The organism is Wenxinia marina DSM 24838 (assembly GCF_000379485.1).
In the GTDB taxonomy this organism is placed as follows: domain Bacteria; phylum Pseudomonadota; class Alphaproteobacteria; order Rhodobacterales; family Rhodobacteraceae; genus Wenxinia; species Wenxinia marina.
On the sequence record NZ_KB902316.1, the window covers coordinates 1 to 56443 of the forward strand.

50 protein-coding genes (1 of these 50 cut by a window edge) are annotated in these 56443 nt (G+C 71.9%); 22 read left to right on the forward strand and 28 right to left on the reverse strand.

Going from position 1 to position 56443, the window contains the following annotated elements; translation table 11 throughout:
• Positions 1-108 precede the first annotated feature (108 nt).
• The 7 genes from A37W_RS0119830 to A37W_RS0119860 form a co-directional block, all read right to left on the reverse strand.
• A complete protein-coding gene (locus A37W_RS0119830; protein ID WP_018304799.1) occupies positions 109-2541 on the reverse strand; it encodes a xanthine dehydrogenase family protein molybdopterin-binding subunit in 2433 nt (810 codons plus the stop codon).
• Positions 2542-2739: 198 nt separating this feature from the next.
• Positions 2740-3231, reverse strand: coding sequence for a (2Fe-2S)-binding protein (locus A37W_RS0119835; protein WP_018304800.1), 492 nt, complete (start codon positions 3229-3231; stop codon positions 2740-2742).
• 94 nt (positions 3232-3325) lie between these two features.
• Positions 3326-4312 (reverse strand): molybdopterin-binding protein, encoded by a 987-nt coding sequence (locus tag A37W_RS0119840; RefSeq protein WP_018304801.1) that lies wholly within the window; start codon positions 4310-4312, stop codon positions 3326-3328.
• 7 nt (positions 4313-4319) lie between these two features.
• Positions 4320-5279, reverse strand: a complete 960-nt coding sequence (locus tag A37W_RS0119845) for an XdhC family protein (protein ID WP_018304802.1) — start codon at positions 5277-5279, stop codon at positions 4320-4322.
• A gap of 462 nt (positions 5280-5741) precedes the next feature.
• Positions 5742-6998 (reverse strand): vWA domain-containing protein, encoded by a 1257-nt coding sequence (locus tag A37W_RS0119850; RefSeq protein ID WP_018304803.1) that lies wholly within the window; start codon positions 6996-6998, stop codon positions 5742-5744.
• Positions 6999-7026: 28 nt separating this feature from the next.
• Positions 7027-7494: a hypothetical protein gene (locus A37W_RS0119855; RefSeq protein WP_018304804.1), complete on the reverse strand. Its 468-nt coding sequence runs from the start codon at positions 7492-7494 to the stop codon at positions 7027-7029.
• A gap of 147 nt (positions 7495-7641) precedes the next feature.
• Positions 7642-8547, reverse strand: a complete 906-nt coding sequence (locus A37W_RS0119860; RefSeq protein WP_018304805.1) for an AAA family ATPase — start codon at positions 8545-8547, stop codon at positions 7642-7644.
• Positions 8548-9048: 501 nt separating this feature from the next.
• Here A37W_RS0119860 and A37W_RS0119865 point away from each other — a divergent pair.
• Genes A37W_RS0119865 through A37W_RS0119875 form a run of 3 tightly spaced genes read left to right on the forward strand, consistent with a single transcriptional unit; the run spans position 9049 to position 11427 of the window.
• The gene (locus A37W_RS0119865) at positions 9049-9753 is read left to right on the forward strand and encodes a DUF484 family protein (RefSeq protein ID WP_018304806.1); all 705 of its coding nucleotides are present in this window, start codon (positions 9049-9051) and stop codon (positions 9751-9753) included.
• Positions 9754-9758: 5 nt separating this feature from the next.
• Positions 9759-10673 (forward strand): tyrosine recombinase XerC, encoded by a 915-nt coding sequence (locus A37W_RS0119870; RefSeq protein ID WP_018304807.1) that lies wholly within the window; start codon positions 9759-9761, stop codon positions 10671-10673.
• A gap of 55 nt (positions 10674-10728) precedes the next feature.
• The gene (locus A37W_RS0119875) at positions 10729-11427 is read left to right on the forward strand and encodes a CDP-alcohol phosphatidyltransferase family protein (protein ID WP_018304808.1); all 699 of its coding nucleotides are present in this window, start codon (positions 10729-10731) and stop codon (positions 11425-11427) included.
• A gap of 192 nt (positions 11428-11619) precedes the next feature.
• Here the strand turns inward: A37W_RS0119875 and A37W_RS24680 are convergent, their stop codons facing one another.
• From A37W_RS24680 to A37W_RS0119905, 6 genes are all read right to left on the reverse strand, one after another.
• Positions 11620-11844, reverse strand: a complete 225-nt coding sequence (locus A37W_RS24680; protein ID WP_018304809.1) for a methylated-DNA--[protein]-cysteine S-methyltransferase — start codon at positions 11842-11844, stop codon at positions 11620-11622.
• Positions 11845-12049: 205 nt separating this feature from the next.
• On the reverse strand, positions 12050-12412 hold the full coding sequence (locus A37W_RS0119885; protein WP_018304810.1) for a VOC family protein: 363 nt from the start codon (positions 12410-12412) through the stop codon (positions 12050-12052).
• A complete protein-coding gene (locus A37W_RS0119890) occupies positions 12409-12663 on the reverse strand; it encodes a DUF3253 domain-containing protein (RefSeq protein ID WP_018304811.1) in 255 nt (84 codons plus the stop codon). Before A37W_RS0119890 ends, A37W_RS0119885 begins: the two co-directional genes overlap by 4 nt.
• Before the next feature lie 18 nt (positions 12664-12681).
• A complete protein-coding gene (gene ileS / locus A37W_RS0119895) occupies positions 12682-15618 on the reverse strand; it encodes an isoleucine--tRNA ligase (protein WP_018304812.1) in 2937 nt (978 codons plus the stop codon).
• A gap of 438 nt (positions 15619-16056) precedes the next feature.
• On the reverse strand, positions 16057-17058 hold the full coding sequence (locus A37W_RS0119900) for a YcjF family protein (protein WP_018304813.1): 1002 nt from the start codon (positions 17056-17058) through the stop codon (positions 16057-16059).
• Between the two features lie 27 nt (positions 17059-17085).
• Positions 17086-18507, reverse strand: coding sequence for a YcjX family GTP-binding protein (locus A37W_RS0119905; RefSeq protein WP_018304814.1), 1422 nt, complete (start codon positions 18505-18507; stop codon positions 17086-17088).
• 346 nt (positions 18508-18853) lie between these two features.
• Between A37W_RS0119905 and truA the strand changes: the two genes are divergently transcribed.
• The 7 genes from truA to trhA all read left to right on the forward strand — a co-directional run bounded on the left by truA (position 18854) and on the right by trhA (position 31131).
• Positions 18854-19627, forward strand: coding sequence for a tRNA pseudouridine(38-40) synthase TruA (gene truA / locus A37W_RS0119910; RefSeq protein WP_018304815.1), 774 nt, complete (start codon positions 18854-18856; stop codon positions 19625-19627).
• Positions 19628-19780: 153 nt separating this feature from the next.
• Positions 19781-21601 (forward strand): autotransporter assembly complex protein TamA, encoded by a 1821-nt coding sequence (locus A37W_RS0119915; protein ID WP_018304816.1) that lies wholly within the window; start codon positions 19781-19783, stop codon positions 21599-21601.
• Between the two features lie 2 nt (positions 21602-21603).
• Entirely contained in the window at positions 21604-27519 is a 5916-nt protein-coding gene (locus A37W_RS23055; protein ID WP_018304817.1) for a translocation/assembly module TamB domain-containing protein, read from the forward strand.
• A gap of 110 nt (positions 27520-27629) precedes the next feature.
• Positions 27630-28082 carry an SRPBCC family protein gene (locus A37W_RS0119925; RefSeq protein ID WP_018304818.1) on the forward strand — a complete coding sequence of 151 codons (453 nt, stop codon included), beginning with the start codon at positions 27630-27632 and terminating at the stop codon, positions 28080-28082.
• A 37-nt stretch (positions 28083-28119) separates the two neighbouring features.
• Complete coding sequence (locus A37W_RS0119930) at positions 28120-29283, forward strand: acyl-CoA dehydrogenase family protein (RefSeq protein WP_018304819.1); 1164 nt, start codon at positions 28120-28122, stop codon at positions 29281-29283.
• Complete coding sequence (locus tag A37W_RS0119935) at positions 29283-30365, forward strand: CaiB/BaiF CoA transferase family protein (RefSeq protein WP_018304820.1); 1083 nt, start codon at positions 29283-29285, stop codon at positions 30363-30365. Before A37W_RS0119930 ends, A37W_RS0119935 begins: the two co-directional genes overlap by 1 nt.
• Positions 30366-30486: 121 nt before the next feature.
• Entirely contained in the window at positions 30487-31131 is a 645-nt protein-coding gene (gene trhA / locus A37W_RS0119940; RefSeq protein WP_026198634.1) for a PAQR family membrane homeostasis protein TrhA, read from the forward strand.
• Between the two features lie 4 nt (positions 31132-31135).
• On the opposite strand, the gene A37W_RS0119945 is transcribed toward trhA, so the two are convergent.
• The 5 genes from A37W_RS0119945 to A37W_RS0119965 form a co-directional block, all read right to left on the reverse strand.
• On the reverse strand, positions 31136-31870 hold the full coding sequence (locus A37W_RS0119945; RefSeq protein ID WP_018304822.1) for an ABC transporter permease: 735 nt from the start codon (positions 31868-31870) through the stop codon (positions 31136-31138).
• Positions 31867-32802 (reverse strand): ABC transporter ATP-binding protein, encoded by a 936-nt coding sequence (locus A37W_RS0119950; RefSeq protein ID WP_018304823.1) that lies wholly within the window; start codon positions 32800-32802, stop codon positions 31867-31869. Before A37W_RS0119950 ends, A37W_RS0119945 begins: the two co-directional genes overlap by 4 nt.
• Positions 32799-33944 carry an ABC transporter permease gene (locus A37W_RS0119955; protein ID WP_018304824.1) on the reverse strand — a complete coding sequence of 382 codons (1146 nt, stop codon included), beginning with the start codon at positions 33942-33944 and terminating at the stop codon, positions 32799-32801. Before A37W_RS0119955 ends, A37W_RS0119950 begins: the two co-directional genes overlap by 4 nt.
• Positions 33945-33979: 35 nt before the next feature.
• Complete coding sequence (gene osmF / locus A37W_RS0119960) at positions 33980-34885, reverse strand: glycine betaine ABC transporter substrate-binding protein OsmF (RefSeq protein WP_018304825.1); 906 nt, start codon at positions 34883-34885, stop codon at positions 33980-33982.
• Positions 34886-35019: 134 nt separating this feature from the next.
• Entirely contained in the window at positions 35020-36036 is a 1017-nt protein-coding gene (locus A37W_RS0119965) for a zinc ABC transporter substrate-binding protein (RefSeq protein WP_018304826.1), read from the reverse strand.
• Between the two features lie 55 nt (positions 36037-36091).
• On the opposite strand from A37W_RS0119965, the gene A37W_RS0119970 reads away from it, so the two are divergent.
• From A37W_RS0119970 to A37W_RS0119980, 3 genes are read left to right on the forward strand one after another with little or no spacing between them, the layout of a single operon-like run.
• Positions 36092-36595: a helix-turn-helix domain-containing protein gene (locus A37W_RS0119970; protein WP_018304827.1), complete on the forward strand. Its 504-nt coding sequence runs from the start codon at positions 36092-36094 to the stop codon at positions 36593-36595.
• Positions 36592-37389: a metal ABC transporter ATP-binding protein gene (locus A37W_RS0119975; protein WP_018304828.1), complete on the forward strand. Its 798-nt coding sequence runs from the start codon at positions 36592-36594 to the stop codon at positions 37387-37389. The genes A37W_RS0119970 and A37W_RS0119975 overlap by 4 nt, the downstream gene beginning before the upstream one ends.
• Positions 37389-38180, forward strand: coding sequence for a metal ABC transporter permease (locus tag A37W_RS0119980; RefSeq protein WP_018304829.1), 792 nt, complete (start codon positions 37389-37391; stop codon positions 38178-38180). The genes A37W_RS0119975 and A37W_RS0119980 overlap by 1 nt, the downstream gene beginning before the upstream one ends.
• 3 nt (positions 38181-38183) lie before the next feature.
• Here A37W_RS0119980 and A37W_RS0119985 read toward each other — a convergent pair whose 3' ends face one another.
• Positions 38184-38942: a M48 family metallopeptidase gene (locus A37W_RS0119985; protein WP_018304830.1), complete on the reverse strand. Its 759-nt coding sequence runs from the start codon at positions 38940-38942 to the stop codon at positions 38184-38186.
• Between the two features lie 126 nt (positions 38943-39068).
• Between A37W_RS0119985 and A37W_RS0119990 the strand changes: the two genes are divergently transcribed.
• The gene (locus tag A37W_RS0119990; protein WP_018304831.1) at positions 39069-39308 is read left to right on the forward strand and encodes a DUF8831 family protein; all 240 of its coding nucleotides are present in this window, start codon (positions 39069-39071) and stop codon (positions 39306-39308) included.
• A 13-nt stretch (positions 39309-39321) separates the two neighbouring features.
• Here A37W_RS0119990 and A37W_RS0119995 read toward each other — a convergent pair whose 3' ends face one another.
• Positions 39322-39579, reverse strand: coding sequence for a DUF167 domain-containing protein (locus A37W_RS0119995; RefSeq protein WP_018304832.1), 258 nt, complete (start codon positions 39577-39579; stop codon positions 39322-39324).
• A gap of 58 nt (positions 39580-39637) precedes the next feature.
• Between A37W_RS0119995 and A37W_RS0120000 the strand changes: the two genes are divergently transcribed.
• Positions 39638-40750 carry a class II histone deacetylase gene (locus A37W_RS0120000; protein WP_018304833.1) on the forward strand — a complete coding sequence of 371 codons (1113 nt, stop codon included), beginning with the start codon at positions 39638-39640 and terminating at the stop codon, positions 40748-40750.
• 4 nt (positions 40751-40754) lie between these two features.
• Here A37W_RS0120000 and A37W_RS0120005 read toward each other — a convergent pair whose 3' ends face one another.
• Complete coding sequence (locus tag A37W_RS0120005; RefSeq protein WP_018304834.1) at positions 40755-41387, reverse strand: MT-A70 family methyltransferase; 633 nt, start codon at positions 41385-41387, stop codon at positions 40755-40757.
• 115 nt (positions 41388-41502) lie between these two features.
• A complete protein-coding gene (locus tag A37W_RS0120010; protein WP_018304835.1) occupies positions 41503-41979 on the reverse strand; it encodes a hemerythrin domain-containing protein in 477 nt (158 codons plus the stop codon).
• 134 nt (positions 41980-42113) lie between these two features.
• On the opposite strand from A37W_RS0120010, the gene A37W_RS0120015 reads away from it, so the two are divergent.
• Positions 42114-43487 carry a DUF1800 domain-containing protein gene (locus A37W_RS0120015; RefSeq protein WP_018304836.1) on the forward strand — a complete coding sequence of 458 codons (1374 nt, stop codon included), beginning with the start codon at positions 42114-42116 and terminating at the stop codon, positions 43485-43487.
• A gap of 2 nt (positions 43488-43489) precedes the next feature.
• A complete protein-coding gene (locus A37W_RS0120020) occupies positions 43490-44677 on the forward strand; it encodes a DUF1501 domain-containing protein (RefSeq protein WP_018304837.1) in 1188 nt (395 codons plus the stop codon).
• Between the two features lie 7 nt (positions 44678-44684).
• On the opposite strand, the gene A37W_RS0120025 is transcribed toward A37W_RS0120020, so the two are convergent.
• Positions 44685-45407: a response regulator gene (locus A37W_RS0120025; RefSeq protein WP_018304838.1), complete on the reverse strand. Its 723-nt coding sequence runs from the start codon at positions 45405-45407 to the stop codon at positions 44685-44687.
• 153 nt (positions 45408-45560) lie between these two features.
• Between A37W_RS0120025 and mce the strand changes: the two genes are divergently transcribed.
• From mce to A37W_RS0120040, 3 genes are read left to right on the forward strand one after another with little or no spacing between them, the layout of a single operon-like run.
• Positions 45561-45965, forward strand: a complete 405-nt coding sequence (gene mce / locus A37W_RS0120030; RefSeq protein ID WP_018304839.1) for a methylmalonyl-CoA epimerase — start codon at positions 45561-45563, stop codon at positions 45963-45965.
• Positions 45962-46249, forward strand: coding sequence for a DUF1467 family protein (locus A37W_RS0120035; protein WP_018304840.1), 288 nt, complete (start codon positions 45962-45964; stop codon positions 46247-46249). Before mce ends, A37W_RS0120035 begins: the two co-directional genes overlap by 4 nt.
• 55 nt (positions 46250-46304) lie before the next feature.
• On the forward strand, positions 46305-46730 hold the full coding sequence (locus A37W_RS0120040; protein ID WP_018304841.1) for a GFA family protein: 426 nt from the start codon (positions 46305-46307) through the stop codon (positions 46728-46730).
• Here the strand turns inward: A37W_RS0120040 and A37W_RS0120045 are convergent.
• The 4 genes from A37W_RS0120045 to aspS all read right to left on the reverse strand — a co-directional run bounded on the left by A37W_RS0120045 (position 46721) and on the right by aspS (position 51015).
• The gene (locus tag A37W_RS0120045) at positions 46721-47416 is read right to left on the reverse strand and encodes an EI24 domain-containing protein (protein WP_018304842.1); all 696 of its coding nucleotides are present in this window, start codon (positions 47414-47416) and stop codon (positions 46721-46723) included. The genes A37W_RS0120040 and A37W_RS0120045 overlap by 10 nt on opposite strands.
• The gene (locus tag A37W_RS0120050) at positions 47413-47988 is read right to left on the reverse strand and encodes a nitroreductase family protein (protein ID WP_018304843.1); all 576 of its coding nucleotides are present in this window, start codon (positions 47986-47988) and stop codon (positions 47413-47415) included. Before A37W_RS0120050 ends, A37W_RS0120045 begins: the two co-directional genes overlap by 4 nt.
• A 60-nt stretch (positions 47989-48048) precedes the next feature.
• Positions 48049-48816, reverse strand: coding sequence for a BglII/BstYI family type II restriction endonuclease (locus tag A37W_RS0120055; protein ID WP_018304844.1), 768 nt, complete (start codon positions 48814-48816; stop codon positions 48049-48051).
• Between the two features lie 210 nt (positions 48817-49026).
• Positions 49027-51015, reverse strand: a complete 1989-nt coding sequence (aspS, locus tag A37W_RS0120060; RefSeq protein WP_018304845.1) for an aspartate--tRNA ligase — start codon at positions 51013-51015, stop codon at positions 49027-49029.
• A 120-nt stretch (positions 51016-51135) separates the two neighbouring features.
• Here aspS and A37W_RS0120065 point away from each other — a divergent pair, with 120 nt between their 5' ends.
• Both A37W_RS0120065 and carB read left to right on the forward strand, forming a co-directional pair.
• Positions 51136-52344, forward strand: coding sequence for an SAM-dependent methyltransferase (locus tag A37W_RS0120065; RefSeq protein WP_018304846.1), 1209 nt, complete (start codon positions 51136-51138; stop codon positions 52342-52344).
• 100 nt (positions 52345-52444) lie between these two features.
• The gene (carB, locus tag A37W_RS0120070; RefSeq protein WP_018304847.1) at positions 52445-55897 is read left to right on the forward strand and encodes a carbamoyl-phosphate synthase large subunit; all 3453 of its coding nucleotides are present in this window, start codon (positions 52445-52447) and stop codon (positions 55895-55897) included.
• Here the strand turns inward: carB and A37W_RS24465 are convergent.
• Positions 55894-56443 carry the 3' portion of an ImmA/IrrE family metallo-endopeptidase gene (locus tag A37W_RS24465; protein ID WP_229666001.1) on the reverse strand. The gene runs 20 nt beyond the window's last position, so 550 of the gene's 570 nt are visible here — the last part of the coding sequence; the start codon falls outside the window, past its right edge; its stop codon occupies positions 55894-55896. The two genes, carB and A37W_RS24465, sit on opposite strands and share 4 nt — an antisense overlap.

Here is a 56443-nt window from a genome sequence, read left to right on the forward strand (position 1 = left end):
CGCTTTTGCGCCGTCGTTCCCGGAACAGGGAGCCCCGCCCTGTCCCCTATCTTGCCTCAAATACCTCCGCGGGTCCGGCGGGAACCGCCGGACCCGCCCCCCGATCCGTCAGTGCGCCGCGCCGCCGAGAGAGCGGTCCGCCGCACCCTCGCTCGCCCCGTCCGGCGTGTCCGCGCCCGCCATCGCCGCCCAGACCCGGGCCGGCGACAGCGGCATGTCGATATGGCCCACGGACTTGCCGCCCGAGGCCAATGCGTCGATCACCGCATTCACCACCGCCGGCGGCGAGCCGATCGCCCCCGCCTCGCCGCAGCCCTTCACGCCCAGCGGGTTGTGCGTGCAGGGCGTCGCGGCCGAGTGGTCGACGCTGTAGAACGGAACGTCGTCCGCCCGCGGCATCGCGTAGTCCATGTAGCTGGCCGAGATAAGCTGCCCGGTCTCGTCGTAGGCGCAATTCTCGAGCAGCGCCTGCCCGATCCCCTGCGCCAGCCCGCCATGGACCTGGCCCTCGACGATCATCGGGTTGATGACGTTGCCGAAATCGTCCGCCGCGGCGAAGCGCTGGATCGTCACCTTGCCGGTCTCGGGGTCCACCTCCACCTCGCAGGCATAGGCGCCCGCCGGGTAGGTGAAGTTCGCCGGGTCGTAGAACGCCGTCTCCTCCAGCCCCGGCTCGATATCCTCCAGCGGGTAGTTGTGCGGCACGTAGGCGGCGAGCGTGACGCCAGACCAGTCCACCGACTTGTCGGTGCCCGCGACGCTGAACTTGCCGTCCTTCAGCTCGATGTCGCCGGCATCGGCCTCCAGCAGGTGCGCCGCGATCTTCTTCGCCTTGCGGATGATCTTCTCGGTCGCGCGCACCATGGCGCTGCCGCAGACCGCGATGGAGCGCGAGCCGTAGGTGCCCATCCCGAACGGGATCTTGGAGGTATCGCCGTGGACGATCTCGATCTGGTCCTCGCCGATCCCGATCATCTCGGCCAGGACCTGCGGGAACGTCGTCTCGTGCCCCTGCCCGTGGCTGTGCGCACCGACCATCACGCTGATCGAGCCGGTGGCGTTCACCCGCACCGTCGCCGCGTCGTAGAGGCCGGCGCGGGCGCCGAGCTGCCCGACGAGGTTGGACGGCGCGATGCCGCACGCCTCGATGTAGCAGTTCACGCCGAGGCCGCGCAGCAGCCCCTTCGCCTCGCTCTCCTTGCGGCGCGCCTCGAACCCGGCGAGGTCGCCGATCCGCTCCAGCACGTCCATCGTCGCGTCGTAATTGCCGGTGTCGTAGACCACCGCGACCGGCGTCTGGTACGGGAACTGGTCGGCCTTGACGAAGTTCTGGCGCCGCAGCGCGATCGGATCGACGCCCAGCTCGCGCGCCGCCTTGTCGATCACCCGCTCCAGCTGGAACGTGGCCTCGGGCCGGCCCGCGCCGCGGTAGGCATCGACGGGCACGGTGTTGGTGAACACCGCCCTGACATTCACGTAGACCAGCGGCGTGCGGTAGTTGCCCGCCATCAGCGTCCCGTGCAGCCAGGTCGGCACCGACGGCGCGAAGGTACTGAGATACGCCCCCATGTTCGCCATCGTCGAGGTGCGCACGGCGGTGAAATTGTTGTCCGCGTCCAGCGCCAGCTCGATCTTCGTGACGTGGTCGCGCCCGTGCGCGTCCGACATGAAGGCCTCGGACCGCGTGGACGTCCACTTCACCGGCTTCTTCAGCTCCTTCGCGGCGAAGGTGCAGAACGCCTCTTCGGCATAGTGGAAGATCTTGGTGCCGAAGCCGCCGCCGACGTCCGGCGCGACGACCCGCAGCTTGTGCTCGGGGATGCCGAGGACGAAGGCGCCCATCAGCAGGCGGATCACGTGCGGGTTCTGCGAGGTGGTGTAGAGCGTGGACTCCCCCGTCGCCGGGTTGTAGTCGCCCACCGCCACCCGCGGCTCCATCGGGTTCGCGACGAGGCGGTTGTTCTTCAGCTCGAGCGTCGTGACGTGCGCCGCCGAGCGGATCGCCTCGTCCACCTTGTCGCGGTTGTCCTCGACGAAGCCCCAGTCGTAGCAGAGGTTCGACGTCAGGTCGTCGTGCACCTTGGGCGCGCCGTCCGCCAGCGCGGCGGCCATGTCGACCACGGCCGGCAGTTCGGTGATGGTCGCCTCGATCGCCTCGGCCGCGTCGCGTGCCTGCGACCGGCTCTTCGCCACGACGGCGGCGTAGGGGTCGCCGACATGGCGCACCTTGCCGCGCGCCAGCACCGGGTGCCCCGGCTCCTGCATCACCTCGCCGTGGCGGTCGGTCACCTGCCAGCCGCAGGGCAGCCCGCCCACGCCCTCGAAGTCGGCGCCGGTGAAGATCCGCACCACGCCCGGCATCGCGGCCGCCGCGCTCGTGTCGATCCCCTCGATCGTCCCGTGCGCCACGTCCGAGCGGACGAAATGCACGTACAGCTGACCGGCGAGGTCGATGTCGTCGGTGTACTGCCCCCGCCCGGTCAGGAAGCGCACGTCCTCCCTCCGCTTCGGGCTGGCCCCGATCCCCGCATCCTTCGGCATCCAAGTCTCCTCCCTCGGCGGGGCGCGCTGCCCCCTGTCGTCTGGCCCCGGCCGGCGCCGCCTCCCCTGCTTGCGCCCGCCGTCGTCTCGCTCCGGCACCTGCCCGAGAGAGCCACTCCTCCCTCTCATCGAGCCATAAATGTCCCGGGGTCCGGGGCAGCGCCCCGGCGGGNCCGGCCCGTCAGGGCCGGAGCCGAATTACTCCGCCGCCACCGCCGCGCCGCCGACCTCCTGCCCGGACGCCGCCAGCACCGCCTTGACGATGTTGTGGTAGCCCGTGCAGCGGCAGAGGTTGCCCTCGAGGTAGTGCCGCACCTCGGCCTCGGTCGGCTTGGGGTTGTCCTTCAGCAGCGCCGCCGCCGACATCACCATGCCCGGCGTGCAGAAGCCGCATTGCAGGCCGTGATGGTCCTGGAAGGCCTGCTGAATGGTCGAGAGCGAGCCGTCGGCGTTCGCCATCCCCTCGATCGTCTTCACCTCCGCGCCCTCGCACTCGGCCGCGAAGATCGAGCAGGCCTTCACCGCCTCGCCGTTCACGTGCACGACGCAGGCGCCGCACTGGGACGTGTCGCAGCCGACATGCGTCCCCGTCAGGCGCAGCGAGCCGCGCAGGAAATCCACCAGAAGCGTGCGGCCCTCGACCTCGCCGGTCGCCGCCTCGCCGTTCACCACCATGCTGACCTTGGGCATGGAATCCTCCCTCGTGCCGTCTTTCGGCGCTACTGAAACACGCCCGCCGCCGCTTGGGAAGTCACCGCGGTGCGAGAGCCGCCCGCCGCGCGTCTCAGCGCTTCGGCTCCCGCGGCCGGCCCCGTTGCGGAATCTCCTTCAGCAGTCCACCGACGCCCATCGCCGTGATCTCATCCCGCCCGACCGGGACGCCGCAGGCGATGCGCTCCAGCACCCAGTCCGCGCCGTTGCGGGCGGGAGAGCGGGCGCAGCCCGGCAGGCCGATCACCGGCCGGCCGTCCAGCCGCCCCACGAAGAGCAGGTTGCCGGGATCGACCGGCATCCCGAAATGCTCCACCGTCCCGCCCGCCGCGATCACCGCGGCGGGCGCCACGTCGGCGATGTCCGAGGTCGCCGAGCCGGTGAGGATGAGGATCAGCTCCGCCGTCTTCTCCTCCGCCAGCGCGGCGGCGAGTGCGTCGGTCTCGTGGGGGACCACCGTCTCGTCCAGCGTCGCGATGCCCAGCGCCTCGCAGCGTCCCGCGACGGCAGCCGACTTGCCGGGCCGCTCCGCGCCCGCCACCACCGTCTGGATCAGCCGGGCCGAGCCGACCTGCACCGGCCGCATCGCCAGCGCTCCGCGCCCCGCCTCCTCCGCCGCCGCGACCGCCTCTTCCGGCACGCCGTAGGCGATGATCTTCACCGTCGCCGCCATCGCACCTTCGTCCAGCCGCTGCCATTCCGGCACAGTGGCGAGGGTGATCATCGGATGCACCGCGTTCAGCCGGTCCACCGCCGCCGCGTCGATCGCCGCGACGCCCCGCACCCCGGCATGGAGGTTCACCCGCCCGGTCGCCGCCGGCCGCACTTCCATCCTCGCGCCCGCGACCGCCCGCGCGATCCGCGCCGCGGCCTCGTCCTCGCCGACGTCCCCCGCCTCCAGCCGCGCCGTGATGACCTCGCTTCGCCCCGCCGCCCGCAGGCGCTCGATCTCGTCCGGGCCCAGCGCCGCGCCCTTCTTCAGCCGGCCGTCCGGCAGCTGCGCGGAATGGGCGAGGATCGCGCCCTCCGCCTCGTCCAGGGGGACCGGTCCGAACCTCATCGGCAGGTCATCCCTTGCGCAGCGTCTGCGTGATCTGCGCCAGCACCGACACCGCGATCTCCGCCGGCGACCGCGCCCCGATGTCGAGGCCGACCGGCGCGTGGATGCGCTGGATCGTGCTTGCGTCGAACCCCGCCCCCTCCAGCCGCGCGACGCGCCTGGCGTGTGTGCGGGTGGAGCCCAGGCAGCCGAGGTAGAACACCTCCGACCCCAGCGCCGCCCGGATCGCCGGGTCGTCCAGCTTGGGATCGTGGGTCAGCGTCACCACGCAGGTCCGCGCGTCCAGCCCGTGCTGCGCCAGCGCCTCGTCGGGCCAGTCCTCCAGGATCGGCACGTCCGGCAGCCGCGCGGCCGAGCCGAAGGCGGGCCGGGGGTCGATCACCGTCACGTCGTAGCCGGCAATCTTCGCCATCGGCACCAGCGCCTGCGCGATGTGGACAGCGCCGACGATCACCATCCGCAGCGGTGGGTTGTGGATCGCGACGAAGGTGCGCCCGTCCTCCTCGGTCCCCGAGCGGTCCATGCGGAACCGGTCGGGATAGTCACCGCGCCCCGCCAGGCGCCTGTCCGGGCCCTCGAGGTCGGCGACATAGGCCACCGCCCGCCGCGCCGCCCGCGCCTCCGCCAGCTCGGCCAGCAGCGCCTCGGGCAGGACCGTCCCCACCGGCTCCACCAGCACGCGGATCGTGCCGCCGCAGGCGAGGCCGACGGCAAAGGCCTCGTCGTCGCTGACGCCGAAGGTGAGCAGCCGCGGCTTGCCATCCGAGAGCGAGTCGATCGCCTCGACGATCACCGCCCCCTCGACGCACCCGCCCGAGACCGAGCCCTCCATCGCGCCCTCCCCGTCGACGACCAGCTGGCTGCCGACCGGCCGCGGGGCGCTGCCCCAGGTCTCGACCACCGTCGCGATGGCCGCGCCCCGGCCGGAGCGATGCCAGTCGAGCGCGAGTGCGGGAATGTCGTCCATGTTCGAGGCCTCCTTGCCGGCGGAGACTAGGCCTGTCGGTGGGGGACGGAAAGGGGAGGCGACGGCGGGTTGACGGCTGTGGTGGACGGCCTGTCGCGCGGGTCGCCCGTGGAGGAGATGGTCCCGCTCCGCGTTCACCCGCCCCGGGCTTGACCCGGGGCCCCGCGGTCACAAGGCGCTCCCGGTCCATCGAGGTCCCGGGTCAAGCCCGGGACGGGGCCGAGGGGAGGATCCGCTCTCAAGACCGACCCGCCCGGACTCAGCCGCGCCAGCGGCCCGGGCAGCGTCTGGCCCCCCCCCCCCCCCCAGACGCTTCCTCACCACCTGCGAGACGATCGACGTCGTGCGGAGCCGCACCATGAAGCGCCCCTGCCGCATCGTCGGAGCGTCTGCCCCCGGCCAGACGCCGCCCTTCCTTTTCACCTGCTCCCTGCCAGCCCTGAACGACGGCACACCGAAGCCTCACCCCTCCCGCGCCAGCCGCCGGATCCGTTGCAGGTCTCCCCCCGCCCCCGGGTCCGCCAGCGCCGCCGCCAGCCCCTCCAGCGACGCCACCGAGTTCCCCGCACGCAGGTGCGTCACGTGCGGCAGGATCTCCCGCACCCCCCGCGCCCGCGGCTCGAACCCATCCCAGCGCAGCAGCGGGTTCAGCCAGATCACCGACCGCGCCGACAGGCGCAGCCGCTCCATCGCCGCCCCGAGCCCGGCGCCGGGATCGCGGTCCAGCCCGTCGGTGATCAGCAGCACCACCGCGCCCTGCCCCAGCACCCGCCGCGACCAGTCGCGATTGAAGGCGCGGACCGCCGCGCCGATCCGCGTGCCGCCCGACCAGTCCTGCGCCTCCGCCCCCGCCGCGGCGAGCGCGGCGTCGACGTCGCGGGTGCGCATGTGCCGGGTGATGTTGGTGAGGCGGGTGCCGAAGGTGAAGGCGTGCACCTGCGCCCAGCCCTGCCCCTTGGCGTTGGCGACCGCGTGCACGAAGTGAAGCACCGCTCGGGAGTAGTGGCTCATCGAGCCCGAGATGTCGCACAGCACGACGAGGTTCGGCCAGCGCTCGCGCGGCCGCCGGGTCGCCAGCGCCCCGACCTCGCCGCCGGTCCGCACCGCCGTCCGCATCGTCCGCCGCCAGTCCACGGCGCGCCCGCGCCCCGCCTCGGTGCGGCGGGTCGGCACCGGCGGCACCGGCAGCGTCAGCCGCGCCAGCATCGCCCGCGCCTGGGCCATCTCGGCCGCGCCCATCTGCTCGAAGTCGAGCGTCCGCAGGCGTTCCTCGGAGGAGGCGGTGAGGCTGGCGTCGATCTCCAGCTGCGCCTCGTCCTCCTTCTCCTGCGCCCGCTCCACCGCCCGGTCGGCGCCGTCCAGCAGCGACTCCGCCGCCCGCTTGGCCCCGGCCTTCGCGCGGCTTTCCTCCTGCGTGCCGCGCACCATCGGCGTCAGCATCGCCATCATGTGCTCGAGGTAGCGGGGATCGCGCCAGAACAGGCGGAAGATCTCGGAGAACACCGCCCGGTGCTCGGGCCGCGAGACGAAGCTGGCGTGGAGCGTCCAGTAGAAATCCTGGCGCGAGGTGAAGCCCGCCGCCTCGACCGCGCGGATCGCGTCGGCGATGCGCCCCGGGCCGATCGGCAGACCCGCCTTGCGCAGGGCCCGGGCGAACCAGACGATGTTGTCCGGCAGGCGCCCGTCCTGGGGAATGTCGAGGGGCGGCAGCGCGCTCACGCCGCCGCCCCGCGCTGCGCCCGCAGGCTCAGTAGTTGTACTCGGTGAAGATCAGCTGGCCCGGGTTCCGGCGCGAGCCGTCGTAGGAGCCGATCCAGATGTCGTAGAGGCCCGGCTGCGGGTTGTAGAACGTGATCGCCGGGTTGGTGCCGCGGTAATCGTCGTTGTAGTGCCACGACCCGTCCGGCGCGTTCACCAGCAGCACGGCGTCCGCCCCCGACACCACCGCGATCGTCAGCTGCGAGGACGACCCGTTCCAGTAGAGGTCGAAATCGGGGCGCGAGGTGACGAAGCCGGCCCAGCCGGGCGCACCGCACCCGCTGAGGTTGTTGGTCCCGCCTGCCGTGATGTTCCGCACGTAGGGATCGGGCTGGAAGCCGGCGTAGAGGTCGATCTGCCCGAAATAGGGCGCGGCCTGCCAGTTCGGGCAGGCGGCGGCGGGCGCCGCGGCGACGGCGGCGACGAGGCCGACGGCCGCGAGCAACTTGGAAAACATCTTCTCTTCTCCTCGATTCAAGACGACACCCTCCCCGGCGTCGAATGCGCGTGAGCGTGTTTCCGCCGAGACTGATAGTCAATATCGCTGACCGCGCGGAAACCGCGAAGTCCGGAGAACCCGACCCGTCCGCCACGCCCGGGCGCATCAGCCTTCGGTCGCCAGCCGCGCCCGCGCATCGTCGAGCACCGCCTTTGCGACCGACCCCTCGACCCGCTGGATGTCGTCCTGGTACTTCAGGATCGCGCCCAGCGTGTCGGCGATCACCTCGGGCGACAGCGCGACCGCGTCGAGCGCCAGCAGGCACTTGGCCCAGTCGATCGTCTCGGCGACGCCCGGACGCTTGAACAGATCCTCGGCGCGCAGCCGCTGGACGAAGGCGACCACCTCGCGACTGAGCGTGCCCTTCGCCTCGGGCACGCGGGCCGAGAGGATTTCCATCTCGCGCTCGAACGAGGGGTAGTCGACCCAGTGGTAGAGGCACCGTCGCTTCAGCGCGTCATGGACCTCGCGGGTGCGGTTGGAGGTGAGGACGACGATCGGCGGCTCGGGCGCGCGGATGGTGCCGAGCTCGGGGATCGTGACCTGGAAGTCCGACAGAGCCTCCAGCAGGAACGCCTCGAACGGCTCGTCGGTGCGATCGATCTCGTCGATCAGCAGCACGGGCGCGCCGCCGTCCTGCGGCCGCATCGCCTGCAGGAGAGGGCGCTCGATGAGGTATTCCTCCGAGAACAGCTCCGACTTCAGGTGCTGGGCATCGGTGCCCGCCGCCTCTGCCGCGCGGATCGCGACCATCTGGGCGGCGAAGTTCCACTCCGCCACCGCCTCTGCCGTCCCGAGCCCCTCGTAGCATTGCAGGCGGATGAGGCGGCGGCCCAGCGCGCCGGCCAGCGCCTTGGCGACCTCGGTCTTGCCGGTCCCCGCCTCGCCCTCGAGGAACAGCGGCCGTCCCAGTCGCAGCGCGAGAAAGGCGACGGTCCCCAGCGGCCGCCCGCAGACGTAGCCCTGACCCGCCAGCAGCTCCTGCACGGCGTCGATGCTGTCGATTTCCATGGTGCGCCTCCCTCGGCGACAGGTGGACAGACGGGCCGGCCGGAGGTCAAGGCCGCTGGTGCGCGCAGCGGAGGGGGCATCTGCGGCAGGACCCCGGCAGGCCGGGACTGGCCGTGGCCGCCTTCTGTCGAGTCGCCGACGGAAGGCCGGCCCCTCGAGGATTTCGGCAATTTGTGACGTCCTCCGAAAGGTCAACCAGCCGCGAATCGGCCGGGGCAGCGTCCGGCCGCCCCCGGCCAGACGCTTTCCCGCCACCTGCGGAACGCCCCGGTGTCGTGCGGGGAGCCGGAACGAAACGCGGATCACCACCGTCGGAGCGTCCGTCCGCGGCCAGCCCCAGCCCTTCGCCCTGCAAGAGCCGGCCCGGTCCCGCGTGTCGCCGCCGTGCCACGCCCCCGCCTGCCGCCCCCGCGGCCGCTTGCGCGACGCGCGCCCTCGCGGCACAAATCCGCCAAAGGGCGCCGCAGACGCGCCCGCACGAGGCAAACGAGCAGGACAGACATGAGCAGCATCCCACAGCTGGACGCGGGCCTCCGCGACCGCATCATCGCAGATCCCGACGCCGTCCTCGAGGATGCCGACATCATGCGCGCCCTCGTCGCCGCCAACGAACGCGCCCTCGGCCACAACATCGTCGACCTGCGCGGCATCGCGATGGAGCGGCTGGAGGCCCGGCTCGACCGGCTGGAGGACACCCACCGCTCGGTCATCGCCGCGGCCTACGACAACCTCGCCGGCACCAACCAGATCCACCGCGCGATCCTGCGCCTGCTGGACGCCAACCGCTTCGAGGTGTTCCTGCGCGATCTCGCGACCGAGGTGGCGATGATCCTGCGGGTCGACGCCATGCGCCTCGTCCTCGAGGGGCCCGACGAGGGCGACCCGGCGCTGGAGCGGCTGGGCAACGTCCTCGCCGTGCGGCCGGCCGGCTTCATCGAGGACTACGTCGCACACGGCCGCCCGAACGCACTGCGGCAGGTGACCCTGCGCCAGGTCCAGCCCGCCGACGGCCGCCTCTACGGAGAGCGGCACGCCTCCATCCGCTCCGAGGCGTGCCTGCTGCTCGATTTCGGGCCGAACACGGTGCCGGGCATGCTGGCGATGGGCTCCGAGGATCCGCACCTCTTCAGCCCGCAGCAGGGTACCGACCTGCTCGCCTTCTTCACCGGCGTGTTCGAACGGGCGATGCGCCGCTGGCTGGCCTGACGGCGGTGCTTGCCCCCGCCCAGTCCGATGCACTGAAGCGCTGGCTCGACCACGAGGCGGCGCTGAAGGGCGCGAGCGTGAACACGCTGCGCGCCTATGCCAGCGACGTGGCGGCGTTCCTCAAGTTCATCGCGATCCACCACGGCGGCGCTGAGGGAACCGCCGCGATCGGCCGTCTCGGCGTATCGGACATGCGCGCCTGGATGGCGCACGAGCGCGGCCGCGGCGTCGGCGCCCGCTCCCTCGCCCGTGCCCTGTCGGCGGTGAAGACCTTCACCCGCTGGCTGGCCGAGCGCGAGGGGTTCGAGCCGACCGCGATCCTGTCCACCCGCGCCCCCCGCTTCCGCCGCGCCCTGCCCCGCCCGCTCAGCGAGGACGCCGCCCGCGCCGTCATCACCGACGTGGAGTTCGACGCGTCGGAGCCCTGGATCGCCGCTCGCGACGCGGCGGTCGTCACGCTCCTCTACGGCTGCGGGCTGCGGATCTCCGAGGCGCTGTCGCTGACCGGGGACGATGTGCCCCTGCCCGACCCGCTGCGCATCCGCGGCAAGGGCGGCAAGGAGCGGCTGGTGCCCGTCCTGCCCGCCGCCCGCGCGGCGGTCGAGGCGTACCTGCGGGCCTGTCCCTTCCCGGCCGAGTCCGGCACCCCCCTGTTCCGCGGCGCCCGCGGCGGCGCGCTCAACCCGCGCCTCGTGCAGAAGGCGATGGAGCGGACTCGCCTGCGCCTCGGCCTGCCCGCCAGCGCCACGCCCCACGCCCTGCGCCATTCCTTCGCCACGCACCTGCTGTCCGCCGGCGGCGACCTGCGCGCGATCCAGGAGCTGCTGGGCCACGCCTCGCTCTCCACCACGCAGGCCTACACCGCCGTCGACACCGCGCGGCTGATGGAGATCTACGACCGCGCCCATCCCCGCGCGTGACAGCCACCGGCCGGCGGGGGTTTCCCTCCGGCCCCCGATCCGGCATGACAGTCCGATGGACATCCGCGCCAAGGCCCTTTCCGTCCACCTCCTGACCGGCACCGGAGCCATCTTCGCGATGCTCTCGATGCTGGCCGCCGTGCAGCTGGACTGGAGCCTGATGTTCCTCTGGCTCGTCGTCGCCTTCGCGGTGGACGGCGTCGACGGCCCGCTGGCCCGCAAGTACGACGTGGAGAAGAACGCGCCGGTCTTCGATGGCGTCCTCCTCGACCTCATCATCGACTACCTGACCTACGTCTTCATCCCCGCCTACGCGCTGTTCAAGCATCCCGATCTGCTGCCCGGCTGGTCCGGCTGGGTGGCGGTGCTGGTAATCGCCTACGGCTCGGCCCTCTACTTCGCCGACACGCGGATGAAGACGGCGGACAAGAGCTTCTCCGGCTTTCCCGGCTGCTGGAACATGGTCGTCCTCGTCATGTTCGCGCTGAAGCCGAACTACTGGATCATCCTCGCCGTCGTTGCGGTGCTGACGCTCGCGATGTTCCTGCCGATCAAGTTCGTGCACCCGGTCCGGACGCAGCGCTGGCGGATGCTGACTCTGCCGATGGCGCTGGCCTGGGTGGTCTTCGCCGGCTGGGCGGCGTGGGTGGACTTCCACCCGCAGAGCTGGGCGATCTGGGGACTGGCGGTGACGTCGATCTACCTGCTCTCCGCCGGAGCGGTGCAACAGCTGATCCACGGCAAGGCGGGATAGCGCCGCCCGGTGGGGACCCCATGCCGCGGCGGCGCGACGGCGGGCGTGTCGAGACTTCTCGAGGCTGAGGCTGCGGCGGGGAGGCGGGAGATCGGTTCGCCGCCAGCGGCGGACCGACCGGGGGACCAGTCCCCCGGACCCCCTGGGATATTGATGGCTCGATGAGAGGGAGAAGGGGGGCGCCGTTCCACGTCACACCAGCATCGCGCCCTCGTGGCGCAGCAGCCAGACCTTCGTCTCCACCCCGCCCGGCACCGAGAAGCCGCCGAGCGTCCCGGTCCCCAGCACCCGGTGGCAGGGCACCAGGATCGGCAGCAGGTTGCCGCCGCACGCCTGCCCCACCGCCTGCGCCGGCGCGCCCACCTCGGCCGCGATCTCGCCGTAGCTGCGGGTCCGGCCGAACGGAATCGCCGCCATCGCCCGGCGCACCCGCGCGGGCAGGCCGTCGCCCTCCAGGTGAAGGCGGTGAGGCGGCCGTCGAAATAGGCGGCGAGCTGGTCCAGCGCCTCGGAGAGGATCGGATCGTCCGCCCCGGGGTCCGCCCGGCCCCATCCGGACCGCGTCACCCGTCCGTCGGACACCTCGACCCAGACGTCGCCCACCGGCGTCGGCTGCGAGCCCCTCAAACCTGGCGGGCGAAGTACCATTGCGTCCCGGCCGGGCTGCGCACGCCGCCGCGGCGGTCGCCGTCGTCCTTCTCCATCATCGGCTGCAGCACCTCGGCCCCGGCCGCGACGGCGCGGGCGAACGCGGCGTCGGGGTCGGGCAGGTAGAGGTGCACCATCGCCGGCGGCCCCTCGAAGCCGGCGAGCATCAGCACCGTATCGCCGATCCGCACCTCGGCATGGCCGATGCGCCCGTCCTCCTCGAAGACGCGGAGGCGTTCGCCGCCCAGCACCTCCTCGCAGAACCGCAGTTCCGCCGCCGGATCGGCGAGCAGCAGGTAGGGCGCGAGGTCGGTGTAGCCGTCGGGCTTGTAGCTCATGGGAGCGGAGGCTGCGCCCCGCCGGCCCCGTCGTCAAGCGCCAGCCGGATTGGTCCCCTGGCCGTCACCGGATCGACCGGCGCCCCGCCCTGCGTCGCGACGAGCGGCAGCGTCGCCGCCACCCGCCGCACGTCGTCCATCAGCTGCCGCCAGTCCTCCGCCAGCGCCCGCGCCGCCTCGGACGGGCAGAAGGTCCGCCCCGCCCGGTCCCGGGCGAGGCGCATCAGCGTCTCGGCGATCTCGTCGTCCATGGCCGCCGAACGGCCGCCTCAGAGCCCCTGTTCCGTCAGCGCCGCGTCGCACCGGCCGCAGACGCCGGGATGGGCGTGGGCGCCGACGTCGGGGAGGATCTTCCAGCAGCGCTGGCACTTCTCGCCGTCGGCGGGCGCGAAGACCACGGCGACGTCCGCCACGCCCTCGGCCCGGAAGGCATCCTGCGGCGCCGGATCGGTGGTGACGTGGATGCCCGAGGTGATGCACAGGTCGTCGAAGGCCACCGTCTCCAGCACCTCGGCCACGTCGGGCGTCACGTGGACGAACGGCGCCGCCTCGAGGCTCGCGCCGATCACCTTGTCCCGCCGCGCCACCTCCAGCGCCCCGGTCACCGCCCGCCGCACCCGGCGCACGGTGGCCCACTTCGCCGCCAGCGCCTCGTCGCGCCAGCCTGCCGGCGTCTCCGGGATGTCCTGCAGGTGGACCGAACTGTCTTCGCCCGGGAACCGCTCCAGCCAGACCTCCTCCATCGTGAAGACGAGGATCGGCGCCAGCCAGGTCGTCAGCCGGTGGAACAGCAGGTCCAGCACCGTGCGCGCCGAGCGCCGCCGAGCCGTGTCGCCGTCGCAGTAGAGCGCGTCCTTGCGGACGTCGAACCAGAACGCCGACAGGTCCACCGTCGCGAAGGTGAAGATCGCCTGGTAAGCCCCCTGGAAGTCATACCGATCGTACGCCGCGCGCACCTCTTCATCGAGCTCCGCCAGCCGGTGCAGCACCCACCGCTCCAGCTCGGGCATCTCCTCCGGCGCGGTGCGGTCTCCTTCCGTGAAGTCCGCCAGCGAGCCCAGCAGGAAGCGCATCGTGTTGCGCAGCCGCCGGTAACCGTCGGCGACGCCTTTCAGGATCTCCGGCCCGATCCGCTGGTCGGCGGTATAGTCCGTCTGCGCGACCCACAGGCGCAGGATGTCCGCGCCGTACTGGTCCACCACCGCCTGCGGGGCGATGATGTTGCCGAGCGACTTGGACATCTTCATGCCCTTCTCGTCGAGCGTGAAGCCGTGCGTCAGCACCCCCCGGTACGGCGCCCGCCCGATCGTCCCGCAGGCCTGCAGCATCGAGGAATGGAACCAACCGCGATGCTGGTCCGTCCCTTCCAGGTACAGGTCGGCGATCCCATCCTCGCTGCCGTCCGGCCGGTCGCGCAGGACGAAGGCGTGCGTGGATCCGCTGTCGAACCAGACGTCGAGGATGTCGAAGACCTGCTCGTACGCGGCCGGGTCGTGGTCGTCGCCGAGGAACCGCTCCTTCGCGCCGGCCTTGTACCAGGCGTCCGCGCCCTCCTGCTCGAACGCCTCGAGGATCCGCGCGTTGACCTTTTCCGACCTGAGCAGGAAATTCGGGTCCTCCGGAGACGCCCCGACTTTCACGAAACAGGTCAGCGGCACGCCCCAGGCGCGCTGGCGCGACAGCACCCAGTCGGGCCGCGCCTCCATCATCGAATGCAGCCGGTTGCGGCCCGACCGCGGCGTCCAGGTGACCAGCTCGTCGATGCTCGTCAGCGCCCGGCTGCGGATCGTGCGGCCGTACTCGTCCCGTCCGTCGCCGACCTCCTGATCGATGGCGGCGAACCATTGCGGCCGGTTCAGCCGGATCACCGGCGCCTTCGACCGCCAGGAATGCGCGTCCGAGATGGTGATCCGCTTGCGCGCCAGCAGTCCGCCGACCCCGACCAGCTTGTCGATCACCGCCTTGTTCGCGCCGCCCGGCTTGCCGTCGTCCTTCAGCACCCGTTCGCCGCCGAAGAACGGCAGGTCGGCGCGGAAGGACGAATCCGCCTCGATGTTGTACGTCATCGGCAGCCCGAACTGCCGCCCGAGCGCATAGTCGTCGTCGCCGTGGCTCGGCGCCGTATGGACGAAGCCCGTCCCGGCGTCGTCAGTCACGTGGTCGCCGGGCAGCAGCGGCACGTCGAAGTCCCACTCGCCGCCCGCGCCCTCGGCGCCGTGCAGCGGATGGCGCAGGACCCAGCGCGCCAGGTCCTCGCCCTCCACCGCCGACACGCGCCGCACCATTTCGGGCGTCAGGCGCATCGCCGCCAGGGCTTCGGCGGCGAGCCGGTCGGCCATCACCAGCCGGTCGCCCACGCGGGCCCAGCACTCGTCCGGCGTCTCGACCACCTCGTATGACCCGTACTCGATCCCCGGCCCGTAGGCGACGGCGCGGTTCTGCGGGATCGTCCAGGGGGTCGTCGTCCAGATCACCACGTATGTGGTGCGGTGGGTCCATTCGGTGTCCGACCCCTTGCCCTTGTGGACGGGGAACTTAACCCAGATCGCGTCGGTCTGGCGGTCGTGGTACTCCACCTCCGCCTCGGCCAGCGCCGTCTTCTCCACCGGCGACCACATCACCGGCTTGGAGCCCTGGTAGACCAGTCCGTTCATCAGGAAGGTCTGGAATTCCTCGGCGATCACCCGCTCGGCGTGGAAGTCCATCGTCCGGTAGGGATCGTCCCAGGTGCCGGTGATGCCGAGCCGCTTGAACTCCTCGCGCTGGACGTCGACCCACTCCTCGGCAAAGCGGCGGCATTCCTGCCGGAACGTCACCACGTCGACGGCGTCCTTGTCCTGCCCCTTGGCGCGGTACCGCTCCTCGATCTTCCACTCGATCGGCAGCCCGTGGCAGTCCCACCCCGGGATGTAGCGTGCGTCGCGGCCCATCATCTGCTGGCTGCGCACCACCATGTCCTTGAGGATCTTGTTCAGCGCGTGCCCGATATGCAGGTTCCCGTTCGCATAGGGTGGACCGTCATGCAGGGTGAACGGCGTCCGCCCCGCCTTCTGGCGCAGCTTCTCGTACACGCCGATCCGCGCCCAGCGCGCCAGCCAGTCGGGCTCGCGCTTGGGCAACCCGGCGCGCATCGGAAAGTCCGTGCGGGGCAGGTTCAGCGTGTCCTTGTAGTCGGGAACGGTCGGGGCGGTGGTGTCGGCGCACATGGGGGCGTCCTCGCGGGCAGATGTCGGGCGGTGTCTAGGAGAAGCGGCCCGCGGGGTCCAGCGAGGGAACCGGCGCGGCCGAGGGTCCCGGCGGCCTCAGACCGCCGGGTGACTAATTCGCGCGATCTGCGGCCATCCCGTCATGCGCCCCCGATACCCCTCCCGACGCCCGCCGTAAAGCGCCCCTGCCGCGATTCGGCGGTGGGTCAAGGACGCGCGAACGCGCGCCGGCGAAGCCGGGCGAAGCTCCTTGACGCTCCGCCGAATCGCATGACGCTCGAGGGAGGCGCGTTCAGGGGCACACCTGCCCCTGAACCGCTTCCCAAGCACAGGCGCAGAGCGTTCCACGAGACGGCACGCCGCGGCGGGAGAGCCCTCCGCCCGGGACGGCGGGCGGGGCGATGCGGCGCCGAAGGCGCGCGCGAGCGCCGCACGGCGTCACCCCCCGAACAGCCCCGTCAGCGCCCGCCGCACCAGCGCCGTGACCGACGGCCGCTTCACCGCCCGGAACGGCAGCGGCCGGCAGACCTCCATCGCCGCGACGCCGACCCGCGCGGTCAGCGCCCCGTTCACGATCCCCTCGCCGAAGCGGCGCGACACCCGGCTGAGCACCGACCCTCCGGCGACCGAGCCGATCAGGTCGTCCCCCACCGCCACCGCCCCCGTGGCCACGAGATGCGTCATCACCGCCCGCGTCAGCCGCCAGGCCCCGATCGCGCCGGACCGGCCGCCATAGACCTCCGCCACCCGCCGGATCATCCGCACGTTCGCCGTCAGCGCCGTCACCACGTCGGCCAGCGCCAGCGGCACCACCGCCGTCACCGTCGCCACCTGCCGGGCCGCCGCCTCGACCTCGCGCATCGCCGCCGCGTCGAGCGGCGCGAGCAGGTCCGCCTCCACCAGCCCCAGGAGGCCGTCCGCGTCGAGGATGTCGTCCCGCCGGTCCTTCAGCCGCGCCAGCCCCCAGGCCGCATCCTCGCGCCCGCGATACAGCCCCGCAACGTGGTCCGCCGCCCGCCGGGCGGCGCCGAGGTCGTGGCCGGACAGCGCCGCCTCCGCCTCCGCCCGCACGTGGTCGAGGCGCGACAGGCGCAGCAGCGCCGTCATCTCCCGCGCCGCCGCCAGCAGCAGCACGAGCACGAAGACCGCGATCAGCACCGCCCCCATCCAGCCGAGGAGCGGCGACCAGGCGAAGAGGTTGGCGACGAAGGTCCAGGCCGCGATCGACAGCACGAAGGACAGCAGCGCCCCGGCGGCGCCCCAGAACCAGCGGCCCAGCGCCGACGGCCGCCGCGCCGCCAGCGCCGCGATCTGCGCCATCGCCGCGTCGCGGGTCGGCGGCGTCAGGTCGGGCACCGGCGGCGCCTCGTGCGGGGCCGCGGGCGCGGCGCCGTCGTCGAGGTCGATCAGTACCGGCCCCGACCGTTTCTCGTCGCTCACCGTTTCTCGTCGCTCATCGCGCCCTCCCTACAGCCGGTCGCCGAACAGGAACTCCGCCGCCCGGTCGAGCCGGATGTGCGGCGGCCCGTCGCCCGGCGTCAGCGTCAGCCGCGCCGGCGCGAAGGCCATCGCGCCGTAGTCCGCGCCCAGCCAGTCGGCGGCGCCGGACCGGGCCGGCGACAGGACGTGCGCCGGATCGCTCGGCAGGTCGCCCGGATGGAACGCCGCCTGCTTGCCGCTCTCCGCCAGCCGCCCGCGCACCACGTTCAGCTCGCGCCCGTCATGGGTTACCGTCTCCTCCACCGTGGTGCGCAGCGAGGCGATCGCCATCGCCTCGGTCCGCGCCCCGGCGAAGTCGGCGCGGTCGCGAGCGTCGCGCAGCAGCGCCTCCGCGATCGCGGCGAGGCGCGGGTGCTGGGCGTGGTGCAGGTGATCGGCCTTGGTCGCGGCGAAGAGGATGCGCTCCACCCGCCGCCCACGGAAGAGAGAGGTCAGCCAGGCGTTCCGCCCCGGCTTGAACGCGCCGAGGATGTCGGCCATCGCGAGGCGCAGATCCTCCACCGCGCGGGGCCCCGAATGGATCGCGCCGAGGACATCGACGAGGACCACCTGCCGGTCGATCCGGGCGAAATGGTCGCGGAAGAAGGGGCGGACGACGTTGCGCTTGTAGCTCTCGAAGCGCCGCTCGAACTCGCGCCAGGCGGAGCGGCGGGACGGTCGCTCGGCCGGCTGCGGCAGCGGCGCGAAGGTCAGGACGGGCGAGCCCTCGAGGTCGCCGGGCAGGCGGAAGCGGCCGGGCGTCAGGTCGGAATAGCCGGTCGCGAAAGCCGCCTCGAGGTAGCCGCGATAGGCGTCCGCCAGCGCCGCCATCGGCGCCTCGCCGGTGTCCTCGGCCAACGGGTCGAACGCCGACAGCGCGGCGCGGAACTCGTCCGCCTCGGGCCGGCTCGCCAGCCGCTCCAGCACGTCGCGGGACCAGTCGGCGAAGCTGCGGTCCATCAGGCCGAGGTCGAGCAGCCACTCGCCGGGGTAGTCCACGATGTCGAGATGCACCGTCTTCGGCCCCTGCAGACCGGACAGCAGACCATTGGGCCGCACCTTCAGCGACAACCTGAGCTCGCTGATCCGCTTGGTCCCGTCGGGCCAGCGCGGGTCGGTCGCGGTGAGCGCGGCGAGGTGATCCTCGTAGCGGAAGCGGGGCACCGTGTCGTCGGGCTGCGGCTGCAGCCAGGCCGCCACGATCCGCCCCTCGCCGGCGGCGCGCAGCTGCGGCATCCGCCCCCGGTCGAGCAGGTTGGCGACGAGGGAGGTGATGAACACCGTCTTGCCGGCGCGGCTGAGGCCGGTGACGCCGAGCCGGATTACGGTGTCCGAGAAGGGCTGCGTCACCGCGTCGGTCACGCTCTCCACGCTGCGCGTCAGGCCGTCGGTCAGGCGGGAGAGGACCAAGGTGCGTCGTTCCTTCGGATCGGTTCGCGGCAACATAGGGGGCGGCGGCGCGGGTGTGTAGGGCGGTGGTTCTGGTCGGGCAGGCGCGGCGCTCCGTCGGGACGAGGCCCCGCCCCGGGCCTGACCCGGGGCCGGTTCGGGTCGGGGATGCCCGCCCCGGGCTTGACCCGGGGCCTCGCCGGACCCTGGCACCCTTTTTCGTCGGGGCCCCGGCTCGGGGCCGGGGCGGGCGGGCGCCGGACGCGAGGCCCGGCGCCCCCGCGCACCCTGCCCCGACTGCCACGCACCACCCCGCATCCCCCCGCCCCGCTTGCCCCGCCGCTGCTCCCGCTCTACCGACGCGCCCATGCCCCGCTACGCCCTCAAGGTCGAATATCACGGCGCCCCCTTCTCGGGCTGGCAGCGCCAGGCGGACGCGCCGTCGGTGCAGGGCGCCATCGAGGCCGCGCTGGCGCGGCTGGAGCCGGGGGCGCACACCATCGCCGCCGCGGGCCGAACCGATGCGGGCGTCCATGCCCGCGGGCAGGTCGCGCAGGCCGACCTGGCGCGCGAGTGGGATCCGTTCCGCCTGTCCGAGGCGCTGAACTTCCATCTCAAGCCGCACCCCGTGGCGATTACCGCCTGCGCCCGCGCGCCGGACGACTGGCACGCCCGCTTCAGCGCGATCGAGCGGCGCTATCTCTACCGCATCCTCTGCCGGCGGGCGCCGCCGGTGCTGGAGGGCGGGCAGGTCTGGCGGGTCTCGCGCCCGCTCGATCCCGCTGCGATGCGGGCGGGCGCGGCGCACCTGATCGGGCGGCACGACTTCACCACCTTCCGCTCGTCGATCTGCCAGGCGGACAGCCCGGTCCGCACCCTCGACGCGCTCGACGTGGAGGAGGTGGAGACGCCCGCCGGCCCCGAGATCCGCCTCCACGTCCGCGCCCGGTCGTTCCTGCACAACCAGGTCCGCAGCTTCGCCGGCACGCTGGAGCGGGTGGGCGCCGGGGCGTGGGCACCGGACGACGTCGCCGCCGCGCTCGCCGCCCGCGACCGCGCCGCCTGCGGACCCGTCGCGCCGCCTGGGGGGCTGACCCTCGCCCATGTCGGCTACCCGGCCGATCCCTTCACGACAGAGTGACCGCCGACGCGGCCTCCGGACCGCGCCTTTCCCGCCGATGGCGCCGCAATTCGGCGCGGGGCGATTGCCCTCCCCCCGCCGGTCGCTAGACTTCGGCGAAATACGAACCGGAGAAGAGACCGGCCGATCGAGGGGGACGGGACGATCGCACGAGTGAATGTTTCAGGCCGGACGCGCGTCGCCACTCTCGCGCTTCCGGGCCTGCTTGCGCTGGCGGGCGGCGGAGCCGCGGCGCAGGAGGTGACGGTAACGCTGCCGCCGGGGGCCGACGACGATCTCGTCAGCGCGGTCGAGAACGCCGCCCTGACGATGGGCCTCGACGCCGACGACCCGGACGTCGTGGCGCAGGACTTCATCGCCGCCGCGCGCGCCGACTACCGGCGCATCCTGACCGCGATGTACGCCGAAGGACGGTACGGCCCCGTCGTCTCGATCCTCGTGGACGGCCGCGAGGCCTCGGCCATCCAGCCGCTCGAATCGCCGGACCGGATCGGCCGCATCGACATCCGCGTCGATCCCGGCCCCGAATTCGTCTTCGGCCGGGCCGAGGTCGCCCCGGTGGCCGAGGGCAGCGACATCCCCGAGGAGTTCCGCACCGGCGAGGTCGCCCGCGCCGGCGTGATCGTCGACGCCGCCGACGCCGCCGTCCTCGGCTGGCGCGAGGCGGGACGGCCGCTGGCCGAGGTCGCGGACGACGACATCACCGCGCTGCACCCGCAGCGCCGCGTCGACGCCGCCATCGCCATCGCCCCCGGGCCGCAGCTGAGCTTCGGCGCCGTCACCGTGACCGGGAACGACGCGGTGCGGACCGAGCGCGTCCGCGCCATCGCCGGCCTGCCGGTGGGCGAGATCTACTCGCCGGACGCTATCGCCGCGGCGGAACGGCGCCTGCGCCGCCAGCCCGCCTTCAGCGCCGTCTCGCTGAACGAGGCGACGGCGCCGGGTCCGAACCAGACCCTGCCGGTCGAGATCCAGGTGGTCGAGGCGCTGCCCCGCCGCATCGGCTTCGGCGCCGAGATCGCGACCGAGGACGGCCTGACGCTCACCGCCTACTGGCTGCACCGCAACCTTCTCGGCGGGGCCGAGCAGTTCCGGATCGAGGGCGAGGTCACCGGCATCGGCGGCGCCACGGGCGGCATCGACTATCACCTCGGGACCGAGTTCATCCGCCCCGCGACGTTCCTGCCGGACATCGACCTGACCTTCCGCGCCGACCTCGACCGGATGGACGAGGAGGACTACCTCGCCGACAGCCTGACCAGCGAGCTGACGCTGAAATGGTACGCCAGCGACGACCTCGAGCTGGAGGGCGGCATCGGCACCTACATCGTCCGCGAGGAGCGCGACGGGGTGGAGCTGGACTACAACCTCGTCACGCTGCCGCTGCGCGCGACGTTCGACCGCCGGGACGACGACCTCGACGCGCGGTTCGGCTACTACCTCGACGGCGAGGTGACGCCCTTCTACGGGACGGACGACACCGGCGCCGGGGCGCGCCTCTACGCCGACGCGCGGGCCTATTACAGCTTTCTCGCCGAGGACCGGGTGACGCTCGCGGCGCGGGTGCAGGCCGGCTCGGTGGTCGGCGCCGGCCTGTTCGACGTGCCGTCGGAATACCTGTTCTATTCCGGCGGCGGCGGCACCGTGCGCGGCCAGCCCTACCAGTCCCTCGGCCTGACGACGAGCGTCGACGGCGTCGAGATCGGCACCGGCGGCGCCTCGTTCGTCGGCGCCCAGCTGGAAGCGCGGGTGCGCGTCACGCCGCGGATCGGCGCCGTCGCCTTCTACGATATCGGCGCGATCAGCGCCGACACGTTTCCCGACACGGACGGCCCGTGGCACGCCGGCACCGGCATCGGCGCCCGCTACGTCACGCCCATCGGGCCGATCCGCGTCGACGTCGGCACGCCGGCCTCGGGCGACGACGCGTTCGAGGAACTCCAGCTCTACATCGGGATCGGGCAAGCGTTTTGAGTGTGTTCCTTCGGGTTTTCCGTCTCTTCTGGCTGGTCTGTCTGCCGGTCGCCGCCCTCGCCCAGGACGACGCGCAGGAAGAGCGCGACGTCGGCTTCCTCGCCGGGCTGATCGAGGACAACCTGTCCGGCGTCTCGCGGCAGGTGCAGATCAACGGCTTCGAGGGCGCGCTGTCGTCCGAGGCGACGGTGGAGGAGCTGCTGATCCTCGACCGCGAGGGGGTGTGGCTGCGCGCCACCGGCCTCACGCTGGACTGGAACCGCTCGGCCCTGCTGCGCGGGGCGATCGACGTCGAGGAGCTGTCGGCCGAGACGCTGGAGGTGCTGCGCGCGCCGATCGCCGACGCCACCGTGCCGTCGGCCGAAGCGACGCCGTTCTCGCTGCCCGAACTGCCGGTCTCGATCCAGGTCGACGACTTCCGCATCGACGAGATCACGCTGGGCGAGCCGATCCTCGGCGAGGAGATCGTGATCAACCTCACCGGGCAGGCGTCGCTGGAAGGCGGCGAAGGCAGCGCGGCGGTGGTCGCCCAGCGCCTCGACCGCGACGGTCGGTTCGAGATCTCGGGCGCCTATTCCAACGAGAGCCGCATTCTCGATCTGACGCTCGACCTGACCGAGCCCGAGGGCGGCCTCGTCGCCAGCGCCCTTGGCCTGCCGGGCGAGCCGGCGCTGGCGCTGCAGCTGGACGGGACCGGGCCGATCGACGATTACGAGGCCCAGATCAGCCTCGCCACGAACGGCGAACCGCGCGTGTCGGGCACCTTCGAGATCGCCCGCGCCGGCGGCGAGGCCGAGGGACCGGAAGGTGCCCCGCCCGCGACCGAGGTGGCGCTGAACCTGGAGGGCGATCTCGCCCCGCTCCTGCCGGAAACCTACCGCCCCTTCGTCGGCGACCAGGCGCTGCTGCGCCTGCGCGCCTCGCGCCAGGCCGGCGGCGAGACGCGGGTGCCGGAACTGGTGCTGCGCACCGACGCGCTGTCGATCGAGGGCGAGGCGGTGATCGGGCCCGACAACTGGCCGGTGCGCCTGATGCTGGACGGCAGCCTCGGCGGCGGCGAGGGCGGCGTCGTGGTGCCCGGCGGCACCGACGTCGGCTCGGCCACGCTCCAGCTCAGCTACGACGCGGCCGAGAGCGAGGATTTCACCTTCGTCGTCGAGGCGAACGACGTCGATCGCGACGGCCTCGCGCTCGACCTGCTGCAACTGTCCGCGATCGGCGCGATCAGCCCGCCGCAGGGCGACACGCCCGGCGCGCTCGACGTCGAACTCGACTTCTCCGCCGAGGGGCTGGAGCTGGCCGATCCCGGCCTCGCGCAGGCCCTCGGCTCGCAGATCGCGGGCCATGTCGAGATTGCCCGCGACGGCGGCCCGGTCCAGCTGAACGAGCTGAGCCTGACCGGCCCCGGCCTCGAACTGTCGGGCGAGGGCGAGGTGCAGGGCGCGGACGAGCGGTTCCTGACGCGCCTCGACCTGGACCTGGTGTCGGACGACCTGACCCGCTTCGCCGACCTCGCCGGGACGGACCTCTCCGGTGCCGCCTCGCTGATGGTCGGCCTCTCCGCCCGCCCCCTCGACGGCGCGTTCGAGATCGCGCTGGCGGGCGAGACGCGCGAGCTGGCGCTGGGCATCGAGAACGTGGACCCCCTCCTCGCCGGGACCGGCACGATCGACCTCGCCGCCGACCGGGACGAGACCGGCACGCGCCTGACCCGCCTGAACATCGAGACGCCGGCCCTGTCGCTTACCGCCGACGCCGACCTCACCAGCGCCGCGTCCGACGCCCGCTTCGACTTCCAGATCCCCGACCTGTCGGTCGCCGTCCCCGGCCTCACCGGCGGCGCGAACCTCTCGGGCGAGGCGAGCCGCGGCGCGGACGGCGCCGGCCGCCTCGTCGTGGAAGGTTCGGTCCCGAACGGCAACGTCGACATCACCGCGACGCAGGAGGCGACCGACCTCGGCGGGCGCATCACCTACGAGGGTACGATCGCCGTCTCGGACCTGGACCCCTACGCCGAACTCGCCGGCCGCGATCTCGGCGGTGCGCTGCAGGCGGCATTCGACGGCTCGGCCGCGCCCGACTTCGGCACGTTCCAGGTGGCGCTGTCGGCGCTGGCGAACGACCTGTCGGTCGGCCTGCCGGACATCGACCCGCTGCTCGCCGGGGGCGTTCGCTTTCAGGGCCGCGTCCTGCGCCTCGGCCCCGAGAACTTCCGCGTCGAAGGCCTCGACCTGTCGTCGCCGTTCCTGTTCGCCCGCGGCAGCGGCTCCTACGATTTTGGCACCGTTCAGACGGATGGTCTGTCGGTCACCGTCACCGACCTCGCACCCCTGTCCGGCCTCGCCGGCCGGGACCTGGCCGGAGAGCTGGACGCCGACGCCTCCGGCCAGTTGCAGACCGACCTGTCCACGTTCGACCTGACGGTCGACGCCCGCGCGGACGACATCTCGACCGGGATATCGCAGATCGACCCGCTGCTGGACGGCACAGTGACCCTGCAGGGCCGCGCGGTGCGGACCGGGCCGCAGGAAGGCTCGCTGCAGGACTTCGTTCTGAACTCGCCGCTCGTCGACGCCACGGGCGCCGTCACCGTCGAGGGCGGCGTGATCGAGACGCCGGGCCTGTCGGTCGAGATCAGCGACCTCGCCCCCTTCTCCGCCCTCGCCGGCCGCACGCTCGGCGGGTCGGTGACGGCGCAGGCGGACGGCACGGCGGCGCTCGACCTGTCGGTCCTCGACCTGACGCTCGACGCCGCGGCCGAGGATCTGCGCGTCGGCATTCCGGGGATCGACCCGATCCTGCGCGGCCGGATCGAGTTCGACGCCGCCGCCGAACGCACCGGCCCCGACAGCTACGCCGTGCGCCAGCTGTCGCTGACCTCGCCCCTGATCGACGCCGGCGGTTCGGTGGTGGTCGAGGACGGCATCGCGACGACCGACGGGCTGACCCTGTCGGTCACCGACCTCGGCCCGTTCTCCGTCCTCGCCGGCACCCCGCTGGCCGGCACCGTGGAGGCGCAGCTCTCCGGCTCCGCCGCCATCGACGCCGCGACGTTCGACCTGTCCCTCGAAGCCAGCGCCCGCGACTTCGCCGCCGGCGTGCCGGAGTATGGCGAGCTGCTGTCCGGCGACATCAACCTGTCGGCCGAGGCGGAGCGCACCGGCCCCCTCGACTTCGCGCTGACCGGGCTGTCGCTGACCTCGCCCCTCGTGAACGCCTCCGGCGAAATCGCCGTCGAGGACGGCATCGCCCGCACGGACGGCCTGTCGCTGCAGGTGGACGACCTCGCGCCCTTCTCCGGCATCGCCGGCCGGCCGCTGACCGGCAGCGTGACGGCCGAGGCGTCCGGCCTCGCGGCGATCGACGCCTCGTCCTTCGACCTGACGCTGGACACCCGGACGAACGGCCTCTCGCTCGGCCTGCCGCAGGTGGACCCGCTGCTGCGCGGCGAGGTGACGCTGTCGGGTACGGCCGAGCGCACCGGCCCGATGGACTTCGCCGTATCGGACCTGTCGCTCCGCGCCCCGGCGATCAGCGCCAGCGGCGACGCGACGCTGACGGACGGCGTCGTCTCGACCCCTGGCTTCGACCTCGTCGTGCCCGACCTCGGACCGTTCTCCGGCCTCGCCGGGCGGACGCTGGGCGGGACCGTGGGGTTGCAGGCATCCGGCGACCTCGCCACCGATCTGTCGAGCTTCGACCTGACCCTGCAGGGGCGGACAAGCGACCTGCGCGTCGGCATCGACACCATCGACGGCCTTCTCGCCGGCGACGGACGGATCAACGGGCGCATCGCGCGCACCGGCCCGCTCGACTTCACCGCCGAGGATGTCGCTATCTCCACACCCGCCCTCGGCCTGACGCTCGACGGCAGCCTTCAGGAGGGACTCGGCGACGGAATGTTCGACCTGCGCCTGACCAATACCGCGCTGATCGCGCCGGGCCTGTCGGGCGGCGCCCGCCTCGCGGGCACGATCGGGCGCGTGGGCGAAGGCCAGCTGTCGGTGGACGTCGAGGGCACGGGCCCCGGCGGCCTCGACCTCGCCGTCGACGCCCTCCTCGATCCGCTGGACCCGGAAAATCCGGCGCTCTGGCAGGCCGAGGGCAGCGTCCGCCTCGCCGCCAGCAACCTCGGCGCCTATCAGGGCCTGATCGGCCGACCCCTCGGCGGCGCCGTCGACGCGCGGCTGGAGGGGCGGCTTCGCACGGACCTGTCCACCTTCGACCTGATGGTGGACGCGCAGGCCTCCGGCCTCGATGTCGGCGTGCCCGCAGTGGCGCAGGTTCTCGCCGGGACCGGGACGCTGTCGGGCCGGGCGATCCGCGACGGCGACGCGATCCAGGTGCAGAACCTCGTCGTCGACTTCCCCAACCTCGACGTCAGCGCCGACCTGACGGCGAGACCCGGCGGCACCGGACAGGCCACGTTCGACGCCCGCCTCGCCGACCTCGGCCTCTTCGTGCCCGACTTCCCCGGGCCCCTCACGGCGCAGGGCAGCGCGTCCCTCGATCCGTCGGGCCAGTGGAACGTGAACGCCACCGTCACCGGCCCGAGCGACGTGCAGGCGCAGATCGGCGGCGCGGTCCTGCCCGGCGGCAACCTCGCCCTGAACGTGACCGGCACCGCGCCTCTCGGCATCGCGAACCAGTTCATCGAACCGCAGCGCCTGGAAGGGCTCGCCTCGTTCGACCTGTCGATCGACGGACCGCCCGCGCTGTCTTCGGTCACCGGCACGATCAGCGCGTCCAACGGACGGCTGGCGCTGCCCGCCCTCGGCCCCGCCGGCGGGCAGGCGATCGAGAACATCTCGGCCACCGTGACGCTGAATGGACAGGCGGCCCAGATCCAGGTCAACGCCGCGCTGCCGTCCGGCGGCACGATCAGCGTCAGCGGGCCGGTCGGCCTGTCGGCGCCCTACTCGGGCGACCTGACCATCGCGCTGAACGGTGCCGTCATCCGCGATCCCTCGCTCTTCGAGGCGACGGTGAACGGCCGGCTGTCGGTGACGGGCCCGCTCACCGGCGGCGCGCTGATCGCCGGCCGCCTCGTCATCGACCGGGCCGAGGTGCGGGTGCCGCTCGGCCTCGGCTCGCTCGGCGACCTGCCGGAGGTGCAGCACGTGGGCGCGCCCGCCGACGTGCAGCGGACCCTCGCCCGCGCCGACCTGACGCTGAACGGCACCCCCGTGGGCCAGGATGGCGACGGTGGGGGCGGCGGCGGCCCCGGCTATCGCCTCGACGTCACCATCGACGCGCCGGGGCAGATCTTCGTCCGCGGCCGCGGCCTCGACGCCGAGCTGGGCGGCAGCCTGACCCTGCAGGGCACGACCAACGACATCATCCCCGCCGGCCAGTTCGACCTGATCCGCGGCCGGCTCGACATCCTGCAGCAGCGGTTCGAGCTGGACGAGGGCTCCATCACGCTTCTCGGCGACTTCTCCCCGGCCCTGCGCCTCGTGGCGCAGACCGAGGCACCGGACGGGACCGAGGTCCGCATCATCCTCGAGGGCGAGGTGTCGGACCTGCAGGTGACGTTCGAATCCAGCCCGCAATTCCCGCAGGACGAGGTGCTGGCGCGGCTCCTGTTCGGGCGCGACGTCAGCTCGCTGTCGCCCTTGCAGGCCGTGCAGCTGGCGGCCGCCGTCTCGACGCTGGTCAGCGGCAACGAGGGGGTGCTGGACCGCTTCCGCTCGGGCCTCGGCCTCGACGATCTGGACGTCACGACGGACGAGAGCGGCGGCCTCGCCGTGCGCGCCGGCCGCTACCTCAGCGAGAACGTCTATACCGACGTCACCGTGGGCGAGGGCGGGACCGAGCTGTCGATCAACCTCGATCTGACCGAGGATCTGACCGTCCGCGGCGCGGTGTCGAGCGAAGGCGAAAGCTCCCTCGGCATCTTCTTCGAGCGGGACTACTGATCCCGCCGGCGGCCGGAGTGATCCGGCCGCGCCCGCGCCCCGCAGGGCGCATTGCATCCGCCCCCGCCTGCCCCCATTGTCGCCGCGACCGCAAGGAGGAGACCCCTGCCATGGAACTCGAAGGCAGCCGCACCATCGCCGCCGACCGCCAGACCGTCTGGGCGAAACTGAACGATCCCGAGACCCTGAAGGCCTGCATCTCCGGCTGCCAGGAGCTGACGGGCTCGCCCGAGGAGGGGTTCGAGGCGACCGTGGTGCAGAAGGTCGGCCCGGTGAAGGCGACCTTCAAGGGCCAGGTCCGGCTGGAGAACCTGAACCCGCCCGAGAGCTACACCCTCGTCGGCGAGGGCAAGGGCGGCGTCGCGGGCTTCGCCAAGGGGTCCGCCGACGTGAAACTGACCGAGGTGCCCGAGGGCACGCAGCTCGACTACAAGGTCGACGCGCAGGTCGGCGGCAAGCTGGCGCAGCTCGGCAACCGGATCGTCGGCGGCTTCGCCCGCAAGATGGCCGACCAGTTCTTCGAGAGCTTCAAGGACCAGGTCGAGGGCGCCCCGGCGGCCTGACGCCCCGTCCCGACCCCGCGTCCCGAGGAGGAGCGCCATGATCCCGCAGACGCCCGACCAGTACCAGGACATCCGCGACGCCGTCCGCGCCCTCTGCGCCGACTTCCCGGACGAGTACCACCGCAAGGTCGACGCCGACGGCGCCTACCCGACCGAGTTCGTGGACGCGCTGACGACGCAAGGCTGGATGGCCGCGCTGATCCCCGAGGAACACGGCGGCTCCGGCCTCGGCCTCGGCGCCGCGTCGGTCATCATGGAGGAGATCAACCGCTCCGGCGGCAATTCCGGCGCCTGCCACGGGCAGATGTACGTCATCAATACGCTGATAAAATACGGCTCCGACGCCCAGAAAGACGCGTATCTGCAGCGCATCGCCTCCGGCGAGTTGCGGTTGCAGTCGATGGCGGTCACCGAGCCGACGACGGGGACGGACACGACGCAGCTGAAGACGACGGCGGTCCGCAAGGGCGACCGCTGGGTGGTGAACGGCCAGAAGGTGTGGATCAGCCGGGTCCAGCATTCGGACCTGATGATCCTTCTCGCCCGCACCACCCCTCTGGCGGAGGTCGACAAGCCGTCGAACGGCATGTCGATATTCCTCGTCGACCTCAAGGCGGCCATCGGCAACGGCCTGACCGTGAAGCCGATCAAGAACATGGTGAACCACGAAACGAACGAGCTGTTCTTCGACGATCTGGAGTTGCCGGCGGACGCGCTGATCGGCACCGAGGGCCAGGGTTTCAAGCACCTCCTGTCCGGCCTTAACGCCGAGCGGGTGCTGATCGCGGCCGAGTGCATCGGCGACGCCTACTGGTTCCTCGACCGGGTCACCGGCTACGCCAGCGAGCGCACCGTCTTCGGCCGTCCCATCGGCCAGAACCAGGGCGTGCAGTTCCCCATCGCCGAGAGCTACATCGAGACCGAGGCGGCGAACCTGATGCGCTTCCGCGCCTGCGACCTCTACGACACCGACCAGCCCTGCGGAGCCGAGGCGAACATGGCGAAATACCTCGCCGCCAAGGCGTCGTGGGAGGCGGCGAACGCCTGCATCCAGTTCCACGGCGGCTTCGGCTTCGCCCACGAATACGACGTGGAGCGCAAGTTCCGCGAGACGCGCCTGTACCAGGTCGCGCCGATCTCGACCAACATGATCCTCAGCTACATCGGCCAGCACGTCCTCGGCCTGCCGCGGTCGTTCTGATGCTCCCGCTGAAGGGCCTCAAGGTCGTCGCCGTAGAGCAGGCGGTCGCCGCGCCCTTCTGCACCTCGCGCCTCGCCGACGCGGGGGCGGAGGTGGTGAAGATCGAGCGGCCCGAGGGCGACTTCGCCCGCGGCTACGACGCCGTCGCGGCCGGGCAGTCGAGCTACTTCGTCTGGCTGAACCGCGGGAAGACGTCCGTGGTGCTCGACCTCGCCACGGACAAGGGCAAGGCCCGGCTGGAGGAGCTGATCGCCGGCGCCGACGTGCTGGTGCAGAACCTCAAGCACGGCGCGATGGCGCGGCTCGGCTTCGCGACCGAGCGGCTGCGCACCGATTACCCGCGCCTGATCGTCTGCGCCATCTCGGGCTATGGCGAGGACGGGCCGATGGCGGACCGCAAGGCCTATGACCTGCTGATCCAGGCCGAATCCGGCCTCTGCTCGATCACCGGCGGCCCGTCCGAGCCGGCGCGAGTCGGCATCTCCATCGTCGACATCGCTACCGGCGCCACCGCCCACGCCGCGATCCTCGAGGCCCTGATCGCCCGGGGCATTACCGGCGAGGGTGCGGCGATCTCCGTCTCGATGTTCGACGTGATGGCGGACTGGCTGACCGTGCCGCTCCTCAACCACGAGGGCGGGCACTCGCCGCGGCGCGTCGGCATGGCGCATCCGTCCATCGCGCCGTACGGCGTGTTCGAGACGTCCGACGGGGTGCAGGTCCTGATTTCCGTCCAGTCCGACCGCGAGTGGCGCAAGCTGTGCGACCTGTTCCTCGGCCAACCGGACCTCGGCACCGACCCGCGCTTCGCCAGCAACGTGGCGCGCGTGCAGAACCGCGCCGAGACGGACGCCCTCGTCGCCGAAGGCTTCGCCCGGCGGACCGAGGCGGAGGCGACCGAGGCGCTGCTGCAGGCCGACGTGGCGCTCGCCGCGGTCAGCGACATGGCCCGCCTCGCCGCCCACCCGCACCTGCGGCGGATCGAGGTGGACACGCCGAACGGCCCCGTCTCCTACCCCGCCCCGGCCGCCCGCGTCGCAGGCGAGGCGCGGCGCTACGGCCCGGTCCCGCCCCTCGGCTGAGGGCGCGACCCGATCCGGGGCCCGCCGTCCGGCCCGATCTCCGCCTCATTTCGCCTGACGCGTCGTCAACCCGTCGCGAAGGCGTCACGCCCCCGACATGCCGGCACGCCATCCGTGGGTCATGATGCAGACCCCAGGCTACATCTATCCCGACTACACCCGCGACGAGCGGATCGCCGACGCGCTGGTCCATGTCCTGGGGATCGCGCTCGGCACGGCCGGGACCGCGACCCTCCTCTCCCGCCTGTCGCTGACCCCCGAGGCGCGCCTCGCGCTGACGGTCTACGGCGCGGCGATCACGCTGTCCTTCGTCGCCTCCGCCCTCTACCACTTTCCGCCCGTTCCGGCGGCGCGGCCCCTGTTCCGGCGGCTGGACCACGCCGCGATCTTCCTCAAGATCGCCGGCACGGTGACGCCGCTCGCCGTCCTCGCCGGCACCACCCTCGCCCACGCGACGCTGTGGGCGGCGTGGACCGCCGCCCTCGCCGGCGCGCTGGTCAAGCTGTTCCTGTGGCGGCCCGGGCGCGATGCGGGGCTGGTCTTCTACCTCGCGCTCGCCTGGCCGGCCGCGCTGACCCTCTGGCCGCTGGCGCAGCGCGCGCCGGTGGCCACGCCGGCGCTGATCCTGCTCGGCGCCGCGCTGTACCTGCTCGGCCTCGTGGTCTTCCTGCGCGAGAGGCTGCGCTTCGCGCAGGCGATCTGGCACGGGCTGGTCCTCGCCGCGACGGCGGCGGTCTTCGCCGGCATCGCCAACGCGCTCGTGTAGGGCCTCAGCGCCCTGCGCGGCGGGCGAGACGCCGCTCCAGCTGCACCAGCGCGTCGTAGATCAGCACCGCGAACAGCCCCACGATCAGCCCGCCCTGCAGCACGTAGGCGGTGTTGCTGGTCAGCAGGCCCGCGATGATGACCTCGCCCAGCGTCCGCGCCGCCACGGTCGAGCCGATGGTCGCGGTCCCCAGCGAGATGACGACCGACAGCCGGATCCCCGTCAGGATCACCGGCAGGGCGAGCGGCAGCTCCACCCGCAGCAGCCGCTGCCACCGGCCGAGGCCGATGCCGCGCGCCGCCTCCATCGTGGTCGGCGGCAGGGTGGTGAGCGCGGTGACGGAGTTCTCGAAGATCGGCAGGAGACCGTAGAGGAACAAGGCCACCAGCGTCGGCCCCGCGCCGAAGCCGAGCGCCGGCACCGCCAGCGCCAGAACCGCGACCGGCGGGAACGTCTGGCCCATGTTGGTGATCGTGCGCGACAGCGGCCGGAACGCCGCCCCTGCCGGCCGGGTCACCAGGATCGCCAGCGTCACCGCGACCAGAGTCGCAGCCAGCGTCGCCGCCGCCACGAGGCCGAGATGGCTGAGCGACAGCGACAGGAGCGAGCTGCGCTCGTAGATCACCGGCGCGCCCTGCGGCGCCAGCGGCGCAAAGACCGGCGCGAACCAGCGGGGACGCAGCACCAGCGCCAGCAGCAGGATCACCAGCGCCGGCCGCAGGATCGTTCCGATCCTCACGCGTGCAGCTCCGCCCGCGCCCGGATCGCGTCCAGCGTCACACGCCCCGCCGCCGCCCCGTCCCGTGTCACCGGGACCGCGGTCCGGCCGGTCCACAGGCACGCCGACAGGGCGTCCCGGAGGCTCGCGTCGGCCGGCAGCGCCTCGCCGTCGGCGGCGCCGTCCTCGACGACCTCCGCCACCGGCACCAGCGACAGAAGGCGCATCGGCCGCTCCACCTCGCCCACCATGTCGGCGACGAAGGACGTGGCGGGCCGGGCGATGATCTCGGCCGGCGGGGCGTACTGGACCAGCTTGCCGCCATCCATCACCGCGACCATGTCGCCGAGGCGGATCGCCTCGTCCATGTCGTGGGTAACCAGCATGATGGTCGAGCCGAGCGCCTTCTGGATGCGGCGAAGGTCGTCCTGCGCCCGCGCCCGGATGATCGGGTCGAGCGCGCCGAACGGCTCGTCCATGAGCAGGAGGTCCGGCCGCGACGCCAGCGCCCGCGCGACGCCGACCCGCTGCTGCTGACCGCCCGACAGCTCGCCCGGGTAGCGGTCGCGGAACTGGTCCGGTTCCATCGAGAACAGCTCCAGCAGCTCGTCCACGCGGGCGCGGATCCTGTCCTTCGGCCAGCCCAGCAGCTCGGGCACCGCGCCGATGTTGCGGCCGACGGTGTGGTGCGGGAACAGGCCGTGGCCCTGGATCGCGTAGCCGATCCGCCGCCGCAGAAGGTGAGGCTTGGTCGCCAGCGTGGAGTCGCCGTTGATCCGCACCTCGCCCGAGGTCGGCTCCTCCAGACGGTTGATCATCCGCAGCAGCGTCGTCTTGCCCGAGCCGGACGTGCCGACGATGCAGGTGATGGTCCCGCTCTCGGCGGTCAGGCTCACGGCGTCCACCGCGGCGGTGTCGCCATACATCTTGGTGATGCGGTCGATCTCGATCATGCGCCTCCCTCCGGCGTCGGGCGGGCCAGCTCCACCAGGATGTCCATGACGATGGCCGAGACCAGCGCCAGCGCCACCGTCGGCAGCGCGCCGAGGAGGATCAGGTCGGTCGCCGTCTGATTCAGCCCCTGGAACACGAACGTGCCGAAGCCGCCGCCGCCGATCAGGCCCGCGATCACGGCGAGGCCGATGTTCTGCACCAGCACGATGCGCAGGCCGGTCAGGATCACCGGCAGGCCGAGCGGCAGCTCGACCTTCCACAGGCGCTGGCCCGGCGTCATGCCCATGCCCCGCGCCGCCTCGATCGCCGCAGGCGGCGCGGAGTCGAGGCCCGCGACGGTGTTTCCGACGACCGGCAGCAGCGCGTAGAGGACGAGCGCGAGGAAGGCGGGGGCGAAGCCGATGCCGGCGATGCCGATCGCCTGCGCGCCGGGCACGCTGTCGCCGACCCAGCCGAGGATCGGGATCATGATCCCGAACATGGCGAGCGACGGGATCGTCTGCAGGAAGCTGAGGATCGGCAGCGTCGTGCCGCGCAGGCTCGCCCGGCGGTGGCACAGGATGCCCAACGGGAAGCCGATCGCAGCCGCCACGGCGAGCGAGCCGAAGGACAGCGCCAGGTGCCGCATGGCGGCATCGGCGAAGGCGGCCCGGCGGCTGGCATATTCCTGCAGAATCGACAGCGGCGACAGCGCCCCCGACCACAGGATCACCGCCAGCGCCCCCAGCACCGCGGCGAGGAGCGCCCCCCGCGCCAGCGGCCCGGGCCGCATCTGCGCCAGCGCGTCCGCCATCAGGAGCATGAGGATGAGCAGCAGGCACCAGAAGCCGATCGCCGGCGAGACCCGCGCGTAGTTGCCCGCGCCCTCCAGCAGGACGGGCCCGCCCAACGCCAGCAGCCACAGCAGCCCGCCGAGGCCCAGGATCGCCCCGCCCAGCCGCACGAGCGCCCACTGCGCCGGCACGCCGAGGACGAGGCCCAGCGCCACCGCCAGGACCCCCGGCCACGTCGCCCCCGCAGAGGCGACGTTCCACGCCAGCACGCCCTCCCCCGCGACGATCCGATTCTCGGCCAGAGTCATGAACGGGACCGCGAGGGCCGCGAAGCCGAGGACGCAGAACAGCAGACCGGGCGGAGACACGCTCCGCCCGGTCAACGATGCCGTGCCGGTGGGGGTCAGTCGAGGACCCCGGCCTGAGTGAGATAGTCGCGCGCAACCGCCTCGGCCGGCTCGCCGCCGACCTGGATCCGACCGTTCAGCTGCTGCAGCGTCTGCATGTCGAGGCCGGCGAAGATCGGGTTCAGCACCTCGGGAATCGACGGATATTCCTCCAGCACCTCGGCGCGGACGATCGGCGTCGGCTCGTAGACCGGCTGGACGCCCTGGTCGTCCTCCATCACGACGAGGCCGGTGGCGCCGACGCCGCCGTCGGTGCCGTAGACCATTGCCGCGTTCACGCCCGACGTGCCGCGCGCCGCCGCCTGGATCGTCGCGGCGGTGTCGCCGCCGGACAGGATCACCAGCTGGTCCTCGCCCATCTCGAAGCCGTAGGTCTCCTGCATCGCGGGCAGGACGGCGGGGGACGAGACGAACTCGGTCGAGGCGGCCAGCGTCACGTCGCCGCCGCCGGCGACCCATTCGCCGAAGTCGGACATGGTGACGAGGCCGTTCTCCTCGGCCACCGGGCCGGTGACGGCGATCGCCCAGGTGTTGTTCGCCGGCGCGCTGTCGAGCCAGGTGATGTCGTTCGCCTCGGCGTCGAGCTCGGCGGCGCGGTCATGCGCCTCGGCCGCGTTCTTCCAGACGTCGCTGTCCGCCTCGTTGAAGAAGAAGGCCGCGTTGCCGGTGTATTCGGGATAGATGTCGATCTGCCCGGCGAGGATCGCCTCGCGCACGACCTGGGTGCCGCCGAGCTGAAGCCGCCGCTCCACCGGCAGGCCCGCGTCCTCGAGGGCGAGGGCGATGATGTTGCCGAGAAGGCCACCCTCGGTGTCGATCTTGGACGAGACGGTGATGTCGGCCTGCGCCGTCGCGGCGAGGGTGCCGAACAGGCCGGCGGCGAGGATCAGTGGGGATTTCATGAGAGGACGGCTCCTGCGGAGATGACTTCGGCGCCGTGCGGCGCGGCTCGGAGGGGCAATGTAGAAGGAACCTCCCCCCGGCCAAGCCCGCGCTGTCGCACGAGTGCGGGCCCCGCCGGGCGCCTCCCCTCCCGCTACAGGCAGCCCGCCAGCGCGGTGGCGAGGTCGCGCATCATCTGCGGGTAGAGGTCGGCCCCCGGCTCCAGCCCCGACCCGAGCGGGTCCAGCACCGCCGTCCGCACCTCCGTCCCGTCCAGCACCGTCGCGACGAGGCCGGGGTTGAACTGCGGCTCGGTCAGGACGCAGTCGATCCCGGCGTCCGCCACCCGGTCGCGGATTTCGGCGATGCGCGCGGGGCCGGGTTCTGCCGCGTCCGACAGAGAGATCGCGCCCGAGGCGGGCATGTCGAAGGCGGTCTCGAAATACTGGTAGGCGTCGTGGAAAACGATGAACCCGCGGCCCCGGACCGGCGCGAGGGTGGCGTCGATGTCCGCCTCCAGCGCACTCAGCTCCTCCCGCGCCGCAGCCGCGTTCGCGGCGTAGGCCGCGGCGTTCTCCGGGTCCGCCGCCGCCAGCTGCGCCGCGATCTCGTCCACCCAGACCGCCGCGTTGGCGGGCGACAGCCAGGCATGCGGGTCGTGCCCGTGGTCGTGCTGGTCGTGCCCGTGGTCGTGGTCGTGGTCGTGGTCCTGCGCCTCGTCCTCGTGCGCCGCGTGGTCGTCCCCTTCGCCATGATCTTCGTCGCCGTGCTCGTGCTCCGCATGATCCGCCGCGCCGTGCTCGTGCGCCTCGAACGACGCGCCCTCCCGGACCTGCAACAGCGCGGTGCCGTCGACATCCTCCAGCGCCGTCACCGTCGCGTCCGCCGCGAGCGTGTCCAGCGCGTCGGTCAGCCACGGCGTGAGGTCCGGGCCCGTCCAGAAGACGAGGTCCGCCTCCTGCAGGGCGCCGGCCTCGGACGGCCTCAGGTTGTAGACGTGAGGCGAGGCGCCAGCCTGCACGATGAGGTCGGGGACGCCCACGCCCTGCATGACGCGGGACACGAGCGCGTGCACCGGCGCGATGTCGGCCACGACCCGGGGCACGTCCGCGACTGCAGCGCCCCCCAGCAGAATCGTGACCATCGACAGCGGAAGGGGGTTTCTGGACATCGGGCCGGCCTTGTGACAATATAACGTTATCGCCTTGTAGACGAGATGTGATAATATGACAAGTGCCAGTCCCGGCACCGATCCCGTCGGCTTCGACGCCCACGACCACGGTCACTGCGTCGACGCCGCTCTTGCGGCGGCCGAGGTGCAATGCGTCGATGAAGGGCTGCGCTTCACCCCCGTCCGGCGGACCGCGTTCGAGATCCTCCTGCGCGAGCACCGCGCCCTCGGCGCCTACGAGCTTCTCGACCGGCTCCGCGACGCGGGCTACGGCGCCCAGCCGCCGGTCGCCTACCGCGCGCTCGACTTCCTCGTCGCGCACGGCTTCGTCCACAAGATCGAGCGGCTGAACGCGTTCGTCGCCTGCGCCCATCCGGGCGCCTCGCATTCGCCCGCGTTCCTGATCTGCCGCCTGTGCGAAGGCGTGGCCGAGGCGCGGGCGACGCCGTCCCGCGGCAGCCTCGGCGACGCGGCCCGCGCCGCCGGCTTCACGATCGAGCGGACGGTGGTCGAGGCGGTCGGCGTCTGCCCGGCCTGCGCCGGGAAGGCCGACGCATGACCCTGCTGTCCGTCGAAGGCCTCGGCGTCCGCCACGGCGCGACCGAGGTGCTGCACGACGTCAGCCTCGCGGTGGACCGGGGCGAGATCGTGACCATCGTCGGCCCGAACGGCTCGGGCAAGACCTCGCTGTTCCGCGCCATCGTCGGCGCGGTCCCGGCCGCGTCCGGGCGGATCGTCCGGGCGCCGGGACTCGTCGTCGGCTACCTGCCGCAGCGCCTGCATGTCGACCCGGCCCTGCCGATCACGGTGGAGCGGTTCCTGCGCCTGCCGGGCGGCGCCTCCCGGGCCGACGTGACCGCCGCCCTCGCCCGCGCCGGCGTGCCCGAGATCGCGCGGCGTCAGATGTCGCAATTGTCGGGCGGACAGCTGCAGCGGGCGCTTCTGGCCCGGGCGCTGGTGGCGCGGCCCGGCCTCCTGCTGCTGGACGAGCCGACGGCCGGGCTCGACCAGCCCGGCTCCGCCGCCTTCTACCGCCTGATCGAGGAGGTGCGCCGCGAGACCGGCTGCGCCGTCCTGATGATCAGCCACGAGTTGCACGTCGTGATGGCGGCCTCGGACCGGGTGATCTGCCTCAACCGCCATGTCTGCTGCCACGGCACGCCCGAGCATGTCTCGTCCGCGCCGGAGTACCGCGCCCTCTTCGGCACCGGCACGGGCGGCGCGCTGGCGCTCTACCGGCACGACCACGACCACCACCATCACCACGCACACGATCATCACGACCACGACCACGCGCACCACCACCACGACCGTCACGCGCACGACCACCCCGAGCACGAGGCGGCGGACTGATGCTGGACGACTTCATGGCCCGCGCCACGCTGGCCGGCATCGGAGTGGCCGTCGCCGCGGCGCCCCTCGGCAGCTTCGTCGTGTGGCGGCGGATGGCCTATTTCGGCGATGCCACGGCGCATGCCGCGATCCTCGGCGTGGCCCTCGCCCTTGCGTTGCAGATCTCGATCTTCGCCGGCGCCCTCGCCGTCGCGCTGGCGATGGCGCTCACCGTCTCGGCCCTCAGCGGGCGGGGCTACACGATGGACACGCTCCTCGGCGTGCTGGCCCACTCGGCGCTGGCCTTCGGCCTGGTCGCGGTGTCGTTCCTGCCGGGGATCCGCATCGACCTGATGGCCTACCTCTTCGGCGACATCCTCGCCGTCTCGCGCACCGACCTCGCCGTGATCTGGGGCGGCGCGGCGCTCGTCGCCGGCCTGATCGGCTGGCGCTGGTCGGCGCTGCTGACCGCGACGCTGAACGAGGAGCTGGCCCACGCCAGCGGGATCGACCCCCGGCGCGAACAGCTGGTCCTGACCCTGTCCCTCGCGATCACGGTGGCGGTGGCGATCAAGGTCGTGGGGGCCCTCCTGATCGCGGCGTTGCTGATCGTGCCCGCCGCCGCGGCGCGGCCGCTGGCCCGGACGCCCGAGGGGATGGCGCTGATCGCGGCCGCCATCGGTGCCGGCTCCGCCGTCGCCGGACTGCGCGCGGCCTACGTCCTCGACACGCCGGCCGGCCCCAGCATCGTCTGCGTCGCTGCCCTCGCCTTCATGGTCACCGGCCTTCTCCGCGGCGTCCGCGCCGGCTGACCTTCAGAGGCCCGCGACCGCGGCCCGCACAACCGCGAGCCGCTCGGCGTTCGGCGGGTGGGTGCCGAGGAAGCGGTCGCCGGGATCGGGCAGCCGGAAGAAGAACTCCGACCCGCGCAGCGGGTCGTATCCCGCCCGCGCCGCGATGATCGTGCCCAGCGCGTCGGCCTCGAGCTCGAACTCGCGGCTGTAGGTGCGCGCGCCGACGGCGGCGCCCAGCTCCTGCGCGGTGCGGATCGCGTCCGAGTTGCCGCCACCCGCGCCGGCGAGCTGGCCGAACACCGCCGCGCCCAGCGTCGCGATCTCGCGCTGGCGGGCGAGATGCCCCTCGATGTGGTGCGCGGCCTCGTGGCTCATGACGAAGGCCAGCTCGTCCCGGTTCGCCGCGTCGAGGATCAGCGACAGCGTGAAGGCGATGACCGGCCGTCCGCGCCGGTCGAGGAACTGGAAGGCGTTGGGGGGGACGCCGGGCCGGTCGTCGACGACGATCTCGAAATCGCAGTTGGCCTGCGGAGAGCGCTCGCGGCAGACCGCCTCGGCGACCGGCTCCACCTGCGCCACCACGGCGACGAAGGAGCGTGCCGCCTCGCGGATCGCGGTCGGCGGCAGCGCCGGGGCCGCGTCGCCGCGCTCCTGCCCCTGCCGCGGCCCGGTGACGACGACGTCGCCGGGCGCCACGGGCTCCGGCGCGCGGGCGCAGGCGGCGAGCGTCGCGACGACGGCGAGGCACAGACAGGACGGGCGCAGGAGATGCGGGATCATTCTCGGTCCGGGTCGGGGGCGGTCCGGGTGGGTCCGGCGACCCTATCAGGATGGTGCGCCGGGGCCAGTCCCTTTCCCGTGAGGACCGGCTTGCGGGCCCCTGCCGCGGCCCCTAGGCTCGTTCCCATGTTCTCGATTGAGCACGATTTCGACGCCACCGTCATCACCCTCGTGGACGAGGGCCGCGCGCCCCTGACCGAGGACGTGACGGTCAACGCCTTCGAGGATTGCGTGACGGTGGAGCAGCTGGACACGCGCACCGACCAGGTCGTCCGGATCACCCTGTCGCTGGCGCAGGTCCGCGACCTCGGCGCGGCGCTGAACCTGCCCGAGGGGATCTACCGCCTGCGGCCCGCCAAGGGCTGAGCCCGGCGGCCGCTCACTCCACCCGGAACACCTTTGACCGAGATGCCGCTCCCCTGACGAGGGTCAGCCGGGACGGCGCGATCCCCAGCGCCCGCGCCAGCGCCTTGCGGACCGCCTCTGTCGCGCGGCCGTCCTCCGGCGGCTCGGTCACCCGGACCGTCACGAGATCGCCCGCGACCTCCACCCCGGGACGGCGCGCCCGCGGCACGGCGCGCACCGCGATCTGCGCCCCCGGCACCGCCAGCGCCGACAGGTCCGGTCCGCCCTTCACTTGTGCCTCCGCCGCCGGTCCCCCATGGTCCGCCGGACCCTGCCAGAGGAGACGCCGCATGAGCACCGGATTCTTCACCGACGAGCGGTGCTTCTGGCACGGCGGCGGCAACTATGCCGGCAACCTGCCGGTCGGCGGTTTCGTCCAGCCGCTCGCCGCCGGCGGTCTGCCGGAAGGGCCGGAGGCGAAGCGGCGGCTGAAGAACCTTCTCGAAGTGTCGGGCCTGATGGCGGAATTGCAGGTCCGGGGCGGCGCCGAAGCGAGCCGCGAGGATCTGCTGCGCGTCCATCCCGCCGCCTACCTCGACCGGTTCAAGGAGATGTCGGACGCCGGCGGCGGCGAGATCGGACTGCGCGCGCCCTTCGGCCAGGGCGGCTACGAGATCGCGGCCGTGTCCGCCCGGCTGGCGTCGGCGGCGCTCGCCGCGGTGATGCGGGGCGACCTGACGAACGCCTACGCGCTGTCGCGCCCGCCGGGGCACCATTGCCTGCCCGACTGGCCCAACGGCTTCTGCCTTCTGAACAACATCGGCGTCGCCATCCGCGCCGCGCAGGCGGCCGGCCTCGGCCGGCGGTTCGCCGTCCTCGACTGGGACGTCCACCACGGCAACGGGACCGAGGCGGTCTTCATCGACGACGCCGACGTCCTCGCCGTCTCACTCCACCAGGAGCGGAACTATCCCCTCGACACCGGCGGCTTCGACGTGCGGGGCGAGGGCGCGGGACGCGGCGCCAACCTGAACATCCCCCTGCCTCCCGGCACCGGCCATGCCGGCTACATGGCGGCGATGGAGCGGCTCGCCCTGCCCGCCATCCGCGCCCACCGGCCCGACGCCATCGTCGTCGCCTGCGGCTACGATTCCGGCCTCAACGACCCGCTCGGACGGATGCTGGCGACCGCCGAGACGTTCCGCGCCATGACGCGGGCCGTGAAGGCACTGGCCGACGATGTCTGCGGCGGGCGGCTGATCCTCGTCCACGAGGGCGGCTATGCCGAGACCTACGTCCCGTTCTGCGGCCACGCCGCGATCGAGGCGCTGTCGGCCACCGCGATCCGCGTCCCCGACCCGTTCGCCGACGCCTTCGCGCGGCGCCAGCCGGGGCCGGCGTTCGATCGGTTCGTGGAAGAGTGGATCGGCGGGATGGAGCAGGCCCTCGCCGGCGGCGCCTGAGGCGCTACTCGGCGGCCATGCCGGAATTGTAGCCGTAGGTCTTCCAGTCCGGCTTGTAGTCGGCGTCGGCCTGGTTGCCCCACACCGTCCAGCCCTCGCGCACGCCGCGGCCGAACAGTTCCAGGTACGGGCCCCAGGAGCAGTCCTCGATCAGGCCGTACTGCTCGTCCGGCTTGCGCGAATGCTCGCGCTTGCGGGTGGCGATCATGTTCACCTGCCGCCGGCCCGGCGGCAGGGTCCGCACGTCGCGGCCGCGGGTGCCGAAGAGCAGGATCTCGGTCACGTTGCGGAAGTAGAAGCCGACCCCCCGCCCGTCCGAGCCGCCGTCCTTGCGGACCTTGTGCCAGACGATGTTCGACTTGTACTCGAATCCCCAGGCCGACAGCACGGCCAGCCCCTCGGGCAGCAGTGCGTTCGGCACCCAGAGGTAGCAGTGCGCCCGGTCCTCCAGATGGTCGGCGACCGGCAGGGCGCAGATCTCGTCCAGCGTAAGGGTCGGATAACGGGCGAGGCGCTTGTGCTCGGGCGCGACCTTGCCGGTGCGGTTGGTGAAGCGCCACGGCGGATCGGCCATGACGCAGCCGAACCGGCGCCCGTCCAGGAAATCCCGCAGATCTTGTGACGGACCCGTGCCCATATCCAACATCATGCGGTCCTCCGCCCGGGGCCGCAAGTCGGCGCGGCGCCTTTTCCACAGGAATGTTCACCGGAACATTGAGCGAACAAGCCTTAACGGAGGGTTGCGCCCCGGGTCAATCCTCGAGGTGGTCCTTCTTCTTGTCGTCGATCAGCCCCCGCTCCTCTTCCTTGCGGGCGCGGAACCGCTCGCCGTAGCCGGCGATCTCGTCCTCGGGGATGACCTCTTTAGCGCGGGCGAAGATCTCGTCCTCTTCCTCGTCGATATGATGCTCGTAGTCGTGGCGCAGCTGCTTGAACTTTTCCAGCCAGGCGGGGCTGTCCATCTCGGTGTCGTTGATCTCTTCGAGGAGGTCGTCCAACTCGGCATGCTCCTCGACCGAATGGCGGGCCGAGTCCTGCCCCCAGGTCTTGGACATCAGCTTGGAGTAGAACGTCTCCTCCTCCGCGGCGGCGTGGCTCTTCACGTCCTCGTAGAAGGTGCGCCACGCCTCGGCTCGCTCCTCCGAGGCGCCGGAGGTATCGGCGATCCGCGCCAGCAGCTCGCGGTGGGTGTCGTGGTCCGCCTTGATCGTGGCATAGATGTCGGCCATCGCCCTCGTCTCCGTCTGGTCCTGCCGGGGCTACGTTCCTGCGGTCAGGCGGGTTCCGGCCGGTCGGTTCGCCGGCCGGCTCGCGATGGCGCCGGGCGGGCCCTATATTCGGCTCGAGCAGCGCCGGACCCGTCATGTCACCCCCTTTCGACCCCGAACTCGCCGTCGTCCGGTTCGGCACCGGCCTGTCGCCCCGACATCCGCCCCCGGCGGACGCCGATGCGATGCTGCGCCGGCTCTCCGGCCCCGACGTGATCGCCGCGCGCCTGCCGATCCCGGTCTTCGCGGCCCAGACGCCGACGGTCGCCGAGCTGCGGGCGCTGAACCGCGCCCGCCGCGCCGCCGGCAGCGAAGGCGCGGCGCAGGAGGCGTACGACACCGCCCGCCGGGCCGCCGGCGCTGCGGCCGACCGGCAGCTGATGACCCTGCTCGCCCGCGCCGCGGCGACGCCCGACGGCCTGCGCGAGCGGCTGGCGTGGTTCTGGGCGGACCACTTCGCGCTCCAGCCGCGCAACGGCTTCACCCGGCACATGGTGGAGCCTTTCGTCGAAGAGGCGATCCGCCCCCACCTCGCCGGCCGCTTCGGCGCGATGCTGACGGCGGCGGTGACGCATCCCCTGATGCTCGACTACCTCGACCAGAGCCGGTCGGTCGGGCCCGACAGCCGCCTTGGCCGCCGCACCGGCCGCGGCCTGAACGAGAACCTCGCCCGCGAGGTGCTGGAGCTGCACACGATCGGCGTCGGCGGCCCCTACGACCAGACCGACGTGCGCCAGTTCGCCGAGCTGCTGACGGGGCTCGTCTGGAACCAGGACGCCGGGACCGAATTCCGCCGCAACATGGCCGAGCCCGGAGCCGAGACCGTGCTGGGCCGGGTCTACGGCCCGCAGCCGTCGCTCGCCGGGGTGACCGCGGCGCTGGAGGCGCTGGCCGTCCATCCGGCGACGGCCCGGCACGTCTCGCGCAAGCTGGCGGTTCATTTCGTCGCCCCCGAGCCGTCCGACGCGCTCGTGGCGGCGATGGCGGGGACGTGGGACGAGACGGGCGGCGACCTCGGCGCGGTGGTGTCCGCGCTCCTCGCCCACCCGGACGCCTGGGTCCTCGAGCGGCGCAAGGTGCGGCGCCCCGTGGAGTTCGTCGCGGCGGCCCTGCGCGCCCTCGATCTGCCGGCGGACCGGCTTCTCGCCCTGTCGCAGCGGGACGTCCGGCGCTTCGCCCGCACTCCGATGGCGGCGATGGGACAGAGCTGGGGCCGGCCGCCCGGACCGGACGGCTGGGCCGAGGACGAGGCCGACTGGGTGACGCCCCAGGGCCTCGCCGCGCGGATCGACTGGGCGATGCGGGTGCCGGTGCACCTGACCCAGGCGCTGCCGGACCCGCGGGAGTTCGCGCCGGTGGCGCTGGGATCGGCGCTGTCGCCCGAAGTATCCTTCGCCGCCGAGGCGGCCGAGAGCGTGCCCGAAGGAATCGGCCTCGTCCTCGCCTCCGCCGCGTTCCAGAGGAGATGACAATGTCCTCCCGTCCGCCCGCGAGCCCGTCCCGCCGCCGCTTCCTCGCCGGGGGTCTCGCCCTCGGCTGCTCGGCCGCCGCCTCGCCCCTCGTCACGCCGATCGCGCTGGCCAGCGCGCCGTGGGACAACCGGCTCGTCGTGGTGATCCTGCGCGGCGCGATGGACGGCCTCGACGCCATCCGCCCGGTCGGCGACCCGGACTACGCGGCGCTGGGGCGCGAGGTCGAGGACGGCCCGCCCGGCGACGGCTTCTGGGCGCGGCACCCCGCGCTCGCCCCGCTCGACCCGCTGTGGGCGGCGGGCGAGATGGCGGCGGCGCATGCCGTCTCGACGCCCTATCGCGACCGGCGCAGCCACTTCGACGGGCAGGACCTGCTGGAGGCGGGGGGGACCGACCTCGGCCCCGCGAGCGCGCGGTCGGGCTGGTTGAACCGGCTGATCGAGACGGTGCCCGGGACCACCGCCGAGATCGCCTACGCCGTCGGGCGCGAGCGGATGGCGATCCTCGACGGGCCCGCCGCCGCCGCCCGCTGGTCGCCGGACGCCCGGCTCGCCCTGTCGCCCGCGACCCAGCAGCTTCTCGAACTGGTCCAGCACGAGGACCCGGCCTTCCGCGACGCAAGCCGCGAGGCGATCGCGATCGCCGCCGAGGTGGCCGGGCAGGAGGCGCCGGAGGCGGGCGAAGATCGCCGCGGCGCCCACGTCCAGCTTGCCCGCTTCGCGGCCGGGCGCCTGCGGGCCGAGACCCGGATCGCCAGCTTCTCGCTGAGCGGCTGGGACACCCATGCCCGGCAGTCGCAGGGGATCGGCGTCGCCCTCGGCCGGCTCGCCGACGTGGTGCTGACCCTGCGCGAGGGACTGGGGCCGGTGTGGGAGAAGACGGCGGTCCTGTGCGTGACCGAGTTCGGCCGCACCGCGCGCCTCAACGGCTCTGGCGGGAGCGATCACGGGACCGGCGGCGCGATGCTGCTGGCCGGCGGCGCGCTGCGTGGCGGCCGGGTGGTCGCGGACTGGCCGGGCCTGTCCGAGGCCGCGCTCTACGACCGGCGCGACCTGATGCCGACGCGGGACGTCCGCGCCCATGCCGGCTGGGTCATGCGCGGCCTCTTCGGCCTGGACGCCGGGACGGTGGAGAGCGCCGTTTTTCCGGGCCTCGACCTCGGCCCCGATCCGCGCTGGACGCTGTGAACCGCCGTCAGAGCGGCCCCTGACCCGCGACCCGGCTGTCGACCAGCCGCGTGAGGTGCGCCAGGTCCCGTGCCCGCGCCCCGTCGCCCGGCGCGCCGCGGGCGACCGCCTCCGCCGCCTCGGCCATCGCCGTGTCGCCGGCGCTCAGCGCGACGCTCGTCAGAAACTGCGTCAGGTAGGCCACCGTCCCGTCGCCGGGCACGGCGTCGCCGGCATGCAGGGTTTCGGCGACGTGCATCAGGTCGTCGCGGTAGGCGACGAGGTCGGGATGCACCTCGTCGTCGCTGACGAGCCGGGGCCCGCCCCCCGGCGCCGGTGGCAGGTGGTCGAGGATCGCCGCCTGGAACGCCGCCAGGCGCTCCACCGGCTTGGGCAGGAACCCGTCCGCGCCGGCGGCGGCGACCGAGCGCGCCTCGTCCGCGTCGCCCGAGGTGGCCAGGATCACCGGCACCCGCGGCCGCGCACGGTCGAGTTCGGCGATCAGTTCGGCGCCGCTCCCGTCGGGCAGGCCGATGTCCACGATGACCACCGAGGGACGGTAGACCCGCAGGTGCCGCCGCGCGGAGCCGAGGCTGTCGGCCCGCCGGATCCGCGCCCCCGACCGCAGGCACAGAAGCCGGAACCCGTCCGAGGCGAAGCGGCTGTCCTCCACCAGCAGGACGGTCAGCCCTGCCAGCGGGCGCTCGCCGGTGGCCGGTCGCGAGATCAGGAAATCGTCGAGCGTATCCATCGAGTCGTCCTCCGTGGCTCGGGACTCACCTCAGCAGAACAGAATGAACGCCTCCTTAACGACGCCGCCGGCCGCGAAGTGTCGCACCCACCCGCGGTTGCAGGGCGATACGCTTCGCGCCATACCGTCGCCACGTCCGGCAGGAGTCCGCCCATGATCGGCCGCCTCAACCACGTCGCCATCGCCGTCCCCGACCTCGGAGCTGCCGCGGCGCAGTACCGCGACACGCTGGGCGCCGTCGTCGGCCCGCCCCAGGACGAGCCCGATCACGGCGTTACGGTGATCTTCATCACCCTGCCCAACACCAAGATCGAACTGCTGCATCCGCTGGGCGCGGACTCCCCGATCCGCGGCTTCCTCGACAAGAACCCGTCGGGCGGCATCCACCACATCTGCTACGAGGTGGACGACATCCTCGCCGCCCGCGACCGGCTCGCCGCGGCGGGCGCGCGCGTCCTCGGCAGCGGCGAGCCGAGGACCGGCGCCCACGGCAAGCCGGTCCTGTTCCTGCACCCCAAGGACTTCACCGGCACCCTGATCGAACTGGAGCAGGCATGACCATCACCGCCGCCTTCGTCCTCTACGCCGTGATCTGGTTCATGACGTTCTTCATCGTCCTGCCCCTGCGCCTGACGACCCAGGGCGAGACGGGAGAGGTCGTGCCCGGCACCCACCGCTCGGCCCCGGCCGACGCGCAGATCGGCCGCAAGGCGAAGGTCACGACCCTGTGGGCCACGGGGCTGTGGATCCTGATCGGCGGTTTCATCCTGTCGGGCGTCGTGACCGTGCGCGACATCGACTGGTTCGAGGTGATGGATCCGCCCCGCTCCGTCATCGACTGACGGAACCTGCGCCGCCGCCCGCCGTTGCCCCCGCCAGCGCATCGCGGAGGTTCTGATGGCGGAGCGGACCTACCACGGCACCTGTCACTGCGGACGCGTCGCGTTCGAGCTGCGGATGGATCCGCTCGCCACGCAGCTGCGCAAGTGCAACTGCAGCTACTGCATGAAAGCGGGGTACAAGAAGGCGCTGATGCCCTTCGACACGCTCACGATCACGCGCGGCGCGGCCTCCCTCGGCACCTACCACGCCGACCCCAGCGCTTGGCCGCCGGGCACGATCGACCATTACTTCTGCCCGTCCTGCGGCGTGCAGACCTTCAGCCGGGGCGAGCTGGACGAGATGGGCGGAGAGTTCTGGGCGGTGAACCTCGCCTGCCTCGACGACCTGCCTGCGGCGAGTCTCGGGGCGATGGAGGTGGTCTACGAGGACGGCCGCAACGACCGGCAGGACCGGGCGCCGGAGATCACCGCCTACCTCTGACCGGCCGCGACGCGGTGGTAGAGGTGGGTGAAGGTCGCGGCGCCGAGCACCGGGATCACGAGGTTCACCAGCGGCACCGACAGCGGCACGCACATCAGACATCCGGCCAGCCAGATCTGGCCGAGGTGCCGGCGACGGAGCGCAGCGGCCCCCGCCCGCCCTTCGCGGCGCATCGCGGCGACCTGGAAATATTCCCTCCCGAGCAGAAATCCGTTCAGCGCGTAGAAGATCGGCACCGCGAGGAACGGGACGAACGCGTACAGCAGGAACGCGGCCACGTTCGCCCCGATCAGGATGCCGAGGAAGTTCACCGTGTCCTTCGCCGCCTCCAGGAACGAGACGCGCGGCGGCACCGGCAGGTTCGGGTAATGCGCGTCCTCCACCGCCTGCGCCACGTCGTCGAGGAACAGTGACGTGATGGCCGAGGCGACGGGGATCATCAGGAACATCGACAGGACGCCCATGAACAGGAGCGACCCCCAGCTGAGGAGGTCCCCCAGCCACGTCACCTGCCCCACCACCGGCAACTCCAGCCCGCCCGGATCGACCCACTCGATCAGCCACAGCAGCCCCGCATAGGCGAGGACCAGCAGCGCGACCGTCAGCCCGATGCCCAGCCACAGGACCCGGCGGAAGCGGGGATCGCCCAGCTGCGCCAGCGCGCGGGCGAAGTCGGCGAAGATCACCGGTCCATCCAGGTCGTGAGCGCGGCGACGTCCGGCCGGGGCCGGTCCGGCGGCGCGTGCTTTTCGGTGCCGATGTGGATCAGGCCCGCGACGCTCTCGCCCGGCGCGAGGCCCAGCTCGGCCTCGCAGAAGTCCGGGTCGTGCACGGGCCAGCCGCTCAGCCAGTTCGCGCCCCAGCCGGAGGCGAGCGCGGCGTTCAGCAGCGCCAGGCAGACCGCTCCGGCGGAATAGGTCTGCTCGATCGGCGGCACCTTGTCCGACGGCTTGGGGCTGGCGATCACGGCGACGACGAGATCGGCGTCGCGGAACTGCGCGACCGACTTCGCCGTGCGCTCCTCGTCGATGCCGAGGGCGGCGGCGCGGCCGGGGACCGCGGCGGCCAGCCGCTCCAGCGCGGGCCGGGTCAGCACCACGAAGCGCCAGGGCTCCAGCTTGCCGTGGTCGGGGCTGCGCGCCGCGGCGGTGAGCATCACGGTCAGCTCGTCCCGGTCCGGCACCGGCGGCGTCAGGATCTTGGCCGGGCGCGAGCGCCGGGTCAGCAGGAAGTCGAGGGCTGCGTCGTTGCGGGGCATGGGCGGTCCTTCTGCGGTCGCGGGCCTAGATAGGCCGGCCGGCCCCCAGGGACAATCGCGTCACAGGAGGCGCGGCGGTCCGTCCTGCGGCAGCGGCGCCTCGGAGAGGACGCCGGCGGGCAGCCCGATCAGCAGGAGCGGACAAGGGTTGCCGACGCCGCGCAGCACCCGCTCCTCCAGCTTGGCCCAGTGCGTCGTGGCGGGGCCGAACTTGTCCTGCACGAACTTGCGGGCGAACGCCTCCGCGAAGGGCACGCCCCGCGCCACCTGCGCCGCCACCGCGTCGCGCTGCGCCCGGGTCCGGGTGCCGATGCCCAGCCGCTCCAGATCGGCCTCTCCCGACAGCCCCTGCCCCGCCATCCAGCCGCCGATCCGTTCCAGCATCGCCGCCTGCATCGACGCCCCCCGCGTGACGATCACGCCGAGCGAGATCGCCGACAGGGCGTGCAGCCGGTGGAAGTTCTCGAGGTCGCGATCGAAGAACGGATCCTTGTTGTTCCACTCGATCTCGAGGGCGAGCGTGCCGGCCTGTCCGAACCGCACGTGATCGACCTCGTGGCTCACGCCCTCCCGCTCGCGCCCGTCGACGATGGTCTGCACGGTGAAGCGATGCTTGCGCCAGCGCCGCTCGGCCAGTGCGCGGCGCAGCCTCTGCGTCTGCCCGCTCTCGCCGCCGCCGCCGCCCACCAGCTCGGCGAGGGTGATGCGGAAGGCGAGCAGCGCCTCGACCAGCTCGGCGGTCTCCTCGGGGAAATCGTGGGACAGGATGGCGGCGGCATGGTTGCGGGTCCGCACGTCGAACCCCGCCTCGGTCAGTCCATCGAACATGCAAGCGGCCCCCGCGTCCCTGCCCCAAGGTGGCGCGGGTCGCGGAGGCCGTCCAGAAGGTAAGGCCGGTTCAGGCGCGGCGGTTGCGGCGGAACAGGCGCTGGGCGATCTTCCAGATCGCGACGTACTTGAAGATCTTGCGCATGGCGGGCTCCTTTCGCGGGTCGTTCGGAGCCCAACGCCCGACGCCCCGGTTCAGTTCACCGCGCGTCAGTCCTCCGGCGGCAGTACCCGCAGGCGCAGCTCGCGCAGCTGTGCCGGCAGCGGCTCGCTCGGGGCGCCCATCATCAGGTCCTCGGCCCGCTGGTTCATCGGGAAGAGGATGACCTCGCGGATGTTCTCCTCGTCCGCCAGCAGCATCACGCAGCGGTCGATCCCGACCGCGCAGCCGCCGTGGGGCGGGGCGCCGTACTGGAACGCGTTCACCATACCGCCGAAACGCTTGCGCACCTCGTCCTCGCCGTAGCCCGCGATCTCGAACGCCTTGAACATGATCTCGGGCTTGTGGTTCCGGATCGCGCCCGAGATCAGCTCGTAGCCGTTGCAGGCGAGGTCGTACTGGAAGCCCAGCACCTTGAGCGGATCGCCCTGCAGCGCCTCCATCCCGCCCTGCGGCATCGAGAAGGGGTTGTGCGAGAAGTCGATCCCGCCCTCGTCGTCCTTCTCGTACATCGGGAAATCGACGATCCAGGCGAAGGCGAAGCGGTCCTTGTCCGTCAGCCCCAGCTCCTCGCCGATCACGGTCCGGGCCTTGCCGGCCACCCGCTCGAACGAGGACGGCTTGCCGCCGAGGAAGAACGCCGCATCGCCGACGCCGAGGCCGAGCTGCTGGCGGATCGCCTCGGTCCGTTCGGGGCCGATGTTCTTGGCCAGCGGGCCGGCGGCTTCGGGATCGTCAAGATCGGGAAAATGAACTCGCTGAATCGTCGCAGCTTCATGTCTATCGAGGGGATCACCGCTCTCAATAAGCTTCTTTACCTCAGTGAGCTTTGCGGCACGATCATGTTGTTCATTGACTTCGTAAGTGTGACAGAACCGTTCGTAGTCTTTTTCGTTGACCGCTTTAGCAGTCAGCCACTTCTTAATTTCCTCGCCGACTATTTCAGATTCCGTACGCTGACGCCAGAAGATGTAGCCCATCCCCGGCAGCCCTTCCTTCTGGGCGAAGGCGTTCATCCGGTCGCAGAACTTGCGCGAGCCGCCGCCGGGCGCCGGGATCGCGCGGATCTCGGTCCCCTCCTGCTCCAGCAGCTTGGCGAAGATGGCGAAGCCGGAGCCGGCGAAGTGCTCGCTCACCACCCGCATCTTGATCGGGCAGCGCAGATCCGGCTTGTCGGTCCCGTACCACAGCGCGGCATCGGCATAGGAAATCTGCGGCCAGACCGTGTCGACCGCCCGGCCGCCGCCGAACTCCTCGAACACGCCCTGGATCACCGGCTGGATCGTGGCGAAGACGTCGTCCTGGGTGACGAAGCTCATCTCCATGTCGAGCTGGTAGAAGTCGGTGGGCGAACGGTCGGCACGCGGGTCCTCGTCGCGGAAGCAGGGGGCGATCTGGAAGTACTTGTCGAAGCCCGACACCATCAGCAGCTGCTTGAACTGCTGCGGCGCCTGCGGCAGCGCGTAGAACTTGCCCGGATGCAGGCGCGACGGCACCAGGAAGTCGCGTGCGCCCTCGGGCGACGAGGCGGTGATGATCGGCGTCTGGTACTCGCGGAACGACTGGTCCCACATCCGCTGCCGCATCGAGCGCACGACGTCCGAGCGCAGGGTCATGTTCTTCTGCATGGCCTCGCGCCGCAGGTCGAGGTAGCGGTACCGCAGGCGCGTCTCCTCGGGATATTCCTGGTCGCCGAAGACCTGCAGCGGCAGCTCCTTGGCGGCGCCCAGCACCTCGATCCCGCGGACGAAGACCTCGATCTCGCCGGTCGGGATCTTGGGGTTCACCAGTTCGGGGTCGCGGGCCTTCACCTCGCCGTCGATGCGGATGCACCACTCGGCGCGGACCTTCTCGACCTCGGCGAATGCGGCCGAGTCCGGGTCGCACAGGACCTGCGTCACGCCGTAATGGTCGCGCAGGTCGATGAAGAGGATGCCGCCGTGGTCGCGCACGCGGTGGACCCAGCCGGCCAGGCGGACCGTCTCGCCCACGTTGCCGGCGTTCAGCGCGGCGCAGGTGTGGGTGCGGAATGGATGCATGGCCTCGGCTCCTTGCGGGGAAACGCGGCCGATACATCGCGCGGGGGGCGGGAAGTCAAGCGCTCTGGCCTCTCGGGGGCAGAGGTCTATGGTGCACCGAAAAGACGTGACGAGCCGACCATGTGGACTGACCTCTTCCACCGCGCGATGTCCCGCTTCATCCGGGACGGCGCCCTCACCATCGACTATCCCGACGGCACCCGCCGCGCCTACGGCGACGGCAGCGGCCCGCCCGTCCTGATGCGGATCACCGATCCCGCCCTGCTCCGCGAGATCCTCCTCAAGCCCGAGCTGGCCCTGGGCGAGGGCTACGTCGACGGCGGCTGGGACCTCGGCGAGGGCACGCTGGCCGACTTCTTCAAGGTCGTGCTGAGCAACCAGCGCGCCGGCCGGCTGCCGAAGGCGATGGAGGTCTGGGGCGCGCTGCTGCGGCCGGCGCAGAAGTTCATCGCCCACAACCGCATCTCGGCGGCGCGCGCCAACGTGCACCACCATTACGACCTGTCGGGCGCGCTCTACGACCTCTTCCTCGACGCCGACCGGCAGTATTCCTGCGCCTACTTCGCCCGGCCGGACATGACGCTGGAGGAGGCGCAGGAGGCCAAGAAGCACCACATCGCTCGCAAGCTGCGGATCGAGCCGGGGATGCGGGTCCTCGACATCGGCTGCGGCTGGGGCGGGATGGCGCTGACGCTGGCGCGGGACTACGGGGCCGAGGTGGTGGGCGTCACGCTCTCGACCGAGCAGCTGAAGGTCGCGACCGAGCGGGCGACGGCAGCGGGCCTCGGCGGGCGGATCGACATCCGGCTGCAGGACTACCGCGAGCTGACGGGGCAGTTCGACCGCATCGTCTCGGTCGGCATGTTCGAGCATGTGGGCTTGCCGCATTACGGCACCTACTTCGGCGCGGTGAAGCGGCTGATGGCGCCGGGCGGCGTCGCACTGATCCACACGATCGGCGTCGCCGGCCCGCCGCAGGCGACGGGCGAGTGGATCCGGCGCTACATCTTTCCCGGCGGCTACCTGCCCTCGCTGTCCGAGGTGGTCCGCGCCATCGAGAAGGCCGACCTGCCGATCGCCGACATCGAGATCCTGCGCAACCATTACGGCCACACGCTGCGGCACTGGGCCGACCGCTTCGAGGCGCACGAGGACGAGGCCGAGCGGCTGTACGACGCGCGCTTCGTGCGGATGTGGCGCTACTACCTCGAAGCGTCCGGCGCGTCCTTCTTCTGGGGCCGGAACGTCAACTTCCAGGTCCAGATCGAGGCCCCCAAGGGCACGGTGCCGATCACCCGCGACTATCTCTACGCCGACGCCCCGGCCTGACCGACCCTTGGACGAGGGCCGCGCGAGGGGGGTTGAACCCCCTTCCGCCGCGACCCATAAGCAGCCCGATTTGCTCCACCGCTGCCGCCCGAGGTGACCGATGCCGAAACGGACCGACATCCGCTCGATCATGATCATCGGCGCGGGACCCATCGTCATCGGCCAGGCCTGCGAGTTCGACTACTCGGGCGCCCAGGCCTGCAAGGCGCTGCGGGAAGAGGGGTACCGGGTGATCCTGGTCAACTCCAACCCCGCGACGATCATGACCGACCCCGGCCTCGCCGACGCCACCTACATCGAGCCGATCACCCCCGAGATCGTGGCGAAGATCATCGAGAAGGAGCGCCCCGATGCCCTCCTGCCCACGATGGGCGGGCAGACCGGCCTCAACACCTCGCTCGCGCTGGAAGAGATGGGGGTGCTCGAAAAGTTCGGGGTCGAGATGATCGGCGCCCGGCGGGAGGCCATCGAGATGGCCGAGGACCGCAAGCTCTTCCGCGAGGCGATGGACCGGATCGGGCTGGAGAACCCCAAGGCCACCATCGTCACCGCGCCCAAGCTGCCGAACGGCAAGCGCGACCTCAAGGAGGGCGTGCGCCTCGCCCTGGAGGCGCTGGAGGAGATCGGCCTGCCCGCGATCATCCGCCCCGCCTTCACCCTCGGCGGCACCGGCGGCGGCGTCGCGTACAACCGCGCCGACTACGAGCATTACTGCCGCTCCGGCATGGACGCCTCACCAGTGGGGCAGATCCTCGTGGACGAGTCGCTCCTCGGCTGGAAGGAGTACGAGATGGAGGTGGTCCGCGACCGCGCGGACAACGCCATCATCGTCTGCTCGATCGAGAACGTGGACCCGATGGGCGTGCACACGGGCGACAGCATCACCGTGGCGCCCGCGCTGACGCTGACCGACAAGGAATACCAGATCATGCGCAACGGCAGCATCGCCGTCCTGCGCGAGATCGGGGTGGAGACCGGCGGGTCGAACGTCCAGTGGGCGATCAACCCCGAGGACGGCCGCATGGTCGTGATCGAGATGAATCCGCGCGTGTCGCGCTCCTCGGCGCTGGCGTCGAAGGCCACGGGCTTCCCGATCGCCAAGATCGCGGCCAAGCTCGCCGTCGGCTACACGCTGGACGAGCTCGACAACGACATCACCAAGGTGACGCCGGCCAGCTTCGAACCGACCATCGACTACGTCGTGACCAAGATCCCGCGCTTCGCCTTCGAGAAGTTTCCGGGCGCCAAGCCCGAGCTGACGACCGCCATGAAGTCGGTCGGCGAGGTCATGGCGATCGGCCGGACCTTCCACGAGTCGGTGCAGAAGGCGCTGGCGGGCCTCGAGACCGGCCTCACCGGCTTCGACGAGATCGCCATCCCCGGCGTGAAGGGAAAACCCGCCCCGGCCCCGAGCCGGGGCCCCGACCCGCAGGGCGCGGCGCCCGCAGACGGAGGCCCCGGCTCGGAGGCCGGGGCGGGTGCATCCCCCACCGCCGACGACCGCGCGGCCATCGTCAAGGCCCTCTCCGTCGCCACGCCCGACCGGCTGCGCACCATCGCCCAGGCGATGCGCCATGGCCTCAGCGACGACGACATCCAGGCGGTGACGAAGTTCGACCCCTGGTTCCTCGCCCGCATCCGCGAGATCGTCGCGGCCGAGGCCGAGGTCCGCAAGAGCGGCCTGCCGGTGACCGAAGAAGGCCTGCGCCGGCTCAAGATGCTGGGCTTCACCGACGCCCGCCTCGCCACCCTCACCGGCCGGACGGAAGAGAACGTGCGCCGCGCGCGCCTCAACCTCGGCGTCACCGCCGTGTTCAAGCGGATCGACACCTGCGCGGCCGAGTTCGAGGCGCAGACGCCGTACATGTATTCCACCTACGAGGCCCCCGCGATGGGCGACGTGGAATGCGAGAGCCGCCCGACGGGCGCCAAGAAGGTCGTGATCCTCGGCGGCGGCCCCAATCGCATCGGCCAGGGGATCGAGTTCGACTATTGCTGCTGCCACGCCTGCTTCGCGTTGTCGGACGTCGGCTACGAGACGATCATGATCAACTGCAACCCCGAGACCGTGTCGACCGACTACGACACCTCGGACCGCCTCTATTTCGAGCCGCTGACCTTCGAGCACGTGATGGAGATCCTGCGCGTCGAGCAGGAGAACGGCACGCTGCACGGCGTCATCGTCCAGTTCGGCGGCCAGACCCCGCTGAAGCTCGCTAACGCGCTGCACGACGCCGGCATCCCGATCCTCGGCACCACGCCCGACGCGATCGACCTCGCCGAGGATCGCGAACGGTTCCAGGACCTCGTGAACCGCCTCGGCCTCAAGCAGCCCCGCAACGGCATCGCCCATTCGGATGCCGAGGCGTTCCGCATCGCCGACCGCATCGGCTTCCCCCTCGTGATCCGCCCGTCCTACGTCCTCGGCGGCCGCGCGATGGAGATCGTGCGCGACCAGGCGAGCATCGAGCGCTACATCTCGGACGCCGTCGTGGTGTCGGGCAAGTCGCCGGTGCTGCTGGACAGCTACCTCTCCGGCGCGACCGAGGTCGACGTCGACGCGCTCTGCGACGGCGAGAACGTCCACGTCGCAGGCATCATGCAGCATATCGAGGAGGCAGGCGTCCATTCCGGCGACAGCGCCTGCTGCCTGCCGCCGCACACCCTGCCCAAGGCGGTGCTGGAGGAGATCGAGCGCCAGACCGTCGCCCTGGCCCGCGCGCTGCGCGTCGTCGGCCTGATGAACGTGCAGTTCGCGGTCAAGGCGAACGAGGCCGGCGAGGACGAGGTCTACCTGATCGAGGTGAACCCCCGCGCCAGCCGCACCGTGCCCTTCGTCGCCAAGGCCACCGACAGCGCCATCGCCTCCATCGCCGCCCGGTTGATGGCGGGCGAGCCGCTGTCGAACTTCCCGCTGCGGCCCCCTTACGAGAACGTCGGCTACGACACCGACCTTCCTTACGCCGACCCGATGACGCTCGCCGATCCGGCGATGCCCTGGTTCAGCGTGAAGGAGGCGGTGATGCCCTTCGCCCGCTTCCCCGGCGTCGACACCCTTCTCGGCCCCGAGATGCGCTCCACCGGCGAGGTGATGGGCTGGGACCGCTCGTTCCCCCGCGCCTTCCTCAAGGCGCAGATGGGCGCCGGCAACGTGCTGCCGCGCGAGGGCACGGTCTTCATCTCGATCAAGGACGAGGACAAGACGCCGCAGATGCGCGAGGCGGCCGAGATCGTGAGCACCCTCGGCATGGACATCCTCGCCACCCGCGGCACCGCGAAGTGGCTGAAGGAGGCAGGCATTCCTTGCGAGGTGGTGAACAAGGTCTACGAAGGCGGCCTGACCATCGTCGACCGCCTGAAGGACGGTCACGTCGGCCTCGTCTTCAACACGACCGAAGGCGCCGCAGCGGTCGAGGACAGCCGCTCCATCCGCGCCGTCGCCCTCTACGACAAGATCCCCTACTTCACGACCGCCGCCGCCGCCCACGCCGCCGCGCTGGCGATGAAGGCGCGGGAGGAAGGCGACGTGGGGGTCCGGTCGCTGCAGGCCTAGATATGAAAGATGGGGTGGGAACGCTCGCCGTCTTCCCACAAGATTGCCCTAAAGGCGTCAAGAGCCGCCGTGTTTTTGAAGTGAGGATAGTATCGCTTAACCTCGTCCAGCTGCTCTCCGTAGTCCTTTGCGAGATAGGCTGCCTCAGTCCCTTTCAAAAAGGCTTCCCAGGGGATCAGAAGGAATGTCGCGAAACACTCAGCTTCGACTTCTTCTAGTCTGTCCACGACCTGTTCAATCTGTCTGTCAGAACCAATCAATTGGGATCTGTTGCGCGCAAGTTCCTGAGGGGCGAGAAATATTGAATCGCCGCCCGCTAGCAAGCTAGCGTGCAAGAAATGATGGCCGACTTCGTGCGCTAGAACATGTCTCGCGAATGCAACGTCGCGCTCAGCGCTCCCTAACCGTTCTTCTTCGACGAGAAGCAAGTGGCCGTCTGGACCTACCGTCATGCATGCGAAGGCACCTGAGAATACAGGAGGAAGGTGTTCGACGGCCTCCCAATCGAACGCCAAATCAGAGGCTGCCAGATGCTCCAAAAAGCGG

What these genes read in the sequence shown, in the direction of transcription:
- A37W_RS0119830 (WP_018304799.1), bottom strand. Translation starts at nt 2,541, where the DNA reads ATGCCGAAGGATGCGGGGATCGGGGCCAGCCCGAAGCGGAGGGAGGAC.
- A37W_RS0119835 (WP_018304800.1), bottom strand. Translation starts at nt 3,231, where the DNA reads ATGCCCAAGGTCAGCATGGTGGTGAACGGCGAGGCGGCGACCGGCGAG.
- A37W_RS0119840 (WP_018304801.1), bottom strand. Translation starts at nt 4,312, where the DNA reads ATGAGGTTCGGACCGGTCCCCCTGGACGAGGCGGAGGGCGCGATCCTC.
- A37W_RS0119845 (WP_018304802.1), bottom strand. Translation starts at nt 5,279, where the DNA reads ATGGACGACATTCCCGCACTCGCGCTCGACTGGCATCGCTCCGGCCGG.
- A37W_RS0119855 (WP_018304804.1), bottom strand. Translation starts at nt 7,494, where the DNA reads ATGTTTTCCAAGTTGCTCGCGGCCGTCGGCCTCGTCGCCGCCGTCGCC.
- A37W_RS0119860 (WP_018304805.1), bottom strand. Translation starts at nt 8,547, where the DNA reads ATGGAAATCGACAGCATCGACGCCGTGCAGGAGCTGCTGGCGGGTCAG.
- A37W_RS0119865 (WP_018304806.1), top strand. Translation starts at nt 9,049, where the DNA reads ATGAGCAGCATCCCACAGCTGGACGCGGGCCTCCGCGACCGCATCATC.
- A37W_RS0119875 (WP_018304808.1), top strand. Translation starts at nt 10,729, where the DNA reads ATGGACATCCGCGCCAAGGCCCTTTCCGTCCACCTCCTGACCGGCACC.
- A37W_RS24680 (WP_018304809.1), bottom strand. Translation starts at nt 11,844, where the DNA reads ATGGCGGCGATTCCGTTCGGCCGGACCCGCAGCTACGGCGAGATCGCG.
- A37W_RS0119885 (WP_018304810.1), bottom strand. Translation starts at nt 12,412, where the DNA reads ATGAGCTACAAGCCCGACGGCTACACCGACCTCGCGCCCTACCTGCTG.
- A37W_RS0119890 (WP_018304811.1), bottom strand. Translation starts at nt 12,663, where the DNA reads ATGGACGACGAGATCGCCGAGACGCTGATGCGCCTCGCCCGGGACCGG.
- ileS (WP_018304812.1), bottom strand. Translation starts at nt 15,618, where the DNA reads ATGTGCGCCGACACCACCGCCCCGACCGTTCCCGACTACAAGGACACG.
- truA (WP_018304815.1), top strand. Translation starts at nt 18,854, where the DNA reads ATGCCCCGCTACGCCCTCAAGGTCGAATATCACGGCGCCCCCTTCTCG.
- A37W_RS0119925 (WP_018304818.1), top strand. Translation starts at nt 27,630, where the DNA reads ATGGAACTCGAAGGCAGCCGCACCATCGCCGCCGACCGCCAGACCGTC.
- A37W_RS0119930 (WP_018304819.1), top strand. Translation starts at nt 28,120, where the DNA reads ATGATCCCGCAGACGCCCGACCAGTACCAGGACATCCGCGACGCCGTC.
- A37W_RS0119935 (WP_018304820.1), top strand. Translation starts at nt 29,283, where the DNA reads ATGCTCCCGCTGAAGGGCCTCAAGGTCGTCGCCGTAGAGCAGGCGGTC.
- trhA (WP_026198634.1), top strand. Translation starts at nt 30,487, where the DNA reads ATGATGCAGACCCCAGGCTACATCTATCCCGACTACACCCGCGACGAG.
- A37W_RS0119950 (WP_018304823.1), bottom strand. Translation starts at nt 32,802, where the DNA reads ATGATCGAGATCGACCGCATCACCAAGATGTATGGCGACACCGCCGCG.
- osmF (WP_018304825.1), bottom strand. Translation starts at nt 34,885, where the DNA reads ATGAAATCCCCACTGATCCTCGCCGCCGGCCTGTTCGGCACCCTCGCC.
- A37W_RS0119965 (WP_018304826.1), bottom strand. Translation starts at nt 36,036, where the DNA reads ATGTCCAGAAACCCCCTTCCGCTGTCGATGGTCACGATTCTGCTGGGG.
- A37W_RS0119970 (WP_018304827.1), top strand. Translation starts at nt 36,092, where the DNA reads ATGACAAGTGCCAGTCCCGGCACCGATCCCGTCGGCTTCGACGCCCAC.
- A37W_RS0119975 (WP_018304828.1), top strand. Translation starts at nt 36,592, where the DNA reads ATGACCCTGCTGTCCGTCGAAGGCCTCGGCGTCCGCCACGGCGCGACC.
- A37W_RS0119980 (WP_018304829.1), top strand. Translation starts at nt 37,389, where the DNA reads ATGCTGGACGACTTCATGGCCCGCGCCACGCTGGCCGGCATCGGAGTG.
- A37W_RS0119985 (WP_018304830.1), bottom strand. Translation starts at nt 38,942, where the DNA reads ATGATCCCGCATCTCCTGCGCCCGTCCTGTCTGTGCCTCGCCGTCGTC.
- A37W_RS0119990 (WP_018304831.1), top strand. Translation starts at nt 39,069, where the DNA reads ATGTTCTCGATTGAGCACGATTTCGACGCCACCGTCATCACCCTCGTG.
- A37W_RS0120000 (WP_018304833.1), top strand. Translation starts at nt 39,638, where the DNA reads ATGAGCACCGGATTCTTCACCGACGAGCGGTGCTTCTGGCACGGCGGC.
- A37W_RS0120005 (WP_018304834.1), bottom strand. Translation starts at nt 41,387, where the DNA reads ATGGGCACGGGTCCGTCACAAGATCTGCGGGATTTCCTGGACGGGCGC.
- A37W_RS0120010 (WP_018304835.1), bottom strand. Translation starts at nt 41,979, where the DNA reads ATGGCCGACATCTATGCCACGATCAAGGCGGACCACGACACCCACCGC.
- A37W_RS0120015 (WP_018304836.1), top strand. Translation starts at nt 42,114, where the DNA reads ATGTCACCCCCTTTCGACCCCGAACTCGCCGTCGTCCGGTTCGGCACC.
- A37W_RS0120020 (WP_018304837.1), top strand. Translation starts at nt 43,490, where the DNA reads ATGTCCTCCCGTCCGCCCGCGAGCCCGTCCCGCCGCCGCTTCCTCGCC.
- A37W_RS0120025 (WP_018304838.1), bottom strand. Translation starts at nt 45,407, where the DNA reads ATGGATACGCTCGACGATTTCCTGATCTCGCGACCGGCCACCGGCGAG.
- mce (WP_018304839.1), top strand. Translation starts at nt 45,561, where the DNA reads ATGATCGGCCGCCTCAACCACGTCGCCATCGCCGTCCCCGACCTCGGA.
- A37W_RS0120035 (WP_018304840.1), top strand. Translation starts at nt 45,962, where the DNA reads ATGACCATCACCGCCGCCTTCGTCCTCTACGCCGTGATCTGGTTCATG.
- A37W_RS0120040 (WP_018304841.1), top strand. Translation starts at nt 46,305, where the DNA reads ATGGCGGAGCGGACCTACCACGGCACCTGTCACTGCGGACGCGTCGCG.
- A37W_RS0120050 (WP_018304843.1), bottom strand. Translation starts at nt 47,988, where the DNA reads ATGCCCCGCAACGACGCAGCCCTCGACTTCCTGCTGACCCGGCGCTCG.
- A37W_RS0120055 (WP_018304844.1), bottom strand. Translation starts at nt 48,816, where the DNA reads ATGTTCGATGGACTGACCGAGGCGGGGTTCGACGTGCGGACCCGCAAC.
- aspS (WP_018304845.1), bottom strand. Translation starts at nt 51,015, where the DNA reads ATGCATCCATTCCGCACCCACACCTGCGCCGCGCTGAACGCCGGCAAC.
- A37W_RS0120065 (WP_018304846.1), top strand. Translation starts at nt 51,136, where the DNA reads ATGTGGACTGACCTCTTCCACCGCGCGATGTCCCGCTTCATCCGGGAC.
- carB (WP_018304847.1), top strand. Translation starts at nt 52,445, where the DNA reads ATGCCGAAACGGACCGACATCCGCTCGATCATGATCATCGGCGCGGGA.